Origin of the sequence: Lactococcus sp. LG1267 (genome assembly GCF_017309545.1) — a bacterium.
Classification (GTDB): domain Bacteria; phylum Bacillota; class Bacilli; order Lactobacillales; family Streptococcaceae; genus Lactococcus; species Lactococcus petauri.
Genome location: NZ_CP071295.1, coordinates 1,384,115 through 1,441,785, shown reverse-complemented (window position 1 = coordinate 1,441,785; position 57,671 = coordinate 1,384,115). Strand labels below are relative to the sequence as shown.

Here is a 57,671-nt window from a genome sequence, read left to right as displayed (position 1 = left end):
AGTGAAAGATTTCTCCCTTGTCTTTGACAGTCACCAAATAATAAGACAATAAGATTAAAAATCTTAGCAAAAATAGGGCAAAAGTCAAAAGTAGTACAACAAAAACCAGCCAAAAAACGGAATATGTCCGGTCAAAAAGGAAAGGAAAAACAAGACTATGCAACTCAATCCCAAGGAAGATAAAGACACTTGAGTTCAGCATAAACACAATCGTTTCCCATACACTATTTTTGACACGCGTCACTTGTGCATCAAACACAGTAGTTGGTCGAAAACCATTGGACTGGAAGATACCAGCAACAACAACGGCGATAATTCCCGAAACGTGCAAAACTTCGGCCAAAGCAAATGCTGCAAGCGGCATTACGAACTCCAGCATCAAATAGCCACTGACATCACGCGCATCGACATCATCAAGAATTTCTAAAATTTTATTTTTAAAAATCGAAAGCCCAATACCAATAGCAAAGCCGCCTATAATGGACAGGATTAAATTAAGGGTCGCCTGTGGTAAAGAAAAAGTCCCTGTTACAAGTGCAAGCACAGCAATCTGGAAGGATACGATACCAGATGCATCATTAAAGAGTCCCTCACCCTGGAGAATATTCATGATTCTTTGAGGAAAAACAAAGCGGGTCGATAACGTACCCACAGCAATTGCATCCGTTGGGGCTAGTGCAGCTCCTAAAGCCAGACAAGCTGCTAAAGGAATGCTCATATAAAACAGATGTAAAATACCACCTAATCCAAGAGCAGTAACAAAAACCAGCGGGAATATAAGCACAAGTATCAAATGTCGGTGTTTAACAATCCGTTTCACTTCTGCTTCTGTACTCTCTCTAAACAAGAGCGGTACAATGATGAAACCAAGGAAGAATTCCGGGTCAACGTGAAGAAATTCTGAAATACCTCCAAAACCAAAAAGAATCCCTATGAGAACTTGCACTAAAGGCAAGGCTAACTTAGGGAAAATTTTATTGATAACATTTGAAAAAACTAATGCGAGCAAGAAAATGATCACATGAAGGATAGACTGAAGCATATAACTCCTTAAATATCATTTCTAAATCGTCTTTGTTTCTCTTGAATTTTCTTGTCCAACTTTGAACAGTCCTTATTATTCATGCGTAGACGACAACGTTTAAATTCCAGTTCTGCCAACTGACGTTTGATTCGTTCTCGTTTTGCAGCACTAAATTCATCTTTTTTAACATATTCTAATTTTTGAAGCATAAGTTCTTTTTTGTCAGCTAATGCTTCCAGATGATGCTGAATATTCTCACGTGAGAGAGCATCTGTTTGATTGGAGAGAGTGCTTTCCAAAGCTTCTTTTTTATTTTCAATTTCTGTTAAATGGGCTTCAATTTTTTTGATTTTATCTTCTTTTGATAAACTCATGAAAGCATTCATCTCTTGAGCTTCCTTATCTTCACTATCGCCTTCAAGATAAGTCTTTCGAAGCTGTTTTAAGCGTTCTTCAAAAGTCATTTCAGTCATTTCCGTACTCGTCCTTTTTTCATTGATTATTGTCTGAGATGCGCCACATTTTTTTAAAATCGTTTTGCTCAAACCTATTCTACTCTTTTTCCTAAATAATGCAACTTTCAAGCACTAATTTAAGCAAAAAAATAGAACAAGCTATTTCTCATAATGAGGCTTGTCTATAAAATAACCTTGTCGATTGTCGATTTTTAATTTATCGGCTAAATCAATACCTTCTCGATCTTCAACCTCAGTGATATCAATATTTTTGTTTTTTTCTCTAATCAAACGGACCCAATCGCCCATGTTGAGATCAAACCATTCAGAATCACTTTTCTTTTGAAATTTAGAAAGCGGGATTTTCACACCATAGATATCATTCAATAGCCACTTGATCTTGTGAAAGTATTTTTTACTTGGTTCGACTTTTTCTAGGATAACATGAACACCAATGTCTTGGCTTAACTTCAAATTCTTCTTGATCCTTGATTTCATAAGCCAGCCAATCTTGTCTGTCAACTCCACATTGATTTCAATCCGCAGCTCCATCGGATAGCATTCGCCTTTGACCCAGCGAATAAAGTATTCGTAACGTGGATCTGCAAGTTGTTTCAGGCTAATATTAATGGCTAAAAATTGTGACGGATAGTTTATTTTCACAAAACTTTTATGAAGCAGATAAATCACTTCACGTAAGGTAAATTTATCAATATCATCTGGGAAAACCCATTCTTGTTTTTCTACATCATACTTGCGGAGCAGTGCTTCTAAACCAGTTTTTTCTCCTTTATTATCAATAATTGTCTGAAAGTAAAATGTATAATTTTCAGCATCTTCCATTGTTTTAGGATAAATTCTGTTTTGTCGTTTCGCCCAAACATAGCTGGTCACAATTCCGAGCAAGCAGAGAAGAATAAAGATTATTGTCAACAGAAACATTACATCTAAAAGCATAGTTTATCCTTTCTTCAGGCTTTTCCTTGTAGGGCTGACCCAAGCACCCGCGTGTTCACTTTTACCAAAACAAGCCTTCATGGCTGGTATAAAAGTCGTGATTATCGTCAATGGATTGACCATCCAGAAAAATAACATATAGAGGGGAGCAAAAATAAAGTATTTGAATTTTTGTCCCTTACTGTCTAAGATTAGTGCGGCTAAAAGCTGCAAGGTGCCCGCTATAAGCTCGAAGGTAACAAAGATAAAGGACATCGCAAACCCATGCCAAAGCCGCTCATAATTACCTACAATAAGGAAATAGAGCATAGCCAAGATAAATATAATTGACGTAATGAAAAAGAAGAATGACCAAATGATGGAAAAAGTCGTGTCAATAAACATTGACAGAACATAACGGTACTTAATGGGATGCAAGATAAACTTCAGTGAGTTAGTAAACCATACTTCAGTACCTCCCTGAGCCCAACGTTTTCTTTGCTTATAGAGCTGCGAAAGGGTTTCTGGTACATTCATGTGAAAAATAATATCTGGGGCAAAACGCGGCGTCATACCATACATTAAGTGATCCCAAGCGATACTAATATCCTCTGTACTTCGGTCTTGTCTAAAGCCGCCAACGTCGATCAAAAACTGCTTTTTATACATGGTATTCGCTCCACTGTACGAGTACATTGAATCATTGATCGCGGTTTGGCTTCTTTTAATGACACCAACGATACTTGAAAACTCAACAGTTTGCGATTTTCCCATAATAGTCGTCCGGTTCTGCACATCCATATTGGCTGTAACCGCAGCTGTGTTGACATCGATTTCACTCATGAAATAGTTCATATATTTCATAAGCGCATCTCTTTCGGGGATTGTATCCGCATCATTACTTAAAATATATTCCCCCTTCGCAAAGTAAGTACCAATGTTAAAGCCGTGTGCCTTTCCTTGATTTTTCAAGATATTAATAACACGCAACTTATCGTACTTTTCTTGTAAGTTTTGGAGAATAGGCAAAGTTTGATCGGTACTACCATCATTAATCACTAATATTTCATAGTTACTATAATTGAGCATTGTAGCTAAGTACTCAATCGTTTCCTCAATCATCACTTCTTCATTATGAGCAGGAATCATAATCGTAATCATCGGTTGCTCATCAGGTGCTAGTTCCACAAAATTTGTCTCTTTTCGCCCTTTTTTTAGGAAACGGTAACTCAAAGAGCCAAAAAACCAAAACAAAGCACCAATAACGGGATAAAGACACAAGATTATTAAACACACGGTGATAACCATTTGTAGACCACTATCCGATGTAAACATCTGGCCGAAAATATCAGATATCATAAGTATCCACCTCATCTTTACCTAGAACTTTTGAAAGCTCGTCATTTTTTAAATTCTTTTCTGGTAGAACTTCAAAATATTTTACATTATGACGGAATTCTTCTTCACCGAAGCGGTCCGCCATAAATTTCTTTCCCCTTTTTCTTCGCTCGATACTGGAGACCGAATCAAATGTAGGCCATTTTTCAATGACCGATTCCCTTCGGTTATTTTGAATAATTGTCATGCTCGCTGCATAAGTAAAGGTGATGACCACACAGAAAGCCAGCAGAATCAACAAAAATTTAATTTCCAAAACTCCTTCGGAATATTTCCAAAAGGCAATGCCATACTTCCCATTTGAAGTCTTATATAAAAAGGATGCTATGGTAATAAAAGTCGGCACAATGAAGCACACCCAACCCAAAAGAGCGATGAGGAGTTGTTTAATTTTTAAAAGCCAATGTCCCTTTTCAAAGAACAGATCGGAATAACTGTAATTTTCTTCGGTTTGTTCCTTGTTTAATTCTTCCTTTTGCAATATCTGATACTCCTTTAATGTAAAAGCACACCTTCCTGTTTCCTACAACTTCAGTATACTTAAAAACTTTCTTAAAACAAAATGAAATAGACAAAAAAAAGAGAAAAATCATTTTTTTCTATTTAAAGTAAACTTGATTTTTCCCGTTTTCTTTTGCAATATATAAATGCTTATCGACACGATAAATAGCGTGGTCACGTGTTACTTTATCCGTAATTTCAACCACCCCGACTGAAATTGATGTTTTAATAGTGTTAGAACTCGCGTGAAAGACATATTCGGAAATTTCCTTGGCTATCTGCTCCATAATATCACGTACGACTTCTCCTTTGCGATTGCGAAAAAGAAGAAAGAATTCATCACCACCATAGCGGAAAAGTTGCCCGTTTTCTCCTGTTTCTCTTAAATACTTTTTGATGAGCATACAAATTTCTTTTAATACATAATCACCTGAGCTATGCCCATAATGATCGTTAATGTGTTTAAAATTATCAATATCAAAAAAGACTAATGAAAATTTGGAAATCTGATCACTGGCGAGGATTTCATCCATCGTTTCTTCAAATTTTCTCCTATTATATACATTGGTCAGTGCATCAATATAAGTATATCGTTTGTACTTTGCATACTCTCCTACAATAGAAGAAATATCCAACAAAATAAACTTGGCAATCACAAGGAGTATAAATGTTTTCCAGAAAATTTCTAGTGAATGTATCAAACTAAAAGCAAATTCGGAAAGGAATAAGAGCTGCACAGAAACAACCAGACTTAAACCTATAAGCATCATTTTACCATAACTTTGCATTACAGCCGTTTGATTTTTGGCAATAAAATAGAGCGTCAGCCAAAAAAGACCCAGAGATAAGGTAACTAATAAAATCGACTTCCAATGAAAACCATAGTTGTAAATATAAAACAGATAGAAAATTGTAAACAGTGGAAGCATAGCATATTCTATTTTTTCATAATGCGTAACAATACAATAATCGACTGCAATAGCGATGAAAATGAGCGAAATATCACTCAGTAAATAACCATAAGCACCACCCTGAGCTATTTCAATAAATAATAATTTTAAAAGAAAAATCCATAATGTAAAATTACTCGAATAGAACCAAAAGGCAGAGTAAGGATTTTCAGCGTATTTACTGCGATGGATGATATTTTTAGTGAGAAATATTCCACCTAAGATTGCCGGAATCAAAAATAATTTGGCAAAAAAATAAGGCCCCAGTATTTCTTTGATAATATCCATCATCTTCACCTCTATCCTTTTGATGAAAAAGAAAAGTGGCTTTTCTTCTTCTGCTTCTTACAATATATTATAATATAATAAATAATTTTATCTTTTCATGTCGTTGCATAAAAGCAACGATATTCTTTATCGTCACGTATTTGATAACACTTTAATTTTTTGTTGCATTTTCTGATAGTATAGCTATAACTGCCACTATGAATGACTGGAGATTTTATGGTATATAAAAAATTTGGATATGTTTTTCGGCAAATACGTGAGCAAAAACATATCTCCTTATCGGACTTTTCTTCTATAGGAATCTCAAAAGCCACCCTTTCTCGTTTTGAGCGAGCTGAAACCATGATGAATTTTGAAAAAGTCGTACAAGCTTTGCAACTGATGGGGATTGGGCTTGAGGAATACGAATACCTTTTAAACGATTATGCACCTAATGAATCAGAAGCCCTTTTAAAGGAAATCGAGATGGCTTTTCTTAAACAAGATAAAAAAGCACTTGACAATCTCTATAAAGTCGCTTTTGAAGCAGGCTATCCTTATATCTCCTTAGCAGCAAAAGCTTCATATACTGAATTAAGTTCAGAAAATATTGATACAATCACAGATTATCTCTATGATATCAAAGTTTGGGCCAGATTGAGCTTTATGTATTTTACTTTACAATGAATAAATTAAGCATACGCGATATTTTATATATTCTTGACTTATTCCTCTTAGAAAAAAAGCATAAAATATTTAACTCCGTGAAATATCTGGAAATTTTTGTTTGTGCATGCTGTCGTGCTATAGCACTCTTAGCAAGCAAAGGCTACCAAGAATACAGTGCACATATTCTCAATCGGGTTGAATCACTAGAACTCGTACAATCGATGTTTTTGCGCAATCTCCTTAACCTCTCCAAAGGTTTCTGGACCTATCGTTTCAAAGATGAAAAGGCTGGAAATACGATGATGCTTCAAGCATTAGAAATATTTCATCAAATTGGTAGTCAAGAAATTGCCCAATATTATCAGCAACAATATGACATTCATGTAAAAAAAGTGAACGTGTGATTTAAGTCACACGTTCATTTCTTTTAATCCTTTAAATTTTTGACGGCTTCATCGATCGGAGTGACTCCACTGACCACTTCAAATTCTTTTCTGATGGTCACGTCGTTTACCAACGTTTCCAAAATAACTTTAGCCACATCTTCTCGCGGAATTCCTCCTGCTTCCACATGGCTTGCTAATGCTACCTTACCAGTACTTTCTTTGTCTGTAAGCATTCCAGGATGAATAATTGTCCAGTCTAACTCTGTTCGTGTTTTGAGCCATTCATCCGCATAATTCTTTGCAATCGTGTAAATCTTAAGCGAAGAATCTTCTTGAATTTGACGTGTAATTTCTTCTCTTCCCACTCGGAAAGTGCTGACCATAACAAAACGTTTGACCTTTGCTTTTTCGGCTGCCGTCATAATTTTAACCGCTCCATCTAAGTCAATCATAATTGTTTTATCCAATCCAGAACCACCTGCGCCGGCACTAAAAACAACAGCATCAACGTCAGACATTGCTGCAGCAAATTCTTCAATTGAATTATTGACAATATCCAAGATAATAGTTTCAATCTCTAATTGGTTAAAAAATTCCTGTTGTTCTTCTTTACGGATAACAGCTTTTTCTTGAAGTTTAGGATAGTCTTTTAGGTTTTTGGCTAAATGTTTCGCCACTTTTCCATTTGCACCAACGACAAGTACTTTCATATCTCACCCTGCTTTCTTTTTCTATCTTTACTAACATTCTACATCATCTTCTACTTGGATTCAAAAATAATTAACTTTCTACTATTTAGTATAAATAAAAAAACTGTCACTAGACAGTTTTTATCTTTTATAATGAATCACCGTTCCAAATAGAATTTTTCACGATAACATAATCGACTTTACGTAATGCATTAAGATCACGTCCACCGGCGTAAGAAATAGAGCTTTGGAGATCTTCTTGCATTTCTTGAAGTGTATCTTTCAATGCACCTTTATGTGGCAAAAGAATTTTCTTTCCTTCAACGTTTTTGTGTTCACCTTTTTGGTATTCACTTGCTGAGCCAAAATATTCTTTGAAAAGTTTGCCATCTTGTTCAATAGTTTTACCAGGTGACTCTTCGTGAGCTGCAAAGAGTGAACCAACCATTACCATTGTTGCACCAAAACGAACAGACTTAGCAATATCACCGTGCGTACGGATACCACCATCAGCAATAATTGGTTTACTTGCTGCTTTTGCACACCAGCGTAAAGCTGCAAGCTGCCAACCGCCTGTACCAAATCCTGTTTTTACCTTAGTGATACAAACTTTACCTGGGCCAATCCCAACTTTCGTTGCATCAGCACCAGCATTTTCTAACTCACGGACAGCTTCTGGTGTTCCTACGTTCCCCGCAATAACAAAAACTTGTGGCATCAAACGCTTGATGAGCTGTACCATTTCAATAACAGAATTGGCGTGACCATGCGCGATGTCAATTGTAATATAATCTGGAATTGTTGCTGTTTCTGCCAACTCACGTACAAACTGACGTTCATTGTCTTTAACACCTACAGAAATTGATGCAATCAAACCTTGAGCATGCATTTTTTCAATAAAGTCTTTACGTGTACTTTCTTCAAAACGATGCATGATATAGAAATAACCTTGCTTAGCTAACATTTCAGCAATATTTTCATCAATAATTGTTTGCATATTTGCTGGAACAACGGGAAGTTTGAAAGTGTGATCCCCCAACTTAACTGACGTGTCTGCTTCACTACGACTGTTAATAATACACTTATTAGGGATAAGTTGGATATCTTCGTAATCAAAAACTGGAACCATTGTGTTCATAAGAATGCCTCTTTATTCATTTGTTATTACAGAATACCGACCGAGTTTCCGTTATGGACAACCTCGCTAGTTTGGCGATAAAAATCTCTGCAAACCAAACCTTCCTTATTTATTTTAACGCATATTGATAAAAACAAAAGAAAAAAAACTGATTTTATATCAGTTTTACATCTTATTGTTCGGTTTTCCCGAAAGTTTTCTTTTGCAGTCTTTTATTTCCTGACCAGTAAAGGAGGAAAAAAATTAATTCAAAAAGGACGACAAATAGAATAAAAGTAAACATAAAATAGTTCTCCGTCAAGACATTAATGATCGGATCTGTATCGGGATTGAAGAGCCAGGTGTCATCTCGGAAAAAAATCTCATGGAAATAGATAAAAAAGTTATCAAATCCAATCAAGGCAGCAACCAAACCAATAAACAAAGGAGTTCCCATCACAAAACGTAGGCCATTATGATAGAGAATGGCTAAATGTTCTTTCAAAAATAAGATGAGCGCGGGACTCAATACAAGTGTGAGTCCTAAAGCAAGCATAAAGAGCTTTTTCACATCCTTAAAATGCTGTAAAGCATCGGGAGACGAAGGAAAATCAGGTATCTGTAACACACCTTCAAATGGATTAACCAGATAAGCCATCAGAACATTAAAGTTATTTCTTAGTACTTCTGCTGAAAGCCCTGATATCTGGGTCAAATTTTCCAGATGAATATCTATATAAAAGAGTGGGACAGCCAAAAGTAAAGTTAAACTTACTGCTGCGGCAATCCCCCATAAAATAAGAGACGCAAAAATCAAGCGATCACGCATCTCAAACTTCCCAATGTTCTAAACTTGAAATAACGTGTGTCGGTGGTATTGGAAGTCCAGGAACCTCTTCAGGTTTTGTAAAGCCTGTTGTAACAAGCAAACTGTCGATACCATTATCAATACCTGTACGAATATCTGTTAAATAATTATCGCCAACCATTAAAAGATCTTCTTTAGGAATGCCCATTTTTTCGACTGCTTTTTCCGCAATAATCGCCTCAGGTTTCCCAATAAAGGTTGGTTGAACACGGGTAGCTGCTTCAATCATTTTAACCAAAGAGCCAGCTCCTGGCAAAAGTCCTCGTTCGCTTGGGAGGTTCAAATCTGGATTTGTGCCGATAAATTTTGCCCCTTTATGAATTGCAAGAGTTGCCAAAGCAAGCATTTCATATGTCAAGTCAGAATCCAAAGCAACAACAACATATGCTGGATTTTCACGATCCTTTTTATAGCCTGCTTCATAGATTGCTTCTTTTAAGCCATCTTCACCAATAATATAAACTGTCTTCTCCAAACCTAAATCGTTCATATAATCGACTGTAGCTGCACTTGCTGTATAGATAGTTTCTAAAGGTGTATCAATATTAAACTGTGTAGCCAAACGTTTTTGAACCACACGTGGGGTTTTTGTCGTATTATTTGTTAAAAACAGATAAGGAACTTTCGCTTCTTGCAAACGATGAACAAAATCTTCCCCTGCAGGAATACGATGATTGCCCATATAAATCGTGCCATCTAAATCAATCAGATATCCTTTATACTTTTTGTAACCTTTTCTCATTTTCGTTCATTCTCCTCGCTTATTTTTGACCACTCAATCTCAATATTAGCATTATCTACACCATCTTTCCTAATAATATGGCAAGTGGTGTCTCCTTGAAATTCAAAAACAGGATGAATAAACTCATGATTGCCATAAAGGAGTTCGTGATTATAGCGAATATATATTTTTTTAGGTTCGTATGCCATACGGAAATCATAGTCCAACTGATCAACAGCCCAGTCGAAATATTTAGCATTGTTCACATGTCCATTCATATCCAGATCAGAGAAACGAATTGGAAAAGCTAGGCTACATTGCGCTTGATCAGACAAGGTAAGATATTTGTGAGGACGAACAATTTTGCTGACTTTTGGTGCCTCATAAGGTGCCACAATCTCATCAACAACACGTTCTACCTTACGTGTATCTTTGTTCATCAAAACCCAAGTTGAACTTATTTTTACTAAGGTTTCGCCAGCTGTATTTTTGAAAATAAAGTCACGATAACAAAAGAATTTATTGTAAGACGTGGCTTCTGTTTCAATTGTAATCTGGTCATTAAACTCGGGTAAGCGATGAACCTGAACTTCGTGCTCGATAACTGCCCAAAATAGATTGAAGTTATCACAAATCCATGTGTCGCTACGGTCTAACGTATAAGACTGCTCTCCCGAAATTTGAAGTGCTACGGCAAGAAGATCTGATATTTTCATCTTGCCTCGTGTGTCGCTCTCATAAAAAGCGACTTTATGTGTTTGACTGTATTTTATTCCCATTTATTTATTTTAGCAAAAACAGACATAAAAAGCTCAAGTAAGAATAAATTTTACAGATAAACTTAGGGAACCTTTTTTTACGTTAAAATAAAAAAACCAGCATGCTTCTGGATTTTTATATTTTTTCAACTTGAATACCTAAAGTTTCAATCAACTCTTCCTCATAAGGATTTTTAGCATGGTATTCATTGATATATTTGATATGTTTTACACCTGATGCCAAGACGAGCTTCAAGCAAGCGATACAAGGGAATAAAGTCGTATAAAGAATTGCTCCTTCTGGTGAAACACCGTGCTTTGCTGCTTGGGCAATTGCATTTTGCTCCGCGTGAACAGTCGCAATACAATGTCCGTCTTTATCTTCCAGACACCCTACATCTGTACAATGCGGCATAAGGGCTACAGAGCCATTATAGCCTGTTGAAAGAATTTGCCCATCCGCAGTCACGAGAAGAGCACCAACTTGAGCGTGCGTACAGGTAGAGCGTTTAGCTACAACTTCGACGATTTCTTTAAAATATTCTTCCTTGCTTGGTCGTTGAAAATTTTCGATCATTTTATCCCTTTCCGCAGTTACAATTGCCATACTGACATTCTCGTGTTCTAATATCTTGAAAACTCAAACCCGTAATCTCCGTCAAATCTTCCATATCAGGGTAAGCGCCAATCGTCATAATTTCTCCATCTACCAACATCAAAGGCAAAGCCGCTTCCATTTTTTGCATTGCTTGATTGACAACAGGATGATGCGCAAAGATGTCCGCATCTTCAGCTAAGTTATAGCGTACTGTTTGCAACTCGGCCTCTTCTGTTTCTTTACTAAAGGCTTCAAAAACCTGAGCAAGAGCTGCACTCGCTTCTTCTGGCTTTTCTTCATATAGTTCAAGTCTCATGACTTCCCCAAATCTAACAAATATTTTTTAATATTATACCATAAGCAGCCTACAAATTCATTAAAAATTTCAATAAGAAAAAGGACTATCCTAAAATAATCCTTTCGTTCAGTTTGAGTTAAATGTCCTTCACCTTACTGTACAAGCCATAAGCTCCATCAAGATTTTCTACTTTAAAGCCTTCTTGTTTCAAGATACGTTCAGCTGTATAAGAGCGAAGCCCTGATTGACAGCTGACAATGTATTCTTTATTTTTATCTAATTTGTCCATATTTTGGCGTAAATTGTTTAATGGTATATTTATCGCTTCTTTAAAACTACCACGCGCCACTTCATTTTCTTGACGCACATCTAAGAGTACTTTACCTTGGGCAAGTTCTGCTTCGAGCTGATGCCACTGAATGTTATCTGACAAGCCCATAGCAATATTCATAGCCGCATAACCAATCATGTTCACAGGATCCTTAGCAGAGCCAAATGGTGGCGCATAGCTCAATTCAAGTTCGGGTAAATCAAAAACCGTCATCCCTGCTTTAATCGCTGTTGCCAAAACATCAATACGCTTATCTACACCTTTTTGACCAACTGCTGATGCTCCATAGATATGACCACTTTCTGGATTGAAGATAAGTTTGAGAAGAATAGAGCTTGCGCCAGGATAATAACCTGCGTGATCATTAGCTGTGATATGCACAGCCTTATATTTTAAGTCCGCATCTTGTGTCTGCTTCTCTGAAAGTCCAGTAGAGGCAGCTGTCAAACTGAAAGTTCGAACAATAGCTGTTCCGATACTCCCTTTATTTGTAACAGGTAATCCTGCTAAGATATCTGCAACTTGACGTCCTTGGCGATTAGCTGGGCTTGCTAAGGAGATAAGTGCATCATTACCTGTAATCTGATTTTTAACAAGAATGGCATCTCCCACAGCATAAATATCAGGCACAGATGTTTGATATTGCTCATCGACAAGAATTGCTCCTCTCATTCCAAGCTTAATCCCCGCATCAGTAGCAAGTTTTGACTCCACTTGAATCCCCACAGAAAGCATAACCACATCCGTACTAAGACTGTCGCCATTTTCCAGAATAACCGTTTTTCCTTGGTCTTGGAACTCTACAACAGACACACCCGTGAGTACTTTCAAGCCATTATGTGTCAACTCTTCTTCAATATGAACGGCCATTTCCTGATCAAGAGTTGGTAAAACATGATTGGCTTTTTCGATGATTGTAACCTCTAAACCAAGTTTTCGTAAGTTTTCAGCCATCTCTAGACCGATGAAACCCGCGCCAATAATCAATGCTTGCTTGCGGTGCTCCATTTCCATATAGTTTGTGATTTTATCTAAGTCAGGAATGTTACGCAGGCTAAAGACATTATCCGCTTCCGCTAAACCTTTTATAGGCGGAATAAAAGGACTTGCGCCAGGTGACAAAATCAATGCATCATAATTTTCCGTGTAGCTTGTCCCATTCGATACTACAGTAATTTCTTTATTATCCGGCTCAATAGAAACCACTTCAGAATCAGGACGAACATCTAAATTAAAACGCTGTGCCAGACTTTCAGGTGTTTGTAGGATAAGTTTATTTCTTGATTCGATTTCACCAGAGAGATAGTAGGGGAGCCCACAGTTTGCAAAAGAAACATACGGTCCTTTATCAAAAACAATAATTTCTGCATCTTCTTTTAAACGGCGTAATCGAGTGGCTGCACTCATGCCACCGGCAACGCCCCCAACGATAAGATATTTTTTCGTCATTTTCTTCCTCTTATTTTTCTAATTCTTGATCCCAAGATAGAGTACCACCTGTAACATTCGTAGTTGCCACTCCTTGTGCCTTTAGGAATTGACAAGCGCGCATAGACCGCATACCGCTTTGACAAATAATATAGCTCTCATCTTCTATCTCTAAGTATCTTTGCTCTAAAACACTCAGGGGTATGTTGATTGCTGTTGGCACATGTCCTTCGAGATATTCATCTTCTTCTCGAACATCAATCAGTGCAACGTGACCAAGTTTCTCTTTTAATTGCTTCATTTGGATTGAACGCATATTTCTCTCCTCAAATTTTTGATATATCCATTATATACCCTTAGGGGTATATAGTCAAAGGATGAGATTTGCCTCGGATGAGATTTGCCTCAAACCATAAAGCTTATACTCACTTCTTTCATCTTATAACGCTTCTGCTTTAAAGTCAAACATAATAAAAGACCTGCCGTAGCAAGTCTTTTTTATTATTCTTCTTTTTTCTTCTTTTGTCGTGCAAGTATAAGCATGACCACAGATAGAATAAAGAGTGTACCTCCAAAACTCCAGTTTTGATAAGCTAGAAGTAAGAGTGACAAACTAAGTAATGCATATATCCAAGCCATATTTAAACCTCCTCGACGTTAAAGAATAATGCTGAACCAAATGAACTTTGTTTAATTAAGCGTTTTGCAGTTTGAGCATCCGTAGCTAAGTCGCTATTCGGACCTCGAAAATAGAGTTTCAATCCCTTTTTTTCCTTATAAGTAAATCCATTTTCTTCTAGAAGTTGAATTACTTTTTCTTGCATCATAGCTACATTAACAATAATCATTGGGTTCCTTTCTGTTTTTTATAATTCTGGTTCTTCCATCTTGTTTGCTGCAATAACGAATGGTGTCCAAATAGCAAAGGTTACAAGTAAGTTGACAATTGCTAAGATAATTGCACGCCAGTCAAATCCTGTAGCAAGGAAGGCATTCATAATTGGTGGTGTAACCCATGGCACAGCACTGACAACTGGATCTACCCAATGAAGCATCGTTGCAACATAGGCGATAATAACCGCTACCAATGGAGCAATTGCAAATGGGATAAAGAAGATAGCGTTCAGTACAATTGGCATACCAAAGAGTACAGGTTCATTAATATTGAAGATACCTGGTGCTAAACCAAGACGTCCCACTGTCTTATAATCTTTACGTTTAGAGAAGATCAGAATGGCAAGGATTAAGGTAATTGTACCACCAGAACCACCAAACCAGACGAAGGCATCCCATGAACCACGAACCCAAAGACTGACATAGTCACCATTAATCGCATGTGCTTTATCAATCGCACCACGCGCTACTAAGTCACGAATACCGTCTGAGTGAACTTGGAAGTAAAGGGCTTGGTTATTAAGACCAAGTGGAAGCCAAATCCCATCAAGAGCAGGTGCCAAGACGTTTGGTCCATGAAGTCCAAAGAACCAGAAGATTGAAACGAAGAGTGTAACAATAAGAACTGAGAAAATATTTTGTGAGAGAATTTGGAAGGGTTCTGCAATATAGTGTGTAATCAAATTAATTACAGAATCATGTGTCAATTTATCAATAACATAGTAAATCAAGCTCACAGCGTAGATTGCAGCAATCGTTGGAATAATCGCAAGGAAAGCTTTTGCTACAGCCGGTGGGACTGACTCAGGCATCTTGATAGTGATATCTGCTAACATAAGTTTAGCATAAATAATCACCGCAAGGGCACCCATAATGATAATCGTAAAGTAAGCACCAGCATCCATATGTGCGGCAGCAAAGAGTGGCTTCCATGCTGCGAGACCTTGACCAGTCAATACACCATTGATTTTGTCTGTTGCAGCTACGCCGGCATCGCTCACACCCAAAGCATCCAAGAATTTAGGCATTTGGTTTGGCAAACCAGCAAAGAGAGTGGCAACTGCTACAACACCACCTGCAAGGTCATTGACACCATAAGCACGGGCCAAATTGTAACCCCAAGAGAAAGCAAAGATAAGACCAATAACTGTCAAAGTCCCTTGGTTGACAAGTGTTGAAATGTTATTCAAATCGCCAATGATTGGTGTATTAGCAAGCGTCCAAACATCTTCTGGTGCGAGTTGGGCAAACTTGGTTGGACCCAAAACCATTTGTTGAATGGACTGTGGGAATGTTGTGACGATGGCTGATACCATCGCTGCAAGGGCACCTGTCAGTGTTGCTGGCAGGATACCAATGAATGAGTCACGCAAGGCAACCAGGTGCTTTTGCGACCCGATTTTTGCTGCTACTGGGACGAGATATTTCTCCATCCACATCGTAATTCCGTTCATAGAATTCCTCCTAAAATTTTAATTTATTTGCGTATAAGGTTATAAATTATAGCTCATCACTTTCAATAAATTTAAACGAACTCCAAGGCTTGATAAAGTCAAGTAAGAACATTTCGTCTTCCGCGATATGTCCAACAACATTGACCCGGCCATCATTTTTCATTTCCTTCAGAGCAATTTGGGTTTCCCCCTTATATTGACCATATCCATCATTGTCAATAATCACATCGCCTGGTTTTATAGTATCTGTATCATGTGGCGGAAAATCCAAGTCTTTGTAAATAACGCGAGTCATGGTTGAACGTAGCATGTACTCTGAGCGGTCGCCACGATAACTATGCGTAGCCTCAAAGACACATTTTCGTTCATTTTCCGTCATCGTAGCTCTTGGCACAACTTTGAGTTCTGGCATTTGCGCATGGAAAACTTCTGCCATTGTTTTAAGCTCTGCTTCACTCGCATAAGCATTAGCAATAGTAATATCATCAATACCATCTAAAAGCTTATAATGTTTTACTTGTGTCTTCAAGCTTAAGTCACGATGATCCTCTAAGGTACATAAGCCATCTTGTGTGGGCCACGGTCCAAATGTTGCTTCATGAGAATTAACAAACACCATAGTATTTAAATTATACTTTTTGAATTTCTCGGTACATTTCACGTAATGATCAAACGCTAGACCTGTGTAACGGTGAGGATAGAAATTATGACTGCCAAGTAAGTTTTCAATGTTAGGCGAGTAATCCATGATACTGTCCACATAACTTGTTCCCTGACTCATATTAATCTCAATCTTAAGATTATAAGGGTTGCGCGTCATACGTGCTTCCTCAGCTCCTGTAAATCCGAGGTCTAAACGAATACCATCAGCACCCATTTCATCAAAGAAACTTAAATCATCATAGCTAATGTTAAGTTGTTCAAATAAGGCGGGATTAATGTCTACCATGACTTCCATACCAAGACTATTAGCATAAGCAATCACTTTCGTAAAGCCCTCAAGAACTGCTTCCTTATCTCCTTTGATTTCTAAAAGTGAGGTAAAGACACGAGTGTAACCATATTGGTGCGCTAAGTCTAAATAGGCTTTATCAGCTTCAAAGTTGGAACGTTCCGGATAAATCGAGATTCCTAGTTTCCCCATAATACTCCTTTCTTTATCTAGAATTTCTACAAATTCTCTTTATCCATTCATTAATGCGTCAGCGGCTGCTACAACATTTTTTCCATTCATCATGCCGTAATCTTGCATTTTAATCACATCACAAGGAACATCAACTGCTGCTGCTTTTTTGATGACTTCATTTTTCATGTAAGCCACTTGCGGACCGAGAAGCAATACATCTGGTTTCTCTGAGCCAGACAACATGTTGTCAATTTCAGCTACAGACTTTGCGTAGATTTCATAATCTTTTCCTGCTTCTTGTGCAGCTTGTTGCATTTTTGTCACGAGTAATGATGTTGACATACCTGCTGCACAGGCTAATGCAATAACTTTTTCTGCCATTTCTATGATCTCCTTCTTTTTATCTATACCAATAGTATAGCGGTTTCAGAAAGCGATTTCAAATATAATTTGTCCTAACAATATTAAGCGAAAAAACAAGTATTTTTTAATGAAACCCTTATTTTTAGCGCTTTCATTTTCTTCAAACCATTAAAAACTTTAATTTTCCGGCTGATTTCTGAAACATGTTACAAATTTAGAAACAAAATCGTGTTATTTTTTTAGTTTTAATTAATAAAAACACCAAATCTTACAAAAAATGTTAAGATTCGGTGTTTAGTTTGACTATTTTAAAAATATTCACGAAGAATGGCTTTATTTTCTCGTAGTACACGGGCAGTAAATACTCCAATGGTCATTTCCTCTGGTTGGTCTGTCTCAGGGCCCACACAGATATTATTTTGTGGCAAAATATCATCAACAATACGGGCAGAAAATTCAGGCTGACCGTTCACTTTCAAAAATGCTTGCAGATTAACAATACGAGCTTGCATATAAGGTTGCAACTGTAGCTCTATGCGTGATGGTTCAGCCAAATCATATTCGAGGAAAACATTTGAAGGAGCAGTCCATTTGATGACTTCAAAACTTGCAGCGTGGCTTGAGACAAAACGATAAAGTGCATCTTGAGCTTCTTGGGTCAATGTAATACATTCACGAATTACAAAAGCCGTACCTGCAAATTCATAAATTAAGTAACCTAGGACTCTGCCATTTTCCTCATAAGTCGCAAAGAAGGGCTGTGCTTTATACTTGAAATAGTATTCCCAAACATGTTGTGGACGGACTAGTGAACCTTGGTTATAGACTTGATCATGGACCTCAGCCGCTTCTTCCAAAAGCTCCTCACTTACAGTGCGGCGCTGCACTTGACCCACTGTTTTTTTGCCTTTAGGAAATTCTTGTGCAGGAATCGTATATGCTTTTTGGTCAAAAGCGTAATGATAACCAAATTGTCCGTAAAACTGATAAGAGAAGGGAGCCAGATAGCTTAAGGCGGTGCCAGCTTCATAGTTGTCTTCTAAAATATCGGTCATGAGTTTACGAATGCTGCCGTTTCCTCTAAATTCTGGGTAAGAGGCAACATAACCAATTCCCGACATCTTTAGCTTTGCACCCTTCCAATAGACCCTAAAAGAGGTATCGATAATCATAGAGGATAGCTCATCGTTTTCCCAGTAACTGTATGGTTTTGAAAAACTTAAAAGTTTATCAAACGCTTCTTCTCGCTCCTTACTTCGGGGCTTATTAAAAGCATAAGTCGCGAGGTCTAAAAGTTCATGCTGTTTCTTTTCCATCTTTTCACTTCCCACCACTATAAGCTTGTTCAATGTGATTCAAAATAGCGACCATCTGACGTTTTTTCCAGTGTCCCAGAAGCGTTCCGACAAACATATCATTTAATTTTTGAATCATTCCGCTGGAAGTACGGCTTTCCTCAATAGTTATCTCTGTTTTCTTATCATCAACAGGATGAAAATTCCAACGTGTATTGAATGTATTACGGATAGTTTTCGTGGTAAAAGCATACTTATTGGCTTTCACAACTTCATCAATCGTAATAGTTCCATGTTGGTTTTTGCCAAATGTTTTTGAGTATTCAAAGCCATTAAGAGACTTGATGTCAGGTCTGTGCCCAGTATTTTTTTCGATATCGTAAAGTGATGAATCCAGAATCTGATTGTAGACAAACTCGACAGGAGCATTAATTGTTTTACTGATTTTCATATGAGATTTCTCCTATTGCTTAGAATAAAATTTATTAAACATTAAAATCATTTTAACAATTTATGTAAGCTCTTGCAAGATTTTTATGGGCGGTAAACAATTTCTCCTGAACAAATCGTATATTTGACTTGTCCCACAAGTTCTTGGTCGATAAATGGTGAGTTACTTGCCTTGGAATCAAAGTTTTCATCCACTTTATAAGTATTATGAGCATCAAAAATAGTAATGTCAGCCGGTCCACCTTCCGCTAAATATCCCGCATCAAAACCATATAATTTGGCTGGATTAACAGTCATTTTCGCCAGCAATTGAGCCAGTTCAAGATGTCCAGGAGTAACCAAATGCGTAAGCCCCAGTTGCAAAGAAGTTTCTAAGCCGATCATTCCGCTCGGTGCTTCAGCCAAAGCAACATTTTTTTCTTCATGGGTATGTGGCGCATGATCTGTCGCAATAACACTAATCGTGTTGTCTTTCAAGCCTTCCAAAATTTTCGCAATATCTTTCGTTTGACGCAGTGGAGGATTAAGCTTTGCATTTGTACCAATCTCTAGGACAGCTTGCTCTGTCAGTGAAAAATGTTGTGGTGTAACTTCAGCACTAACTTTTGCGCCCATCTTTTGTGCAAAACGAACTACATCTACACTTTCGCCTGCAGACAAATGTTGAATATGTAAACGCGCTTGAGTATCCAAAGCCAACATTGCATCACGTGCAATCATACTGTACTCAGCCACCTTTGTCGCTCCTGTTAGACCACATTGGTGTGCCACTTCGCCTTCATTGATTCCAAGCGTATCCACTAAGTTGGGATCTTCCTCGTGAATAGAGAGCAGACTATCCGTTTCCTTGGCTTTCTTCAAAGCTTCATGCAAGACCCCTGAATCACTCAGTGGAATACCATCATCTGAAAAGCCAACTGCGCCTGCCTTTAACAAAGCATCAAAATCCGTCAAATGTCGCCCGTCAAAATCTTTGGTAATAGAAGCAATGGACTTAATATGAATTTTCTCTTCATCTGCAAGTTTCAGTGTCTCTACAAGCACTTCAGGACTCGATAAAATCGGTTTAGTATTTGCCATCATTACTACTGTCGTAAAACCACCACGTGCTGCAGATAAAGCACCAGTGTGTATCGTCTCTTTATGCGTTTGACCTGGTTCACGAAAATGAACATGAATATCGATGAGCCCAGGAGCAACAATCATGTTGCTGGCATCAATAATATCTGCACCTTCTTCTTCCAAATCTTGGGCAATACGAATAATCTTCTTATCTTTAACTAACACATCAGCAACTTGATCAAAACCGGACTCAGGATCGATTACACGGCCGTTTTTTATGAGTATCATCTGTTCCCCTTTTTATATTTTACATAATGTTTATTATGTTATTTACTCCATGTTTCTTGATTATCCTTGAATTTTTTAAGCATTTCAAGTTCAGCTTCTGTTACATAACCTGTTTCCTGAGCGATTTGGATAAGTTCAGAATAATTTGTTAATGTGTGCAGTGGCACTTGCGCTTCTTGGAATTTTGTTGCTGCTTTTTCGAGTTGGTAGGTAAAGATAGCAATCACACCGAGAACTTTGATCCCTTCACGTTGTGCGGCAGCCACTGCTTCTAGTACTGAGCCTCCTGTTGAGATAAGATCCTCAACCAATACCATTTTTTGTCCTTTAGAGACACGTCCTTCGATTTGATTTCCTGCGCCGTGATCTTTTGGTTTGCTACGAATATAGGCAAAAGGCAATTGAAGATAGTCAGCAATAATTGCACCATGAGGAATACCTGCTGTTGCTGTACCTGCAATCACTTCGACCTCAGGAAACTCTGCCTTGACCAATTCCGCAAAAGCCTGCTCAATACGAGTACGTACTTCAGGATAAGCCAAGGTCACACGGTTGTCTGTGTAAATAGGAGATTGAATCCCACTTGCCCATGTGAATGGTGCACTCGGCGATAGGCTTACAGCTTTTATTTCGAGTAAATCAGAAGCGATAGTTTTTGATAATGACATGTTATCCTCTTTCTAGTCCTTTAAGTTAATATCAATAGCACGCTGTTTTGCACAAAAAAACACTTGCAGAAAGCTGCAAGTGCGTAAAAAAATATGCCAGTAATATTTAGAATACACCTAAATACTATATAAGTAGACAATTATACGGTTTCCTTGCTAGCCTCTCGTGCTAATTTAAAGGTTTCTTGTTATATAGTCTAACAGATTTACTGTGAGTTTGCAATCATAAACTTTCTAAGCTTTCCATTGCTTCCAGTAAGTTCATCTCTGTTTCTTCTTTTTGTTCAGCCAGTTGGTCGAGTGCTGCTTGGAGTTCACCTAGTTTAACAAAGTCATCTGTTATATCTAACATAGCTCGAGAAATTTCTTCGCTTTGTTGTTCCAGATCAGCAAGTTTTTCTTCCGCAGCATTGACTTCACGTTCGAACTTGCGACGGATTTTCTGTGCTTCTTTTTGTTGTGCATAGTCCATCTGGCCCGAACTTTCTGGTTGTTCTTCCAAAACAACTTCTTGATGTGTCTCTTCTTCTTGGCGTTTTTTCTCTAAATAATAATCGTAATCTCCCAGGTAAAGTTTACTTCCTTGAGGTGATATTTCGAGAACTTTGGTCGCAACCCGATTGATAAAATAACGGTCATGACTGACAAAGAGTAAAGTGCCATCGAAGTCGATCAAGCTATTCTCCAAAACCTCGCGGCTGTCGATATCCAAGTGGTTGGTAGGTTCATCCAACACAAGAAAATTATCATGTTGCATAGCGAGCTTCGCCAAAAGAAGACGTGCTTTTTCTCCCCCCGATAACATCGAAACGGTCTTTTTCACATCTTCGCCGCTGAAAAGGAAGGCCCCTAAAAGATTACGTATTTCTACCTCTGGTAAGAGACGATGCTCATTCCAAATCTCGTCAAGAACACTGTTAGAAGGTGTCAGCGCCCCTTGTTCTTGATCATAGTATCCTAAGTCGACATTCGCTCCCAGCTTCACCTGGCCCTTAAGAAGAGGAATTTGACCAATGATTGACTTGATCAATGTTGTTTTCCCAATCCCGTTTGGTCCAACAATAGCAATGGCATCATGTTTTCGTGTATCGATATTGATAGGTTCAGCGAGGACTTTATCGTATCCCACTGCTGCATCTTCCACTGTAAGAACGATGTTGCCCGACTTTTTAGCTGGAGAAAAGGTCATATGAGCAGCCGCTTCGCTTGCGCTCGGTGCTTCGATACGCTCCATCTTTTCCAACTTTTTCTGGCGGGATTGGGCGCGTTTTGTTGTGGAGGCACGAACCATATTTCGAGCAACGAAATCTTCTAATTTTTCAATTTCTTTTTGTTGCTTATCATAGTTCTTTTGCTCAGTGGCGAGCATCTCTGCTTTAAGTTCAATATATTTACTGTAATTTCCTGCAAAGCGTGTCAGCTTGCCTCGTGAAATCTCCAAGGTCTCTGTCACAACCTTATCTAAGAAGTAACGGTCGTGACTGACAATCAAAAGACTTCCTGAATAGTTTTTCAGGTAAGTTTCTAACCATGCCAATGTTTCAATATCCAAATGGTTGGTTGGCTCATCCAAAATCAACAAATCAGGCTTTTCCAAAAGCATTTTTGCCAAAGCCAACCTTGTCTTTTGTCCACCAGATAAAGAAGAAATAGCACGGTCCCACATCTTCTCTTCGAAACGAAAACCATTAAGTACTGACTTAATCTCTGCTTCATAGGTAAAACCGTTGGCTTGACGAAATTCTTCCGATAAAGAATCATAACGGTGCATCAAACTCTCTAAGTCACCACCCGTTAACTCCGACATCTGTAATTCCATCTGGCGCAATTGTCGCTCTGTTTGACGGAGTTTTTCAAAGACCGTCAACATTTCTTCAAAAATCGTTAATTCTGAAGAAAGTCCTGTATCTTGAGCCAAATAGTTTAAATGCAAGTCCTTGACCTTAGAAATCGATCCTGCTGAAGGTTCTTCAACGCCTGCAATAATCTTCAATAAAGTCGATTTTCCCGCACCATTGCGTCCGACTAAAGCCATACGTGAGTGGTCCTGAAGATTAAAATTTATATTTTCGAATAAAACATCGCCACCAAAAGTGCGTGCTATCCCATTCCCTTGTAGTAAAATCATTCTTCTATTTTAACATAAAAAAGTTTAAGGTAAAGAAAACAGTAAAAATCTCGCTTCACAACGAAAACGCCAAGATTTTTACTGTTTTTATGTATAACTTCACATCAATAATTTTTTTCCAGATGACGAACGATATCTAAAGAACGAATCACTGATTCTCGTGCATCATCAAAGTTTTTGCTGACATAGGCATAAAAGAGCAAATCGATGAGATACAATTGTGCTAGCATTGAAACCGTAGCTGCATGCCTAAACTCAAAATTCTCTCCTGATAGAGAAATGAGCGGATATTCGGCACGTTTAGCAAGACTTGAGTTTTCGATACCGGTAATCGCAATGGTTTCAATGTTTTCAGCTTGAGCCAAATCAAGCATAGCTAAAACTTCACGGGATTCCCCTCGGTCACTGACAGCGATAAAGAGTTTCTTTTGATTATTATTGGTTAAATTAACAGCCATCGTATGCGTATTGTCCGCACAAATACTGATTTTGCCAATACGGTTCAATTTTTGAGCTAAGTCTTGTGCCACAAGAAAAGAAGCCCCAATCCCGAAAATAAAGATTAACTCCGCTTCATCAATCAGGTCGACCGTTTTAGCAAGTCTTTCATTGTTTAAATGACCATTAACAAGTTCTGTCATATGATTAATACGCGCTTTTAATTTTGATTTTATTGAGTCTATCTCTTCATTAGGACGTAATTCTTGAAAATCTGTATCCGATTGGGCGCTCGCCTTCCAGACGGAAAGTTGCTGCTTAAGTTGGGGAACACCTTCAAGTCCGATGGATTTGACAAAGCGAATAACTGTAGCTGGTGACACTTGACTATTTTTAGCAATGTCTTGGGTGCTTAGGTTGATGACAGCCTCAGGAAAAGCGAGAACATACTTTCCAACTTTTGACTCGTTAGGGGAAAGTTCTCTTAATTTCGTTTGGATTTCGAGCAGAATATTCATGACTCAATTATAGCATAAACCAGCTATAAATATGAGCTTCTTTATAATGATACCAAAAGAAAAAACAGGAGGCACGTGCTCCTATTTTTCTACTTTTTCAAGCTCTTTTTTAATATCTTTGGCAATTTTTTCAGGTTCTGTTGCTGGAGCATAACGTGCGACAACTTCTCCCTGAGCGTTGATCAAAAACTTCGTAAAATTCCACTTGATTTTTTTTCCAAGCGGGCTTCCTTTTTCTTCTTTTAACCATGTATAGAGCGGGCTTTCATCCGCGCCATTAACATCAATCTTTTGAAAGCGTGGGAAAGTTGTTCCATAGTTCAATGTACAAAACTGATCAATCTCATCAGCTGTGCCAGGTGCTTGCTCTTTAAATTGATTACAAGGAAAATCGAGAATTTCAAACCCGGACTCTTTATATTCATCATAAAGTTTTTGAAGTCCATCATATTGTGGTGTAAAACCACATCTTGTCGCAGTATTCACTACGAGTAGAACTTTTCCTTTATAGTCGGATAAAGAGATATCATCTCCTTGTTTTCCCTTCACTGTGAAATCATAAATAGTCATAGTGACACTTCCTTTCTTCATCGGCTCTAAGTGATAATGATTATAACACTTGCCTTATCAGACTGTCAAAGAATCTTACTTTCTCATATAAGGCTTCAGACTCAAGATTTCTTGCTGCGTAAGAGGGCGATAAGCACCTGGTTGCAAATCTTCATCTAGGACCAGCGGTCCAAAATTTAAACGTTGAAGTTGCTCAACTTTTTTACCTAAAGCTAAGAACATTTTCTTGACCTGATGATATTTGCCTTCTTGGATAGTAACTTTAGCATGATGCACATCTAAAATTTCGAGTTGCGCTGGCTGCGTACGAACGCCTCCGATAAATTCAAGGCCTGCTTCAAATGCAACTCTATCACTTACTTCAAGTGGTTCCCATGTCTCTACGAAATATGTTTTAGAAACATGTTGCTGTGGCTTTAGCATATCGATGCCCAGTGGCCCATTGTCCGTGATGAATAATAATCCTGTCGTTAGAAAGTCTAGCCGTCCCACAGGATAGAGTGCGTCATTCTTTTCTTCCACAAGGTCACGATAGGTGGGCAGGTGCTCATCTTTATTGGCTGAAAGTACACCAGCTGGCTTATTCATCATAAAATAATGATGTCCAAATGTTGTGAGCTGTTGCTGATTGACAATAATTTCATGCATCTGAGGATCGACATTGCGACTTAGGTTATACTCTACTTCTCCATCAATTATAATCTTTCTGGTCTGTATCAAGCGTTTGCGTTCTTTCTTATCCTTCCATCCATTGAGGAACAGGTAGTGATCTAGTCTCATATTTGTCTATTTTAACAAAAATTAAATTTTTTCTATCTTATCAAACTCATGAAATAAGATGACCAAGGAAGAGCGAGATGCAGGTGAAGTAAATCAGTAAGGCAACTAAATCTTTAATCGTTGTAATGATTGGTGCTGATCCTGCAGCTTGGTCGATTTTTAACTTGATTAAGATAAAAGGGACTAAAAAGCCCAGCAAGGATGCGACGGTCATCGTGGCAAAAAGGGCTAAACCAACTGCCAAACCTAACATCGGAAAACCTAGCCATATGGTCGCCATTAGCCCCGCCATAATTCCCATCAATGCGCCAATGGTCAAACCGACACGTAATTCCTTGAAAAAGTGCTCAAGGAAGTTCTCAATCTCAATATGCCCCAAAACCAAGCCTCGTGTAAAGACTGTTGAAGATTGTGTCCCAATATTTCCTCCCATGCCCATAATCAATGGGATAAAAATTGCCACCATTGCGATGGATTCTAAAGTTTGTTCAAAATTTTCAATGACTAAACCAGAAAGCATGCTTAACAACAAAGTGGCTAAAAGAAAGGGTAAACGTACTGCCAAAATTTTGTTTAATTTGCCATTAATAAGTAGCTTGCTGCGGTCCTCCTCTGTATCTTTTAAGTCGGATAAACCTGCTTGGTTCAAAATGTCTTCTGTTGCCTCTTCTTCAAGAATTTCCATTGCATCGTCGAAAGTTACTATGCCTACTAATTTATTAGTATCGTCCACCACAGCTAAAGCCAGAAGATCCAACTCTTTGACTTTTTGTGCCACCTTTTCTTGGTCCTCAGAAGTTTTAACAGAAATCGGTTGACGCGACATATGCTCATTAATGACTGCTGTTGGTGCCATCATCAAAAGTCGATGTAAAGTTATAAAACCAGTGAGCTTTAACTTCTCGTCAATAATAAACAAAATATAGATGTTTTCCTTGCGCGTGGCTTCCTCTGTGACTTTTGCCAACGCCTTTTCTTGGGTCATATCTTCTATCAAAGTTACAAATTCCGTTGTCATAATTCGACCGGCTGTTTCTGGGACATAAGCTTGGAGGTGGAGTGTTTCTGCTCTATTATCGGGTGTTAAAACACCCAGAAGACTCTTCACTCGTCTTTCAGGTAGTCGGTCAAAAAGTCTGACACGATCGTCTGACGACAGCTGATTGAGAAAAGTTTGCACCATTGGCGGTTGTAGCGCATCTAAAAGATTTTTTTGCTGCTGAGTGCCAAGAATTTTGAACAACGCCACTGCTTTATCTTCTGAAAGGACTTCAAAAAAAATGACCTGTTCATCTTGCTTTAGATGTTTAAAAATCTCTTTCAGTTCATGTCTTTGTAAATCTTTAAGAATAACTTGAAGTTTTTTAAACTCCTTCTTTTTAATGTAGAACCGGATTAATTCTTCCATATCATATACTCATTTCATTTTAATTTCCCTTCTAAATTCTAATATTTTTGCAAGAGAAAACCTAACAATATAAAAACTGAAGTGTATGATACACTTCAGTTTTTATTTTTTTCAGATTTATTTTCTCCCACGCATCACATAACCGCATATAAACCCAATCAATCCTACAGCGATGATGCCGTAGAACATGGGAATATCAATGTTAAAGAAAAGCATGTTAACACGAACAGGTGAGAAATTAAGAACCGCAAAAATTACGATGAGCAAAAGAATCAAGAGAACTAAAATTCTTTTGGGTGTAAAAAAGCTTTTTACTTTTTCCATGTATATACTTCCTTCCAAGGATTACTATACTGTTATTTTAGCATATTATAGTTACACATCTCAAAAATTCTCCTTACCAAATTTTCACTTTAAAGATTTCTTTAATACCTGATAGGATAAATGTTGGTAAAGCTGGCACAAAGAGTACAAGAAGATAAACAGATAAGCTCAATGGTGCAGTTCCCATGACAACATTGAAGAATGGAATTATTGTCACTAAAAATGAAGAGATACCTGCAAAGACAACAGCAAGGACTAAACGTGGATTGCCGAATGGATTTCTTCTGAAGAGAGTTTGTGAACTTCTTGCATCAAAAACATGCCACAACTGACCATAAACAAGTGTTAAGAAGGCCACCGTTTGTGCTTCGTTACTTGACATGCCTTGTTTTGCTGCCCAAACAAAGGCTACAAAGACCATCAAGCCCATAATTGTGCCTCGGATCAAGACTCTTGACCACGTGTAGTTGGCTAGGACAGATTCTTTAGGGTCACGTGGTTTTTCGTTCATAATGTCTGACTCAGCGACATCGTATCCTAGAGCGAAAGAAGGCACGGCATCACTGACCATATTGACCCAAAGTACCATTAAGGCTGTTAAAGTTGGTGTGGTATAGTCAACATTCCCGATACTTACAGTGAAGAAAAGTAAGCCTAATATCAAGGAAAGTACTTCTGCGACATTCGTCGTTAATTCGTGACGGATAAAGTTCTTAATATTGGCATAAATAGTTCTACCATTTTCGACTGTTTTTTCAATCGTTGTAAACTTATCATCAAGCAATATCAAGTCAGCAGAATCCTTGGTTACTTCAGTTCCTGCGATTCCCATGGCAATTCCAATATCAGCTGCTCTCAGAGCTGGCGCATCATTAACACCATCTCCTGTCATACCCACAACTTCCCCGTGCTTTTGAAGTTGCTTAACAATCCTTTGCTTGTGTTCAGGGGAAACACGCGCATAGACATTTGTTGTTTTAACGACATCATAGAGCTCTTCATCTGTCATTTCTTCAATTTCGATACCTTTGATGACTTTAGCCTCTTTGGATTTTACAATGCCAAGATTATAAGCAATAGCACGAGCTGTATTTTCGTGATCACCTGTAATCATAACGACTTCGACACTTGCCTCTTGCAATGTTTTAACAGAAGCTTTGACTTCTTCACGCGCAGGGTCAATAATTCCTGCAACCCCCGTCAGGATAATATCTTTTTCTAAATCTTCTAGCTGACCTTGTTCTGCTTCTTCCTTACTGAGGATACGGTATCCTACCGCCAAGGTACGCAAAGCTTCATTGGCATAATCATTTACAGTCGTGATAAATTTTTGCTTTTCACTTTCTTCGGTATTTAATTCACCATCAATCAAAAGGGCGCGGCTTTTCTCAACCAGAACATCTGGCGCTCCCTTGATATAGAGAAGATAGTTGTCGCCTTTCTTGACAATGACACTCATTGTTTTACGGTCACTAGTGAAAGGTAGCGTCCGGATGAGCTCATGTGATTCTAAAAGTTGAGTTTTTGTGCGGCCAGCTTTTTGCCCCAAAACAGTCAAGGCAATTTCAGTTGGATTACCAAAAGGCACGTATTTTCCTTCGACTTCTTTGAGAGCAGACTCGTTACACAAAAGTGCACCTGCAATAAAGGCCGAATATGAAGACTCTTGCTCTTCATCAGAAAGACTACGAATTTCCCCTTCTGGAGTATAGCCCAGACCAGAAACTTCATAGTACTGTCCGTTTGTATAGAAATGTGTAACGGTCATTTCATTTTTGGTAAGTGTTCCTGTTTTATCTGAACAGATGTAGGAAGTACTTCCTAGTGTTTCCACACTGTTAAGAGACTTGATAAGCCCCTTATTCTTCGCCATTTTGGCAGCGCCAATCGTTAAAACAATCGAAAGCACAGCAGGTAGAGCATCAGGTATAGAGGCTACAGCTAAGGCGATTGAGGTTGATAAAACAGATGTAATTGATGCTATGCTTAATTCACCAGCTTGGATGATACCCACTACGAGGGTAAAGACAACAATACCGGCTGAAACTTGCATCAAGGTTTTGGTTAACTTATGAACCGTATTTTGCAGTGGCGACGTCCTGTTTTCAACTGCTTGAATCAGTTTGGCAATTTTACCAAGTTCAGTATGTTCCCCAACAGCCACAACTATCCCTAAACCTTGTCCACCAGAAACGCTTGAACCGGAGAAGCCCATATTATGACGATCACCTAGTTCTGTCGTCTCGAAAATAGCATCTGTGTGCTTGCTAATCGCATCTGCTTCGCCAGTCAAATGCGACTCGATAACTTGGAGCTCATTGGTTTCAATCCAACGGACATCTGCTTCGACAAAGTCTCCAATTGAGGCTTTTACGATATCCCCTGTGACAAGCTCTGTTGAAAGTATTTTTTCAAATTGACCATTTCGTAACACAGTAACATAACGATTGTTCATCTCTTTTAATGCGTTCAAACTCTTACGTGCACTAATTTCTTGATAAAAGCCTAAAAAGGCATTTATGATAATTAAGATTAAGATAGCAATCGCTTCATATAGTGCCTCCATCCCATGCTTACTATCATTTTGAAATTGAAAAGCGTAGTAAGAACTAGCAAAGGACAGAGCTACCGCACCAAGTAAAACAATAACGATAGGTTCTTTAAAACTTTTGAGGAACGTAGCTAAGTATGATTCTTCCTCTTCATCCGGAAGTTTATTTTCTCCATGAAGCTCCCTTTGTTTCAATATTTGTTCATGATTTAAGCCAGTCTTAGTATCAACTAAAAACTCCTCAATAACTTCTTCTTTTGCTTTTTTATAAAATTCCAAAAGCTTCCTCCTTGTATTTTCGACAGTTAGGTCTACACTTCATTTTTTTCCAAGAGCGTAGCAATCGAAAAAAAAGAATGTAAACAAAAAGGGCACAAGCTATCAAAAAATCTCCTCCTTACCCTCAGAGGAAATCTCTTGAAGCTTGCGCCCAACCTATATTGTCTCTTTAATTGTTATGAATTTAGTACGTTTTACTAAATCTACTCTTTTATTATAACATATAATTTTAAATTTTTTAAGAGTTTTTTTGATTTTTTGATTTTTAAAAAGGTTAAAAGCAAAACAAAAAGGCCTTCACTGTTTGTGATAGCCTTGGATGTTTAATCTTAGTTAAGCACTCCAGGAAACGAATTGTAATTCACTTCCTATTAGTTATAAACAACCCAGCTTCCTGCAGGGAGTTTACTTGCCATTTCGATTTGTTCAGCAAGAGTCATGCCAGCGTATTCACCGTGGCCTAACAATTGGAACGCACCGTATGCACCTGAACTTGCATTTGCAACATCTGCACGTCCATTAGACTCATGTTCAATAATATATGCCCATTCGCTTGCAGAATATCCTGCTGCGTTGGCAGTATTAGAAATCATGTAGTTAGCAAGGGCTTCAATATTTACTTGACCAGAAGTTTGACCTAAGTCAAGTCCTGATACAGTTTGTGCTACTTTAGATTTAGCAGGTTGTGTTTCAACTTTTTTGGCAGTTGTAGGAGTTGCTGAAGCTTTTCCTAACAAAATGTTGTTAACTTCTGTTTGTACGTCTTCAAAGTCAAAACCTTTGTTTGTCAACATTGTGACACGATCTTGACCTGTACCGTAGTTACCGTTAATAACTTCAATTGCAACATCATGTGTAGTTTGTTTCGGTGTGTCCGCGTGGGCCATACCAGTACCGATAAACATGAATGAAGCAATAACACCAGTTGAAATAGCAACTTTACTGAATTTCATTTAGACCTTTCAATTTCGCCACTAAGAATATTCCATAGAGTTAAAGCTCAATTACGAACCCCCGTATATACTCTATCATCATGGTTACTTCCCATACACATCATAAAGTCTTGAACGCTTGTGTAGGATTACCGTCAGCAGTTTAACGTCATTGCACGCTATGGACGTTTGTTATAAGGAGCCTTCAAATCTCTGCTGCTTGCGAAATTACATATCTTTGAAAGCTCACGGTTTAAAATGTATAAGTTCACTCAGAAGAAAATAAATTTTCAAAGTCAAATTCATTTCCTTCATGAGGGACTCATTATATGACCTTTACCTTAAACATAACTTAAAATAAACAGAACAAAAAAAGAAAGCGAAAACATTTGTAAACAAAATATTCAGAAAATTTATTCTACAAAATGGAAAAAATGTATAATAAAAACCCCTATTTAATGCGCTTCTTATTTTAAAAAAATTAACCATGTCTTTTTTTGTATTTAAATACATTAAAAATTTTTGCTAATTAAATTAAGTAATTTTTTCAATATTTTTAGTTTCAGTTAAGACAAGAAGATTTTAAACCACTTTCTTAATAAAAATTAAGGAGAAATTGCTCTTGTTTTCATTCTTTTATTTCCATATTTTTTTATACTATATATTGGACTTAAAACACTTTTATAGCTCATTATCATTGATGTTTAAGGAATTCATCTCGAAAACTTCTTTTTCTAATGTGAGAGGTAGCTAATAGAAATAATTTTTTCTTACCCATATGTTGGAATAATTTTCTTAAACTACCAATAATGGTATTTATTTTAATCTTGAACAAATTATTGTGTGACTTTTTCTCATAATGGTATTTGTTCTCTTTTTCATAATATTTTTCCTTGTTTTTATGCACTTGTTCTTCTTATTTTTCTAAATCTTGTTTTCACTAAGAAATTCCATCTCGTTCTCCTCTCATTACCTTATATAACATTATAATTACAAATCATTGCTTATATAGAAAAACTCCACATCTGCGGGCAAAGAACCAAAGCACAGATATGGAGCGATCAAATAAAGGTGTATACTGAAATAAAGGATTCAGTATTTACCTTATCTATATTATAGCACTAAAGTAAGCGTTAACAAAGAGAGTTGCAACTGTCAAAAGCGCAGGAACAAAGCAAAAATCCCCCTATGGAGAAAGGGGGACATCAAGGTTATATCCATGGGTTGGATATTTATTATGAAAAATCAAAATTATACTAGGGTTTGAATATAATTAGGACATTATCAATTTTAGCATGGTCTCCCTGAAAATAAAAATAATAATCAAGGAAGTTTAGAATGCTAAAATTTAAAAAGTATGTACACTAAGTTGGAGCATAGAAAACAAAAACAGCTCAACCACAAGGGTTAGAGCTATTTTCATTTATTCATCTTAAACTGAAGATACAAATCATTATAAATACCTGTCCAATATGGACTGAGATTAACATAAGCTTCATCTTCTTTTATCAGAGCTTCATCAGGATAATAAGACTTGTCTTCACGAACTTCTGCAGGCAAGAGTGCTTCTGCTTTAACGTTAGGTGTTGAATAGCCAACGTATTCAGCATTGGCCGCTGCATTTTCTGGTTCTTGCATGAAGTTGATAAAGGCATAGGCCGCTTTAGTATTTTTACTTGTTTTTGGGATAGCCAAGTTATCATACCAAATGTTTGTTCGGGCAGGGACCACATAGTGTAAATGTTCATTGCTTGAAGTCATTTCGGATGCTTGTCCACTATAAACGACAGATAACGGTGTTTCGTTATTAATCATATAACTCATGATTTCGTCTCCGAGAATAGCTTTAACATTGGGTGTGAGCTGTAGGAGCTTGTCATAAGCACGATCAATCTCTGACTGGTTCGTCGTATTCACAGAGCTTCCTGTAGCGATTAAGCCCATCCCCATCACATCTCGACTACTATCTGTGAGGAGGATCGAATTTTTGTAGTCTTTAGACCAAAGGTCTTCCCATTTTGTGGGTGGCTGAGTGATGTATTTATCATTATATACAATCCCCAAAGTCCCCCAGAAATAAGGCACAGAATAAGTATTTTTAGGGTCAAATGCCGCATCCAAGAGCTTCGGATTATCATAATTAAGATTTTTAATCTTGGTGTGATCTAAAGGAAGCAAAAGATTTTCTTTGGCCATTTTTTGCACCATGTATTCGCTGGGCACAACAATATCATAAGCAGTACCGCCTTGTTTAACTTTAGAATACATGGCTTCATTGGAGTCAAATGTCACATAATTAACCTTATAGCCGGACTCTTTTTCAAACTTTTTGAGAAGCTGCGGATCGATATATTCGCCCCAGTTAAAAATCGTCAAGCTATTGGTAGAGGTTGAAATACCTGTCGCAGCGGACATTCTCCAAGCTGTAACCCCAAGAAGAACAGTAATTGCTAAAATCCCTGACAAGAAATAGATTAATTTTTTCAAGATAACTGTCCTTTCTTAAGTAATATTTGGCGTTTTTCCGGCAGTATCTGATTCTCTCATGATTATATAATACCCTATAACCAGTAAGATTGAGAAGAGAAATACAATTGCGGATAGTGCATTGATCTCAAGGGAGATTCCTGCACGAGCACGTGAATAAATCTCGACAGACATTGTCGTAAAGTCATTTCCTGTGACAAAGAAGGTAACGGCAAAGTCATCTAAGGAATAAGTGAAGGCCATAAAGAACCCAGCGATGACACCAGGTGTCAAATAGGGCAGAATCACTTCTCTTAATGCTTGAGTCTGCGTTGCCCCCAAATCATAGGCAGCCTCAACTAAAGATTTATCCATCTCTTGGTAAAGTGGCAACACCATCAAGACAACAATCGGAATAGAAAAGGCGATGTGGCTCAACAAAACTGAGGCAAAGCCAAGTTTCATTCCTACTAAGGTAAAGAGAATCAAGAAACTTGCACCAATAACAACGTCAGGCGATACAATCAAGACATTGTTTAAGCCTAAGAAAGTCGTCTTACCCTTGGCTTTAAGATTTTCGATAAACATGGCACCAAAAGTTCCAATGATTGTGGCAATTAAAGCACTCAAGAAAGCCAAGAAAAAGGTTTGTACGACAATCAAAATTAAACGGCTGTCTTGAAAAAGTTCTTTAAAGTTATCTAAGGTAAAGCCTGTAAATTGATTCATATCCCCGCCTTCGTTAAAGGCATAAAAAATCAAGAAAAAGATTGGGGCATAAAGGATAAAGAGCACGAAGCCCAGATAGATTTTTCCGACACGGTTTTTACTGCGCATTAGCTACCCACCTTTCTTTCTCTTGTCATTAACATAATAATCATCATCGCAAAAACTAAGATGATGGCAATGGTTGAACCCATCCCCCAGTTTTGGGTGGTGAGGAAATGTTCTTCAACTGCAGTACCTAATGTTATTACCTTATTTCCGCCAATCAAGCGTGTCAGCATGAAAAGTGACAAGCTCGGAATAAAAACAGCTTGGACACCTGAGCGTACACCATTGAGCGATAAAGGCCAAACCACATGAATAAAGGTTTGCCACCGTGTTGCACCTAAATCATAACTGGCTAAGACGAGGTTTTCATCCAAATCCTCAAGAGCATTAAAAATAGGCAACACCATGAAAGGAATAGAAATATAGGTTGCTACAAAGATAAAGCTAAAGTCTGTAAACAATATCTGTGGTCGGCCAAGTCCGATAAATTGTAAGAAACTATTCACAGAGCCATACTTTCCGAAGATACCAATGAAAGCATAAGCTTTCAGCAGTAAATTCACCCAAGTGGGCAAGATAATTAACATCAAGAGAAGCTGTTTGTGCTTGAGTTTCGTTAACACATAGGACACAGGAAAGCTAATCAAGAGTGTAACGACTGTAATGATGAGGGCATAGAGGATCGAATTCCAAGTCATCATCAGATAAGTTGAGCTTGTAAAATACTGGCTGTAGTTAGAAAAGGTAAACTGTCCTTGAATGTTGAAGAAAGATTGCCAAAGCAAGAGGATAAGAGGTGCTACTACGAACAGTCCCACCCACAGGAAATAAGGAACAGAGAAGAGTCTTTTGGTCATTCTTCTTCCTCACTTTCCCCGTTTTCTTGCTTATGCAAAATATCGTTTACAGCTTGCGCCAGCTCAGTCAAATCCATTGTATTTTCCAAGGCTTCCTGAACAGCATCCATGATGGCTGCCTCTTCTTCTGCAGCTTCTTCTTCGACCGCATTGGCGATACCGATAGTTTGCTCTTCTTCCTCAACATACTCTTCGATACGCGCATCAAATTCTTCTTCGGTCTCATCAAGACGCATAATGTGTATAGCTTCAGGCTCAAAGTTCAAACCAACCGTTTCTCCAACTAAGGCCTTGTGGGTGGAGTGAATCAGCCATTCGTTACCAAAATCATCATAAGCCACAATCTCATAATGCACCCCACGGAAGAGTTGTGTATCGACTTTCACATTGAATTTTCCTTCATCTGGCAAGGTGAACTCAATATCTTCAGGACGAATGACCACCTCAATCGGCTCATTAGGCCGCATTCCGCCATCAACAGCTTCAAATTGTTGACCGTTGAACTCGACAAGATAGTCCTCAATCATGCGGCCATTGATAATATTTGATTCACCAATGAACTCGGCCACAAAATGGTTAATCGGTTCGTCATATATATCGGTTGGTGTGCCTGACTGAACAATTTCCCCCTCATTCATAATGAAGATCCAGTCGGACATGGCCAAAGCTTCTTCCTGATCATGAGTCACAAAAATAAAAGTGATACCCAGGCTTTGTTGCAACTCACGCAGTTCATATTGCATATCCTTGCGGAGCTTCATATCCAAAGCCGACAGGGATTCATCCAGCAAGAGAACTTTGGGTCGGTCAATAATGGCGCGTGCAATAGCAACACGTTGTTTCTGCCCCCCAGAGAGTTTACTGATGGCACGTTTCTCGAAGCCTTCTAGTTGCACAAGCTTAAGCGACTCAGAAACACGTTGTGCGATTTCTGATTTGTTCACTCCCTTGATTTTCAAAGCAAAAGCCACATTATCAAAGACCGTCATATTCGGGAATAATGCGTAAGATTGGAAAATCGTATGCACGTCACGCTTGTTTGTCGGGACATCATTGATACGCTGACCGTCTAGCAAAATATCTCCAGATGTAGCATCTAGAAGTCCAGCAATAATATTTAAAATCGTTGATTTACCTGAACCAGAAGCACCCAGTAAAGTATAGAACTTCCCCTCTTCAATCTCAAAAGTAATGTCTTTGAGCACTGTCGTACCACTATCTTCATAGGTTTTCGTTACATTTTTAAATTCAATGATGTTTTTAGTCATGGTTTCATCCTTCGTCTTGGATTTAGAGTTTTAATTGTTGGCAACCAACACCGGAATCTCAAAACCGGTGAAAGAAATAAGTTTTCGTTATTTGCAAATAGAGCTAAAAGTGAGCTACCTGATGGTAAATATCAATAGCATATTATAACGGCACCTGACGTTGAAAAACAAAAAATATCGTTTTTGTTTTTCAACTAATGAGGGCCTTTAAATGAACAACAGCATATTATGACGGCAAAAATCAAAAACGATATTTTTTTGATTTTTGACTAATGAGATGCTCAGGAAAGGTCCTATAGGACTTTCCGTCCATCATTAGCGCCTTCAGGCGCAATGATGGTAGCATATCAAAAAAATCCAAGTGTACACACACTTGGATTCACATTCAATCTTTGATTACATATAAAAAGCAGTCTTACTGCGGAGAGACCGAGTAGTCAACTTTTAGTACTCTTATTGATGCGCGCAAGCGTGTTTCTTGGGTGGAGTGTGAAGCTCCATAAGCAAAATAATTTGCTTAATCAATAAGGCAATAAAATTGCCAATCGGCTGTGACTCTGGCTGTCCGTATGGCCTTAGTTTTCGCTTGTTTACAGCAAAAATGAGTCCTATTTTCTGCTGAGCAGAAACTTTTATAATTATAACGTAAATTTTATGTCAATGCAAGAGTGAATTTTCTCTTTTCCTAGAGATTAGGCAAGATTTCATAGAGCTTGCCGTCTAGCATTTAGTGGCTTTAGCGACAAATGCTAGTAGCGAATTAAAAAATCAGAGAAGTCTCTGATTTCATTTTTTTATTTGTATCCTTTTAAAGTCAGGAATTCGACCTGTTTTTTACTTAATTCTAGCATATCAGCTACCGCTTCTAAGTCAAATTTCCCTGTAGACAAAAGGCGCTCTGCTGCGAGGTTTACACCAGACTTAATACCCAACTCAAGGACAGGATTTGTCTTGTCATTAGAATCCATGATGTACTTGTTATCTGGAAGATCAAAAAGAACTTTTACGGCACCAAAGAGTTGCTCAAAAGAATCAATTTCGACGTCGTGTACTTTTTTTCCTTGTGAAATACTGCGTCCGCGGTGATTAAACCACATTGTTTTCCAGCCACCGTTGTGACCGCCCATAACATCATTGTCGTAAGAGTCCCCTACATACAAAGTTGTCTCAGGATTCATGCCAAATTGTTGCGCAGCCAAGTTAAAGATTTCTTTTTCTGGTTTTTGGAAACCAGTTGCTTGCGAAACAATCACATGACTTGGTTCAACATAATCATACAAACCAAGTTTACGTACTTTTTTTAGCTGATGTTCTGTTGGGCCATTAGTAATCACACCTACTGGAATATTACGTTTTTTCAGAAAATCAAGTGTCAAACGCATTTCATCAAGCATCGTGATATTTTCCAATTCATATTCATAAATTTCTTGGAAATAATCTCCGGTAGCACGTGAAATTTCAGGATAGCCTAAATCTTTAAGTGTTTCATTTGTACGATAAAAACGGAAATACTCAATATCCCACTCGCCCGCAATTACTTTTGGGAAACCAAGGTCTGAATAGTGACGGTAGCGAATGTAAGCTTTGTTCATATCGGTCATGTCAAAGTCTGGGAAGACTTTCGAAATGGCACGTCTGAATGGTGCTTGCTGGTCATAAATTGTATCGTCAACGTCAAAAACTATTGCATTAATCATTTTTCTTTGTTTTTATCTTTCTAATTTCTCACCGATAATACGGACTTCTGCTTCTAGTGTTAATCCAGAATTTTCCTTCACATGCTCAATGACATAAGCAATCAAATTTTCGTAATCTGTAGCTGTACCCTGATCGACATTAACCATAAAGCCAGCATGCTTTTTAGATACTTCCACACCACCGATACGGTGCCCTTGCATACCTGCCTCTTGGATAAGCTGTCCGGCGAAATGTCCGGCAGGGCGTTTGAATACTGAACCACAGCTCGGATATTCGAGTGGCTGCTTACTTTCACGTAGTCCTGTTAAGCGGTCCATTTCCGCTTTGATAACTGAAGCATCACCAGCTTCAAGTTTAAACTGAGCTGATACAACAATCAAGTCCTCATCACGAATAACAGAATGACGATAGCCGAATTTCATTTCATCTGCCTCTAATACACGGAGATAACCTTCCTGGTCAATAACAGTACAATTGAGTAAAACATGGGCAATTTCACCGCTATAGGCGCCAGCATTCATAAAGACTGCCCCACCAACAGAACCAGGAATACCACATGCAAACTCGAAGCCCGTCAAGGCATGATCAAGTGCAACATGTGTGGTGTCAATCAATTTTGCGCCTGCTTCAGCTGTGATTACATTTTTATCTACTTTTACGTGATTCATTTTTTCAAGTAAAATCACTAAGCCACGAATACCACCATCACGAACGATTAAGTTGGATGCATTACCCAATACTGTAATTGGTGTTTCTGCTGCTCGTGCTAAGTCGAGAAGCTCGCTTAACTCTTCACTTGAAGCGGGAAAAGCAAGAAAATCTGCTGGTCCGCCAACTTTGGTGTAGGTGTAATTTGACAATGGCTCGTCATATTTGACAAGCAAATCAGGAAATTTTTCGAAATCAGATTTTTTTAGCATAGAACTATTTTACCACAAATTCATTCTAGGACGGTAAAAATTTATAAAACAGCTTGATGGTTTTTGTTTAACAATAACTCAGAATTCAAAACGGACTTAGGCACTCTGAAATTATACAATAACCTAAGGCGTATTGGACATAAAAAACCTGTCTTACGACAAGCCTCTTAAATTATCAAGTTGTTGAGCAAATATTTCAGGAATGTCGACCTGGAACTCAAGCAGTTCGCCCGTTGCAGGATGCTCAAAACCTAGGGTTTCGGCATGGAGAAATTGTCCCTTGTTTGGCGTTAAAGTTTTACTTGGGCCATAGAGAGGATCTCCAGCGATTGGGAAGCCAATATAAGCCATGTGTACACGTATCTGATGTGTACGCCCTGTTTCAAGCTCAAGGGCAACAAGAGTATATCCAGGGAAACGTTCCAAAACGGTAAAATGCGTTTTGGCTGGTTTTCCACCTGAAATCACAGCTTGTTTCTTACGCTCTTTAGGATTGCGACCAATCGGGGCTTCAATCGTACCTTTTTCATTTGGTAACTCGCCATGCACAAGTGCAAGATAACGGCGTTTATTTGTTTTTGCTTTGAGCTGTGCCGCTAAAGACTCATGTGCGGCATCATTTTTGGCAATTATCAGTAAACCGGAAGTATCCTTATCGATACGGTGGACAATACCGGGGCGAATCACACCATTAATAGAAGAAAGATCTTTGATGTGGTACATAATGGCGTTGACCAAAGTACCTGAAGCATGTCCCGCACTTGGGTGAACAACCATTCCTTGGGGCTTGTTAATTACTGCCACATCAGAATCTTCATAAACAATATCTAAAGGAATATCTTCAGCTTGGATATCAAGCACTTCAACTTCTGGTAATTCGTAGGCGATAGTTTCCCCTGCTTTTACTTTATATTTTGCTTTTTTTACTTGCCCGTCTACCGTGACTTTCCCATCACGAATCAGCTCTGTCAATACTGAACGTGAAGCATCACTCAAGTTTGCTAAAGCCTTGTCTAAACGAAGCCCCGCATTTGGCTCGTCAATAATTACTACTGTCATTTATTCTACCTCTTTGTCTAAAATAATCGCGATAAAGAGTACTACAAAACCTATTGAAAGCAGTATATCAGCGATATTAAATATTGGAAAATTGATGAAATCCGTCTGGAACATGTCTACCACAAAAGATTGTCGCACCCGGTCAATAAAGTTCCCTAGCGCTCCTGAAATAATCAAAGTCAGTGCGGCAAAGTACCAGTTTTGATTTATTTTTTTATTAAGGAAATAAAGGGCGGCTATAATCACGATTGGTGTCAAAATGAGGAAAAACCATTGTTTTCCTTCAAGAATCGACCAAGCTGCGCCTTCGTTTCGAAGATAGGTTAGGCTGAGGATACCAGGAATAAATTCCTTTTCTCCTCCCAATGGAATATTAGCAACAGTCCAAGCTTTCAATAGCTGATCTGCAAGAATACCGAGAAGTATTAAGCCAAAGGAGATTATTTTTTTCATACTCTTTATTATACTATATAGAGCCAATAAAAGATAATAGAAGTTCATATAGGAAGAAAATTGAGGAAAAGTCACAAAAAAATAACACTTTGGCTCAAGAAAGGCTACTTGGCCAAAAGTGTTATCTCCTCCTATCCGTTTCAACTTGCAAAATATTTTTGAATCATATTTTCGTATATTTTGATAAAGTCTAAAAAGCTATCTATAAGGACATACTCGTCAACAGCATGCGCTGTAGCATTTCCGGGTCCACAAACCACAATATCAAGATTAGGATTAGCTCTTACAAACTGTGAGGCGTCTGTTCCACCAGATACACCAACTTGTGGTGCTTTCTGCTGCAGATGTTCTTCCAAAACTTCAGAAGTTACTTTTACTATTTTTGAGTCTGGGCTACTTTTGACAGGGGCAACATTTTCGGTGACCTCTAAAGATAACTCTACTGCTTGCTCACGATTACATTCATCAATCAGCGCTTGAATATCCGCAATCAATTTTTCATTAGACAATGCGGGAATGGTACGGATTTTCACACCCATACTCGCGTTGGCCGGAACAGTATTAATCTGTTCACCACCATTAATCAAAGTCACGACTGGAATAGTTGAACCTAAAAGATCATCTTCTTCTGTAAGCTTATCAAAATATGCTTTTTGTTTATCATAAAACTTAAGTAAACCTTCGATGGCATTTTGACCCAGCTCTGGCATTGAGCTATGTGCAGCCTTGCCTTTGGCATGTACCTTATAGTTGACGGAACCTTTATGGCCAATAAAGATGAGACGCATCTCCCCGTCGAACTTCGGAATGTCGAGCGGAATCGTATCTTTCATTTGTTGCAATGTGGCGAAGTCTCCACCTGTTGGCTCACAGACAACTAAAGCTTCCATATCATCGGCATAACCAAGTTCTGCAAGCTGACCTGCTCCAAGTTCACCTTTTTCTTCACCCACAGTAGCGAGTAAGCGCACTCTCCCATTCAGAGGAACGCCACTTTCTTTGAGATTAATCATAGCTACAACGGCTGCAACAAGGCCAGACTTCATGTCTGTAGTGCCACGTCCGTACATTTTTCCCTCTTCGGTTATAGTCGCACTTAAAGGCGGATATGTCCACTTACTCTCATCTCCTAAAGATACTGTATCTTCATGCCCATCAAAACCTATTACCGGACCATTACCGTTTCCAATCTCGGCAACAAGACTGGCGCGTCCCTCGCTGTAAGGAATTATCTTGGTTGCAATATCATGCTCTTGAAGTAACGCACGCAAATAGTTCGCCACTTCTTCTTCGTTGCCATTGACCGAGTTGATTTGGACCACATCTTGTAATATTTTTATAGCATCTAAAGCCATTTTAATACCTCTTATCGTCTTTTTTAATACTTCTAGCTTATCACTATAGTAAGAGATATTGGGGTAAAAAAAGGCAGATGGGAAGCAACGAAAAAAGACGAATATTACTCGTCATTTTTGGTGATTAAAATATGTAGATAGTCCTCAATATCCTCGATTTCCCTTCGCGTGAGGAAAGGATGAACAAGGAATAACTGCGCTGGTTTTTTCAAATTACTGTGCTCACCCATAGCGCTTGTCGAAATAACAATGTCTACATTTTGTTCTGGTTCTGATAGACTTGTGATTATTTTTAAATTATAAAGATGACCAAATTGATTAAAAATTTGTCGGATTAACAATTTTTCTAGCATCTCGGACAAGTCAGTATCAATGAAGAGCGTGATTTCTTTTTCCTGAAACTGGACGGGCATAAAGAAGGATAAAGCCAATATATACTCGCCAATCAAATATTCTTCATTTAAAAAGAGTGTGAGTCCACTTTCTTGATATAGCTCAGCAAGGAGTTTTTTCAAAGACTGGCGCATGACTGGGAAAAAGTAAGACGACACGTTAATTGCATGGTGCCCAGACTCTGAGAAAATGATGTTTGAGAATAGGTCCGCATGCAAATGACAGGGATAAATATACCGCAAGAACAATCTTCTTTTCTCTTCAAAGAGTTTTCCTGTGTGGGTTTCCATTTTTTGCACCAAACGTTCTGTAGCTTCAAAGGCGGGTGTCCCTTCAAGAACACTCCAAAAATCGGGTGCCTTATGCTCAAGACTATTGTAAATTTTGCTCTTAGTCATGGCTTCAATCAGTAAAAAATCCACTTCATGTTTAGGAAAACCATAATTTTTGTAAAATAAAGCGTAAATATCCGTCTTCTCATCAATCCATTCACAAATCGAACGATATTTCTCCCAGCCTTCTTCCAAGTTTACTGAAAAGCCACGTTGATATCTGCTAAAATTTATGGCAAACATATAGGCAATTTGATAAGCTGTAAACTGATTCATCTGTAAGTCTATCTCAAGGCTTATTTGCGAAATCAAGTTAATGATTTTTTCTTTATTAACTCCTGAAAAAGGCCACTCATCGCCTCGGTAAAGGCGCCAAAAGAGAATATTTAACATTCCTCTGACTTGTTGTTCATCCCCTTGAAAAAGATACTGTTTTTTTCTGGTTACAACCTTCACACCTAGATTGGCCATCATTTGATTGGCACTTGCGATGCGCTTTTTAATCAAAGATTCGCTGACAAAGTTCTCCATAGCCAAGCGTTCCAGATTTGCATCTTTATTTAAAGCAATCGAAAAGAGAATCTTATAAATAATGATATTTTCGATGAGTTTCTGGCGAAATTTTCGATAATCACGCGCATCCTTAATTTCTAAAAGGTTTCCGCGCCCTTTTAATATTTTGAGATTGAGATTGTCAGAGTCAAAAGATCTTATCTCATGAAGTAAACTATTAATCAAACTGGTCGTACGTTTTGTACTGATCCCCAAAGTTTTTGCCATTTCTTCGGCATCAATCCAGTCGCCCTTCTCTTTCATAAGTTCCAAAAGTTTGAGCTCCAAACTCACACTATCTTCTATCGCTGTTATTTTCATTATAAATATCCCTTACTTTTTGAATGCCCTATCTCCTTATTATAACTCTAAATTTGTAAACATTACAGTTTTTAATCGCGCAGATAACGTGGAATGAACTTCCTCATTTCGACTTCATTATATCCTACCAACATCTTATTTTTACCAATAATAATGGGTGTAATCAAACATTCTGGATGCTCAGTGACGAAAGCAAGAGCTTCTTTAAAAGTTAATTTATTGAGTCCCATTAGGGCTTTCAAGGTCTTCTTTGAAGATGTTCGTGATTTTTTAGTAATTTCTGCAAAACCACCTTCAGATAGAGATAAAATTTCCAGTAAATCCGTTTCTGATATTTTTTCAATTCGGACATATTTCGCTTCTATCCCATAGTTCTGAAACCACGAATTTGCTTTTTGACTGGCGGTACAAGGTTTGCGGTAGTATACTCTAATCAAGGCTTCACCTACAATTCTTTCCGTTTCATGTATAGATAACTCTTCTATTTTATAATATTTAAAGCTGCAAAATAGTCACTTTACAGGAGATGGCAAAGCTCTTTTGTAACAAAAAAAAAGAGAGTAGACCCTCTTTTCTTTTATATATAAATGGTGAACTGAGTTACCTCAGGTATAACTCCAAAACGGGCGTGAATCGATGTGGTTCCTATCCCTGTATTGACATATAATTGTGTAATAGCATCAAGCTGGTATAAGCCCCGTGTATACTTCTCAGCCAGAACATTTTTTATCGGATAGAAGGGAATCCAGACCTGACCACCGTGACTGTGACCCGCTAAAACCAGCTGTGTATCTGTACCGATAAAAGCATCCGCCACATCCGGTTCATGTGTCATTGTGATGGCGTAATCATAGTTTTGACGGTAAGCAAGCGTATCGGATACCGAAGGATTTCCTAAAAGAGAATCGTCAAGTCCACCTAAGAAAACTTGGCGACCATCGCTCAATGTTAGAGTTTCTCCCTGATTTCTTAGCACGGTAAATCCACCCGCCGACATAACATCTTCATAGACACGGACAGCACCGCCACCATAATCATGATTGCCCCAAACGGCATACTTCCCAATATTTGCCTTAAAAGCTTTTAATTTTTCAATCATTGGTGCCATCTGTTCTGGATACTTGGAGTAATTATCAAACAAATCTCCTGTAAACAAAAGAATATCTGGGTTTTGGGCATTAACCTTCTCAATCACCTTATCTAAACGATTGGTTTCATAGTATTCAGAAACCTGCAAATCAGAGATTTGTACAACGTTTAGTGGTGTCCGCTCATTTTTCTTTCCCAGCTCGACATGATTGACATGCACAAGGAAGGGCTCAACTTTCCAAGCATAGAAAGGCAGAGCAACGATAAGCAATATCAATACGCTTATGATAGATAAGAGGATACGTTTCGTTTTCTTTTTAGTTTTTTTACTTGTTTTTGGAGGTGTTTTTGTTTTTGGGTTTTGCATAGTGTTTTATTATAGCATAAAAGAGTGTTACGTTTGTAGACACTCTTTTTATATCTTTTTATTTAAATATTAATAATTGTTATACTACTCCCAAACAACTTCACGACTATTATCAACTGCCGTTATCCAAGTTTGACCCGACTTGAGCGGGATTTTGTTTCCTTGATCGTCTGTGAAGCTGATATTTGTTTGTGCATTTGGTTTGGCCCAATTTCCTTCTTGGACTTTGCCGTTTTGGAAAATATAGGCCTTGCCTGTGCCAGTCGTTTCGATATCCATGTGGTTACCATCTGCGGATAGTTTTTGATTGACCATGATTGCAATGACTACATCTGGTGAAATTTGACCCTTTTCTCGGTCTTGATGTACTTCACCACCTTGGAAACGTTGATAGGTCTTGCTGGCTGTATCGTAATGATAGCTGACTTCAAAAATACCGGTAGAGACTGGAAGTCTGATAGCTTGAGCAGCTGGCAGGTCACTTTCTGTTTTATCTGACTTGAGTGCTTGTCTGTCCCAGCTTTGGAAATCAGATTTCTTCTTATCTAGCTTGGTCATGTACTTGTCCAAACCACTCATTTTCGTATACATATTATGTGGTGCTACGCGGTCCTCAGAACGCCAGAAAATACCCTCAGGTGCTTTAAATTGATCTAAGTCTGCGACATAATCACCCGACTTAACCATGTCTAAGGCTAACTCTGAGCCACCCACGTGAGCTAAGCCAGCATCAAAACCTGCTGCCCACTCCACAAAGTAAGGACGAATAGAACGCACAGGGCCAATCAAATCAGGCTGTGCTTCCTGATAAAGGGCCACAAAGCGTGTTATGCCTCCTTCAGCGACAGCTTCAAAAACCACTCCCGCATCTTTAAGGCCGGATTGCGGTCGCGCTTCTGGTGAATTTTCCACCATCACAGCAGTTATCGGACGTTTTGCCTTATCAGCTGTCGTTTCAAGGCCTGTAAGTTCTGAGCGTACAGGACCTGATTTTTCCTCTTGTTTTACTTCTTCTTTTGCCGTTTTTGGAGCAAAGACCTTTGTCTGCCAAAGGAATAGCCCAACTGCACCGACTAAAAGAGCGATGATGATAGCGATTACTTTTTTCTTCATAGTTTTATTATATCAGAAAAGTCCTTTCTTTCACCATTTTAGTCTTCTAAGTAAGTTAAAAGCCTCATCAAAACGTAACTTTTTTCAATGGAAATTCACTTCATATATTTTTTCGCATTCGCCTCAATCTCCGTAATCAAGCTCTCATCTGTAAGACTTGTGACTTCACGGATGACTGCGTTAAGCCCTTTTTCTTTTAATGCTTCTTGCAAAGCCACAGCTTCTTTATCGTTTTCATCTTTGTAGGCAAATATTTTCCCCACAACTGCCAAATGGCTTTGATAAGATAAACCGCGGTCAGAAAGTTCACGGATTGGGCGGATAAAGCGTTCATCGTAGCCTAGCTTACGCATCGGAGTTCGTGCTACACGGCTTATCTCATCCACTATCTCTGTATTTGAGAAGCGCTTAATAATCGTTTCGTGATAGGCTTTCAACTCTTCTTCAGTAAAGTCCCATTTGGCTAAGAGCAACTGGCGTGTTTCAGCTTGGACGTCTTTAAGTGAGGCCAATACTTCATTATTTTGCAAGGCTTCTAAAATCGTTTGGTAACCATAATATGCGCCTGTATAAGCCACTGTCGCATGACCACTGTTAACAGAGAAGAGTTTACGTTCAATATAAGGTTCCAAATCTCTGGCATAATGAACACCATCAAGCTTTACTTCACTGTTTTTCAGTTGACTTTCGTCCACTACCCACTCACGGAAGGGTTCAACCACAACATAGAGCGGTTCTTCATGGGATTGATTGGGGACGATACGGTCGACTGCCGCATTGGGAAAGCCGATTTTTGAATTTACAAATTCTAAATCAGCTGGTGTTAAATATTCTTTGACCTTCTCAAAAAGAAATTCAGAGCCCCCAATCATATTTTCACAAGCAAGGATGTCTAATGGTTTTTGATTTCCTTGGGCTTTACGCTTTTGAATGCCTTTAGCAATCAGTTCCGCAATAAAAGGAAGTATGTTGGGGCCAATCGCTGTAGTAACGATATCAGCCTCTGCGATAGCCTCAACTACTGCTTCAGGGTTCTGCGCATTGTTAATGCCCGAAACGCTATGGACTTGAATTTTTTCATGCGATTGATCTGCCAGCTCAATCGTATATTTCCCTTCCTCATTTAAAGCGTTGATGATTTTTTCATTAACATCGACAAAGGCAATTTCAAAACCGTTCTTATATAAGATTTCTCCGATGAAACCACGTCCGATATTTCCTGCGCCAAAATGTACTGCTTTTTTCATTTGTATTTCCCTTCATTTCTTCTTTTTACTCCTTCATTGTAATCGTTTTCTTTACGCTACTAAATAAAAATCTTGGCACTTTTTACTGTGCCAAGATTTTTGAGATTGTCTAGTTTTCAAAGTATGCTGCGATTTCATCAACAGTTTGTGCATCTGCGATTTTAACGACATTATCGACATCAGCGCAGAAAAGCGAGATTTTTTGGATAAGCTCTAAATGCTCGTCTCCCACACCTGCTATTCCAAATAAAACAGTCGCCACTTTGCGTTCTTCAGCATCACCAAAGTTTATGCCCCGAGGGACTTGCACAATACATATGCCGGTTTTTTTAACTTCTTTTTTTGCTTCATCTGTGCCGTGAGGGATGGCGATAAAATTCCCCATATATACAGAAAGTTCCTCGTTACGTTGAACCATAGCTGGAATATACGCTGCGGTCACACAGCCTGCATCATGAAGCAGGGAACCACAATATTCAATCGCTTCTTCTTTTGTTTCAAAATGTTTATTTAGTTTTATCAGATTTCTTTGAATTCTCATTTTATTCTCCATATTTTTGGATTGATTCAGTCATAATCGTTTTTAAGAGCTCTTCGACAACTTCTTGATTACCGGAATCATAAATTTTCGTATACAGTTTATTTTCGATGATTGAGCTCGATATTCTACCCAAGAGATATGTCGCATAATGGTCAACTTCTGGAGGTGCTAATAACAAGAGAACACGATTAACGCTTATCTTTTCTTGGTTCATGGCAATTACTTCTATGCGCTCCTCTAGATCATATATTTTGAAAAGCGGATACGGCACTGTTCCATGGAGACCATGAAGCAGTGCAATATTTGTATCCGGAATGGCCAAATGTGTCGCCTCGAAACGTTCTAACAAGAGCCGAGCCAATCCTTCTTTTTCTGAAAAACCCAAGCGCTGTACAATAAGTTCAATAACAGCTTGCAAATGGGGTGGGTTTTCTAAAGTTTCCAGAGAAAATTGTTCTAATAAAGTATTACTTATACTGAATAACCTGCTTAGATCTACTGTATGACGTGGCTCATCTTCCTTATTTTCTTTCCTTGCCTCTTGTTGAATTACACGCAATTGGTGACGAATATCATCGGTATTTTTCTGATCCAATATACGACTCACATAAATATAATTCAACTCTTTTTCTGTTGTAAATACTACATCATAGTGCTCCAGATCCGGTATTTCAGACAATTGGATAATATCGATACGCTTCAAAAAGGGGAAATTTTTCTTTAAGTGACTGATCAAAAATTCACAAGAGATTCGCCCCCGACTTGTCACAATAGCCGCTGTTAAGGGAAGAACCAAATCACTTCGTTCAAGAGTCGCTACGAAATGCAAAGTTACAAAAGCTGTATCTGTGCTGGAGAATTTCCGTGAAAATACTTTCGGCAGAACATCCTGCACCACTTTAAAAACTTTTTTGTTGTCCGCTTCAATCTTTTTGATAAACTTATTTTCTTTTTCGGAGGAAAGATCCGGTAAAATTTCTGTTTCTTTTAGATGAGCATAAAGAAGGCCATAGAGTTTATCGTCTTTGATAAAAGCAATATCCATTTTTTGTGAAACTTCACTGATCAGTTGGCGTACTTTATACGAAAACTGACTGTCAAATTTTTCCATAAAAAGAACTTCACGACCAAAACCAAAGTAAAGCACATCATAGATACTGGCTAGATATACAATCTCTGCGAGACTAAAAGATATTCCCCCTAGCTCTTGGATAATTTCCCTTACAAAGGCAATTGCTTCTTTACTTGGTTTACGCCAAAGTCCAGATGAAATTGTCTTTCCTTGGTTAATCCTTAGCAGTGTTATGCCAAGGAAAAATTGCATCAAAACCTTACTTTTATCGACCGCTTTTATCTCGACATTTTTTTCAAAGATTGCTTTTGCTGTCTCTAAAAACTGTGTTTCCAAAAATGAAGAAATTTTACCTTCCGCAAAATCGCCATTCAATGCTTCACTGATACTCATCGAGTCATTTAATATCGAAACCAAGACCGAACGAATTTTTTCTTCTTTTCCTGTAATCCAAATTTCGTCATCTTGATGTAAAAAGAGTTCATTTTCTTCACAAATTTTATCTAAATGTTTCAAATCCGAAATAACAGTGGGCAAACTTACTGCAAAACGTTCTGCTAATTCTTCAAGAGAGTGATGCTCCGTGACTAAAAGAACAATCTCAGCTTTTTGTCTTTCTTGAGGCGAAAACTCCTTGAGCTCCTGAAGTTGCTCTAATCGGGCAAGATTTCCTTCTAAATAATAGCCTTCTGTTGAAGTACGTAAATAAATACCCATATTAGGCAAAGTCAGTTGAAATTTATCTAAATCCCGATAAATTGTTCTTCTGCTGGCTCCAGTCGCTTCCATCATATCTGCAACGGTCAAGGTTTTCTTCACTAAAAATTCTTGGATGATTTGTTGTTCACGTTGTGTTACTAACACGAGGTTTCCCCCTTTACTTTTGGTTTATAACTTGTTCAAACGTGCGACAAGTTGATCATATCTTGGTGTTGTAATCAGACTTTCAACCTCGAGATATTGAGCATTAGGCGCAACTCTTTTAGCACGATGTGTAAACTCTTCTGTAGTTACAATCATGATGTTTGCTGCATTGAAAGCTGCTAAACCTAAAAACTCTACATCTGAAATCGGAAGCTGAATGCCATTCATCTTAAAGATAGCCCCTAATGTTTCTTTACCCATCGTTGCGGAACCGATATGCTCACCATCATGAGCAAAGACAACCTCATCGATTTGATTCAAATCTATTTCTTCTTCTACTGTTGGACTGTTCGTTAAGGTTACAGGTTCACTTTCAGATGGCTCTGAAGCCTGTGTTTGAGACAATCGTGAAATGATTTCATCGTATTTTGGTGAATTTAAAAAGTTGGAAACAGAATATCGAATTGCATCTGGTGACATTGTCCCCGCACGAGCAGCTAATTCTTCTTGTGTGACAACAATAGTATCTGGCCCTGCTTTAAGATTAGCAATAGCAATATTTGTAACGTCTTGTGGCAGATCAGCTTTATTAACTTTATTTCTAAGAATTGATGCGCCCATCGCAGATGAACCCATACCCGCATCACAAGCAAAAATGACATGTTTAACCGCTGAAAAATCAACTGCTTCGTGAGATGGAGCAACTTGCCCTTTGGCAACAGCCTTTGCTTCCGAAACATTGGCTTGTGCTTCTTCAAGTGCTGAGTCATCAACCATTGACTTGTCACGTTTCAAAATGAAGGACGCAACAAGGAAGGAAACACCAGCAGCAACAAGAATACCGGCCCAAACACTAAGAATATTTCCCAATCCTCCTGCAGCTTTACCAGAAGCCATCCCTGTGATGGCAATAATTGAACCTGGAGATGCTGGTGCTTGAAGACCTGCCCCCAAGAAATTGTTTGTCAAAGTACCTGATACACCACCAGCAATTACTGCGAAAAACAGAGCTGGTTTCATCATCACGTATGGGAAATAAATTTCGTGAATCCCACCAATAAATTGAATAATTATCGCACCTGGTGCTGTAGCTTTTGCTGAACCTTTACCAAAGAGCCAAAAGGCAATCAAAATACCAAGACCTGGTCCAGGGTTTGCTTCGAGTAAAAACAACAGTGACTTTCCTTGTTCACTGGCTTGCTGGATACCCAAAGGCGTCAAAATACCTTGGTTAATGGCATTATTTAAAAATAGAATTTTAGCAGGTTCAATAAAGACATTTGCTAAAGGGATAAGGTGGTTGGAAACAAGGAAATCAACCCCTTGACCCATAATATCTGTTAAAGCTGCAACTAATGGACCAACTACTTTTACGGCAAATAATGAAATTCCGAAACCGACAAGACCGGCAGAAAAGTTGTTAATCAACATCTCAAGTCCTGCTTTGATATGAGGTTGCACGACCTGGTCGAATTTTTTAATCAGCCAAGCTCCAAGAGGACCTAAAATCATAGCACCTAAAATCATCGGAACATTGCCGTTTTCATTAAGCCCACCCATCGTAGTTGTTGCTGTGGCAACAATCGAACCAAATGTGGCAATTGCACCAACAACACCTCCGCGGTGATCATAGATATTTTTACCGCCTGTATAACCAATCATGACTGGAATAAGAAAGACAAGCATAGGGCCAACCATAGCCGCAAAAGTACTGTTTGGTGTGAAACCGTCTGGGATAAAGAACATCGTGAGAACACCCCAAGCAATTAAGATTGGAATGTTAGGCATAACCATATTTGAGAGTGCTGTTCCAAGTTTCTGAACCCGCACTTTAAGACTAGTTTTTTCTTTCATTACAACTCCTTATAAGATAATTAATATTGTATACTTAGATTGTAAACGCTTTCGATTATGTTTCATAAAAAAACCTTGACACTTTTTATTGTGTCAGGGTTTTTTATTGTGTGTGTTATTTTTTGAGGATAAAGATAAAGCAAACTTCTCTGTCTATTTCTTTTAATAAAGTGAGAGTATATCTTCTCCAAGAGTTATTTCTGAATTTCATTTTGTAGTAAATCAAAAGTAGGCGCTTCCAAAGCAAGTATAGCACATGTATTAGATTATTTCCATTTTCTTTCACTTTTATTAATAAGAGTGTTTGTACTCCAAATTATCGCTCACTCTCTTTTGAGTAACGCTTCGTTTATCAAAAAAAAGAAGTCCAACGACTTCTTGTTTTTATTCAACCGTCTGCAACATATATTCCAACCAGTCTCCTGAAATAACAGGTACTAACTGATCATTGGTATTAAGACTTGCATTTGGATTATAGTGATAATAGTAAACTTCTTCTGTTTGGCCGTTACTGAGAGAGGCTGTGGTACTTCGACGAATGTATTCGCTGCTTTCTGGACTTTCTGGGTTAAAATTTTCCATACCATCGAGTGTTCGAACACTTTTTGAGAAGTCATAAAAGGTAAAAACTTCTCCTATTATTTCTGAATCACCGTCAAAGATTGCGGGATATCCCTTATTTTCAATATGAAAGAGATTGCCCTTAATTTTTGCTGGTGTACTTTCCAGAACCTCACCTTTTAAATATTTTTCATAGTTAAACATGTCTGTACGTAAGCTACCGTATACAAAAACTTTCTTTAACATATTTCCCCACCAATAACACGTAAATCTTCAGAATAGCGCGTGCATGCTTCTAAGGCAACTTCAATCCCTTTAACAATCTCGTCCAATGACATATAAGGTGTATCTTTTTTATCAATTACTTGTGATGTAGCATAAGGAATATGAATGAAACCAGCTTTAACTTCGGGATATTTTTTCTCTAAGAGGTAACGCACACCATAGAAAACATGGTTGCATACAAAGGTACCGGCTGTGTTAGACAAGGTTCCAGGAATGCCAGCTTTATTTAATTCGCTAACCATTGCTTTAACTGGCAATGTAGAGAAATATGCTGGAGCACCATCTTCTTTTACGGGCTCATCGACAGGCTGATTGCCTTCATTATCTGGAATTCTGAAATCATCCACATTAATGGCGACACGCTCTGGCGTAATCGCGAAGCGTCCACCGGCTTGGCCAATATTTACAACCACATCTGGATGATGTTTTTCAATAGCTTCTTCAATTTTTTCGAGTGATTTATAACGCACAGTCGGAATAATCAACTTAATAATCTCAGCACCGTTGATTTCTGACGCAACACGTTTCACAGCTTCTTCAGCTGGATTGAGTGCTTCACCACCAAATGGATCAAAACCTGTTAACAAAATTTTCATAATAGAATAATCTCCTTTTTAAAATGCGATAAAGTACATTACGAGAATGTGCAGAACGATAAGCGTAAGTGAAACTGGCGCTTGTACCTTGATCACTTTATTCTCATCTTTCATCTCAAGCAAGGCAGCGGGCACGATATTAAAGTTGGCTGCCATTGGTGTCAGTAAAGTACCACAATATCCTGCAGTCAGTGCTAATGCCCCAGCAATTACGGGATTTGCTCCTTGGGCAAGGACAAACGGAATCCCAATACCCGCTGTGATGACAGAGAAAGCCGCAAAAGCATTCCCCATGATCATCGTGAAAATCACCATGCCAAGAACATAAGCAACTACGCCGAGCAAGCGGTTATCCGCAGGGACAATACCTGTGATCCCTTGCGAGATAACTTCACCAACACCTGCGGTTGTAAAGAGTGCACCTAAGGCAACCAACAATTGTGGTAAAATCGCAACCGGCCCCATCGAATCAAAGAGGCGTGCGCCATCCTCCACGGATTCTGTCACTTTTGCTTTTGTCATTATCAATGCAAACACTAAGGCAACAACCGAAGCTACACCGATAGCAAAGAGTGAAGCATTGGTAAATTTACCTAAAGCCATAGCAATGCCAACAGCTACAAATGCCAGAATAAAGGAAGGAATAAAGATTTTATTCTTCAAGACTTTAGACTGTTTTTCGCCAAAGTTGTCGTCCAAAGCTTTATATTTCCCAAAGGTCACTTGCTTGGTTAGTGTAAGCAAACTGCTTAAAACAATAAAGAGTCCTACAAGCCAGGCTGGGATAAGTGCACCAAAAATAAATGGTATAGCAATTAAAATCCAAAAAAGAGCCGTTCCGAAACGTTTACTTCCCTGTATTGTAGTTAAAGCTTTATAGGCCATATAAATCATGAGTAAACCCATAAGGACATAAAAAATATTTAATGAAACGTCAATAAAAGCTTGCATGGTTTATTTTACCTCTTTCTTTCCAAATTTTCGAAGAAGTTTTCTGTCATACAGTACAAACTGGATAGCTGTCACTAGAAAGGCAAGGACAGCCATGATAATACTGGCAACTGCTACGTCTACGGCTGAAACATCATAGTTAAAACTTGACATAGTTGAAGTAATCAAGAGAACACCGGCGCTCCCTGCAAAGAGATTTTGCCCAAAGAAGTTACCATAGTTTTCTGCTGCAGCAGAAATTGCCTTAATATCATCGTCTTCAGACTCCACATCACCAAATTTACTCACTGCGGCAGCTTTGGCCATCGGCTGAATGAGTGGTCGAACAAACTGTGGATGCCCACTAATACGAATAGACATTGCGCCTGCAATAAAACGAATAAAAACATAAACAAGGGCAATACGACCTGTTGTAAGTGGCTGGATACGGCCAATAAGATCTACTGCACGTTGGCGAAGTCCATTACGTTCCAAAACACCGATAACTGGAAGAGTCAAAACAAAAAGCGAAACCATACGGTTATCGACAAAAGATTGACCTAAAATAGTTAGAATCTCCTGAATACTCAAACCTGCAACCAGACCTGTAGAAATCCCAGCAACAACAACAACAAATAAGGTCTCTATCTTGAAAACAAAACCAATCAAGACAATCAAGACACCTATGAGTTTAATCATAAAATAATTCCTCCTAGAATATATATATCAGACAATTATACACTATTTGTCTATTATGCACAATTTATAATTGGATAATATTTTATGTTATTGTCTAAACAAAAAGAGATAGCTCGTAGCTATCTCTATTTATATTATTCCCTGATACTTATTCTACCAGTATTTCTCAGTTTTAAAAAATATCAATCGTAACTTCAATATTACCTTTTGTCGCACGAGAATAAGGACAGGTTTCATGGGCCATTTCTAACAATTCTTTTGCTTCCTCAAAGCTCACACCGTCTATATGTCCTACGATATCAACACCTAAAACAACGTCAGGTACTGCGCCTTGACTTAAGTTATAGAGAGATACAGTTACTTCTATAGTTGATTCTCCGTCAATATTTCTTGATTTCTTGACATAGTCTAAAGCACTGTTAAAACAAGCGCTATACCCCGCTGCGAATAACTGTTCTGGATTTGTCGCATCCACAGCTTTACTTCCTGGCGCTGCGATGTTTAATTTAAAGCTATTATCGGGAGAGTGGACTTCACCATTACGGCCACCTGTATTTATCATTTTTGTTGAAAATATTTTTTGCATTACCTTACCTCTTTTTATTTTTAATTGTGCACAATTTAATTTTACTAAATATAATTGAATTTGACAAATATATGAAATCAGTTATAATAAAAATATTTGGGAGGACACCATGAGTAATTCGATTTTAAACAAGGAACTTTGCTTTCAACTATACATTGCTTCTAAAGAAATTATAAAACAGTACAAGCCGTATTTAAAAAAGTATGACTTAACATACACAAGCTTTATTGCTTTGCTGGCATTAGAAGATGGCATGACCGTGAATGAGTTGGGGGAAGAATTATATTTAGATTCTGGTACCTTAAGTCCTTTATTAAAGAAATTGGAACAAAAAGGATATCTTGTTCGAAAACGTTCGCGTTCGGATGAGCGTATTGTCAAACTATTTTTAAGTGTAGATGGAAAAAAACTCAAAAAAATGCTTCCTGCTATTTCCCTACAAGTTGGACAAGAACTTGCAGGACAATCTGATGAAATTAATTATAATAGTTTGATTATGCAACTCTCTCAACTTAATAACATCATGAAAAATATGAAACGAGAACCATAACACTCTTATTTTTCAAACTAAAAAAGAAGGTAGACCCTTCTTTTTTTAGTGGTTTAATTTACGTAATTCAGCTACAAGTAATTCAGCTACTTTTTGGGGAGATTGAGGATTTTGTCCAGTAATTATTCGCCCATCTCTAATAGCATACTCTTTGAAGGCTGCGGCTTTTTTGTATCGCGCTCCACGTTGATTTAACTCGGTTTCGGTTAAGAACGGAACAGCAGTTGTTGTTCCATTAAGCTCTTCTTCTTCGTTTGTAAATCCGGTAACGACTTTATCTTTTATAAGGTATTGCCCCTCTTCATCTTTCAAGTTCAAAAGACCAGCTGCACCATGACAAACAGACGTTATAAATCCACCTACATAATAAATTGCTTCAGCGACTTTCATCAACTCTTTATCTTCGGGATAATCCCACAGTACACCATGACCACCTGTAAAATATATAGCGCCATAATCCTGAGGATTTAAATCCGTTATTTTTTTCGTGTTGGAAAGAGCATCTTCCCTAAAACTTCTTTCTGTATACCATTTCCAATCGATTTCGTTCGCATATTTAAAACTTTCAGGATCAAGGGGAACATAGCCACCTTTTGGACTTGCAAAGTCAGCTTCATAACCTGCAGAGATTATTTCATCATAAAAATGAGTTGTCTCTCCCAACCAGAGCCCTGTAGCTCTATTTGTCTTATCATATTTGGGCGTATTTGTTTCTATGATTAATATTTTTTTCGTCATTTTTTTCTTTCCTTTCCAGTTTGGACTCACTTATACCTTCTTATAAAGCTTAGGAATTATTATAAAAACTGTTGTTCAGTGTTGGATTACTTTATCTATTTAGAAGAAAATAATACTAAGTAGAGTTAAGATGGCTAAACCACCTTGTTTAAAAATAATGAAGCGGTCGCTCGTGAGGCTCCCATACAGCGCAACTAAAATAATATATACCAAGAAGACACTCAATAATTCAATGCGTGCGGCAGAAACAAACAGTGCATAAAGTATCCCAATACCAATCAACCCGTTGTATATACCTTGATTTTTAAACAGTACTTGGACGTTTTTGTTTTGTAAATCCTCGCTGGTCATTTTGAACACTCTAGCTGTTGCATCAGAAGTCGTTTTTACCGTTTCTAAATAGGTAATATAAAAGAATTCTATGGCGACCAAGACTCCTAAAATAGTTGTTATGACTGACATAAGCTTATTTTACCCCCTTCTCTACAATTTGCAATTCCGGCTTTTTAACACTATAGTTACTGATATTTTGCGCGAAAGCTAGCAGCAAAGGATTGGTGTTGTGTTTTTCGATTGTTTCTAAGGAAGCCCAGTTTTCAATCATCACAAACTCATTTGTTGAAAGTACTGCTTCGTATAAATCATAAGCTAAACATCCTTCTTCTTGTCTGGAAGAAGCAATCAGTTCCTCTGTATCTCTTAAAAATTCTTCTCTTTTTTCGTCTTTGATAAAAAATTTAGCATTAACAATAATCAAATGTCCATCCTCTTTCTGTGACTTTTATTCTTTTCCACAATAATTGACCAATCAATCATTGACTGGTCAATAATACTCCATTTTCTAATTAATTTCAAGAATATTGACTTAAACTCTCTACTCAAAATTACTAACGCATCTCTTTTTTACAATAAAATGTTTCTTAAGTTTCGCTTATGTATCATTTAACTAATTTTTAAGTAAATAAGCATACAATTTGTTTTATTAATTTAGACAAAGGAGAATCTCATTTGGATTTTATAAGACGTGCCTGGCTTTTTACTAAAGCCAAACTATCACGAACCCTTCTACTTATTGTGGCCTTTTCAACTATACTTATTTTTGTTCTTTCGGGTTTGGTTATTCATACAGCTTCTAACCGTTCCATCGAAAATGCGAAGAAGAGTGCCGGAGCGACTGTTACACTCTCCATTAATCGTTCTGCAATGATG

61 protein-coding genes (2 of these 61 running past the window's edge) are annotated in these 57,671 nt (G+C 38.1%); 4 read left to right on the top strand and 57 right to left on the bottom strand.

What is annotated here, in order from left to right; translation table 11 throughout:
• The 6 genes from J0J33_RS07070 to J0J33_RS07045 form a co-directional block, all read right to left on the bottom strand.
• Window positions 1-1,042, bottom strand: the 5' portion of a protein-coding gene (locus J0J33_RS07070) for a sodium:proton antiporter (protein WP_206921641.1). It extends 1,016 nt beyond the left edge of the window; the window shows 1,042 of its 2,058 coding nt (coding positions 1-1,042); it begins with the start codon at window positions 1,040-1,042; its stop codon lies off the left edge, out of view.
• An 8-nt stretch (window positions 1,043-1,050) separates the two neighbouring features.
• On the bottom strand, window positions 1,051-1,497 hold the full coding sequence (locus J0J33_RS07065; RefSeq protein ID WP_019293454.1) for a hypothetical protein: 447 nt from the start codon (window positions 1,495-1,497) through the stop codon (window positions 1,051-1,053).
• Window positions 1,498-1,638: 141 nt separating this feature from the next.
• Window positions 1,639-2,436 (bottom strand): EAL domain-containing protein, encoded by a 798-nt coding sequence (locus J0J33_RS07060; protein ID WP_165716759.1) that lies wholly within the window; start codon window positions 2,434-2,436, stop codon window positions 1,639-1,641.
• Window positions 2,437-2,439: 3 nt separating this feature from the next.
• Window positions 2,440-3,774 (bottom strand): glycosyltransferase, encoded by a 1,335-nt coding sequence (locus J0J33_RS07055; RefSeq protein ID WP_206921640.1) that lies wholly within the window; start codon window positions 3,772-3,774, stop codon window positions 2,440-2,442.
• Entirely contained in the window at window positions 3,764-4,294 is a 531-nt protein-coding gene (locus J0J33_RS07050; protein ID WP_019293451.1) for a hypothetical protein, read from the bottom strand. The genes J0J33_RS07055 and J0J33_RS07050 overlap by 11 nt, the downstream gene beginning before the upstream one ends.
• Before the next feature lie 118 nt (window positions 4,295-4,412).
• Entirely contained in the window at window positions 4,413-5,555 is a 1,143-nt protein-coding gene (locus J0J33_RS07045) for a diguanylate cyclase (protein WP_206889053.1), read from the bottom strand.
• 213 nt (window positions 5,556-5,768) lie between these two features.
• On the opposite strand from J0J33_RS07045, the gene J0J33_RS10790 reads away from it, so the two are divergent.
• A complete protein-coding gene (locus tag J0J33_RS10790; RefSeq protein WP_240265515.1) occupies window positions 5,769-6,218 on the top strand; it encodes an Rgg/GadR/MutR family transcriptional regulator in 450 nt (149 codons plus the stop codon).
• The gene (locus tag J0J33_RS10785) at window positions 6,215-6,604 is read left to right on the top strand and encodes a hypothetical protein (RefSeq protein ID WP_240265514.1); all 390 of its coding nucleotides are present in this window, start codon (window positions 6,215-6,217) and stop codon (window positions 6,602-6,604) included. The genes J0J33_RS10790 and J0J33_RS10785 overlap by 4 nt, the downstream gene beginning before the upstream one ends.
• Window positions 6,605-6,627: 23 nt before the next feature.
• Here J0J33_RS10785 and J0J33_RS07035 read toward each other — a convergent pair whose 3' ends face one another.
• The 48 genes from J0J33_RS07035 to J0J33_RS06800 all read right to left on the bottom strand — a co-directional run bounded on the left by J0J33_RS07035 (window position 6,628) and on the right by J0J33_RS06800 (window position 55,174).
• Window positions 6,628-7,296 carry an SDR family oxidoreductase gene (locus J0J33_RS07035; RefSeq protein WP_019291910.1) on the bottom strand — a complete coding sequence of 223 codons (669 nt, stop codon included), beginning with the start codon at window positions 7,294-7,296 and terminating at the stop codon, window positions 6,628-6,630.
• Between the two features lie 127 nt (window positions 7,297-7,423).
• Window positions 7,424-8,413 (bottom strand): GMP reductase, encoded by a 990-nt coding sequence (guaC, locus tag J0J33_RS07030; RefSeq protein WP_019292704.1) that lies wholly within the window; start codon window positions 8,411-8,413, stop codon window positions 7,424-7,426.
• A 172-nt stretch (window positions 8,414-8,585) separates the two neighbouring features.
• The gene (locus J0J33_RS07025) at window positions 8,586-9,221 is read right to left on the bottom strand and encodes a TIGR01906 family membrane protein (protein WP_206921639.1); all 636 of its coding nucleotides are present in this window, start codon (window positions 9,219-9,221) and stop codon (window positions 8,586-8,588) included.
• Window position 9,222: 1 nt separating this feature from the next.
• Window positions 9,223-10,002 (bottom strand): TIGR01457 family HAD-type hydrolase, encoded by a 780-nt coding sequence (locus tag J0J33_RS07020; protein ID WP_206889039.1) that lies wholly within the window; start codon window positions 10,000-10,002, stop codon window positions 9,223-9,225.
• Window positions 9,999-10,760 carry an acyl-[acyl-carrier-protein] thioesterase gene (locus J0J33_RS07015; RefSeq protein WP_019292707.1) on the bottom strand — a complete coding sequence of 254 codons (762 nt, stop codon included), beginning with the start codon at window positions 10,758-10,760 and terminating at the stop codon, window positions 9,999-10,001. Before J0J33_RS07015 ends, J0J33_RS07020 begins: the two co-directional genes overlap by 4 nt.
• A gap of 115 nt (window positions 10,761-10,875) precedes the next feature.
• Window positions 10,876-11,316 (bottom strand): cytidine/deoxycytidylate deaminase family protein, encoded by a 441-nt coding sequence (locus tag J0J33_RS07010; RefSeq protein ID WP_004257543.1) that lies wholly within the window; start codon window positions 11,314-11,316, stop codon window positions 10,876-10,878.
• A gap of 1 nt (window position 11,317) precedes the next feature.
• Window positions 11,318-11,653: an arsenic metallochaperone ArsD family protein gene (locus J0J33_RS07005; protein ID WP_206889036.1), complete on the bottom strand. Its 336-nt coding sequence runs from the start codon at window positions 11,651-11,653 to the stop codon at window positions 11,318-11,320.
• A gap of 118 nt (window positions 11,654-11,771) precedes the next feature.
• Window positions 11,772-13,415: an FAD-dependent oxidoreductase gene (locus J0J33_RS07000; protein WP_206889032.1), complete on the bottom strand. Its 1,644-nt coding sequence runs from the start codon at window positions 13,413-13,415 to the stop codon at window positions 11,772-11,774.
• Between the two features lie 10 nt (window positions 13,416-13,425).
• Window positions 13,426-13,710 carry a rhodanese-like domain-containing protein gene (locus J0J33_RS06995; RefSeq protein WP_206889030.1) on the bottom strand — a complete coding sequence of 95 codons (285 nt, stop codon included), beginning with the start codon at window positions 13,708-13,710 and terminating at the stop codon, window positions 13,426-13,428.
• A 185-nt stretch (window positions 13,711-13,895) separates the two neighbouring features.
• Window positions 13,896-14,033 (bottom strand): hypothetical protein, encoded by a 138-nt coding sequence (locus tag J0J33_RS06990; protein ID WP_014024702.1) that lies wholly within the window; start codon window positions 14,031-14,033, stop codon window positions 13,896-13,898.
• A gap of 2 nt (window positions 14,034-14,035) precedes the next feature.
• A complete protein-coding gene (locus J0J33_RS06985; protein ID WP_019335858.1) occupies window positions 14,036-14,242 on the bottom strand; it encodes a hypothetical protein in 207 nt (68 codons plus the stop codon).
• An 18-nt stretch (window positions 14,243-14,260) separates the two neighbouring features.
• A complete protein-coding gene (locus J0J33_RS06980) occupies window positions 14,261-15,742 on the bottom strand; it encodes a PTS sugar transporter subunit IIC (protein WP_004257558.1) in 1,482 nt (493 codons plus the stop codon).
• Window positions 15,743-15,788: 46 nt separating this feature from the next.
• Window positions 15,789-16,886 carry a DUF871 domain-containing protein gene (locus tag J0J33_RS06975; protein ID WP_019292712.1) on the bottom strand — a complete coding sequence of 366 codons (1,098 nt, stop codon included), beginning with the start codon at window positions 16,884-16,886 and terminating at the stop codon, window positions 15,789-15,791.
• A 39-nt stretch (window positions 16,887-16,925) separates the two neighbouring features.
• Window positions 16,926-17,249, bottom strand: a complete 324-nt coding sequence (locus tag J0J33_RS06970; RefSeq protein WP_019293481.1) for a PTS sugar transporter subunit IIB — start codon at window positions 17,247-17,249, stop codon at window positions 16,926-16,928.
• A 290-nt stretch (window positions 17,250-17,539) separates the two neighbouring features.
• Entirely contained in the window at window positions 17,540-18,547 is a 1,008-nt protein-coding gene (eis, locus tag J0J33_RS06965; protein WP_206889028.1) for an enhanced intracellular survival protein Eis, read from the bottom strand.
• A gap of 4 nt (window positions 18,548-18,551) precedes the next feature.
• Window positions 18,552-18,977, bottom strand: coding sequence for a DUF3284 domain-containing protein (locus J0J33_RS06960; protein WP_019292715.1), 426 nt, complete (start codon window positions 18,975-18,977; stop codon window positions 18,552-18,554).
• Window positions 18,978-19,060: 83 nt separating this feature from the next.
• A complete protein-coding gene (locus J0J33_RS06955; RefSeq protein ID WP_019335861.1) occupies window positions 19,061-20,326 on the bottom strand; it encodes a dihydroorotase in 1,266 nt (421 codons plus the stop codon).
• Window positions 20,327-20,364: 38 nt separating this feature from the next.
• Window positions 20,365-20,994 (bottom strand): orotate phosphoribosyltransferase, encoded by a 630-nt coding sequence (gene pyrE, locus J0J33_RS06950; RefSeq protein WP_206921638.1) that lies wholly within the window; start codon window positions 20,992-20,994, stop codon window positions 20,365-20,367.
• Between the two features lie 223 nt (window positions 20,995-21,217).
• Window positions 21,218-23,122 (bottom strand): ABC-F family ATP-binding cassette domain-containing protein, encoded by a 1,905-nt coding sequence (locus tag J0J33_RS06945; protein ID WP_019293485.1) that lies wholly within the window; start codon window positions 23,120-23,122, stop codon window positions 21,218-21,220.
• A gap of 104 nt (window positions 23,123-23,226) precedes the next feature.
• Window positions 23,227-24,078, bottom strand: coding sequence for a MurR/RpiR family transcriptional regulator (locus J0J33_RS06940; protein ID WP_019292719.1), 852 nt, complete (start codon window positions 24,076-24,078; stop codon window positions 23,227-23,229).
• Between the two features lie 81 nt (window positions 24,079-24,159).
• Complete coding sequence (locus J0J33_RS06935; protein ID WP_019292720.1) at window positions 24,160-24,648, bottom strand: glutathione peroxidase; 489 nt, start codon at window positions 24,646-24,648, stop codon at window positions 24,160-24,162.
• A gap of 75 nt (window positions 24,649-24,723) precedes the next feature.
• Window positions 24,724-25,428: a 16S rRNA pseudouridine(516) synthase gene (locus J0J33_RS06930; RefSeq protein ID WP_019293488.1), complete on the bottom strand. Its 705-nt coding sequence runs from the start codon at window positions 25,426-25,428 to the stop codon at window positions 24,724-24,726.
• A gap of 46 nt (window positions 25,429-25,474) precedes the next feature.
• On the bottom strand, window positions 25,475-26,836 hold the full coding sequence (mgtE, locus tag J0J33_RS06925) for a magnesium transporter (protein WP_206889021.1): 1,362 nt from the start codon (window positions 26,834-26,836) through the stop codon (window positions 25,475-25,477).
• Window positions 26,837-26,953: 117 nt separating this feature from the next.
• Window positions 26,954-27,160, bottom strand: coding sequence for a hypothetical protein (locus J0J33_RS06920; RefSeq protein ID WP_019292723.1), 207 nt, complete (start codon window positions 27,158-27,160; stop codon window positions 26,954-26,956).
• A gap of 73 nt (window positions 27,161-27,233) precedes the next feature.
• Window positions 27,234-29,990, bottom strand: coding sequence for a cation-transporting P-type ATPase (locus J0J33_RS06915; protein WP_206921637.1), 2,757 nt, complete (start codon window positions 29,988-29,990; stop codon window positions 27,234-27,236).
• 371 nt (window positions 29,991-30,361) lie between these two features.
• Window positions 30,362-30,943, bottom strand: a complete 582-nt coding sequence (locus J0J33_RS06910; protein WP_206889003.1) for a transglycosylase — start codon at window positions 30,941-30,943, stop codon at window positions 30,362-30,364.
• Between the two features lie 1,398 nt (window positions 30,944-32,341).
• The gene (locus J0J33_RS06905) at window positions 32,342-33,409 is read right to left on the bottom strand and encodes an ABC transporter substrate-binding protein (protein ID WP_165716743.1); all 1,068 of its coding nucleotides are present in this window, start codon (window positions 33,407-33,409) and stop codon (window positions 32,342-32,344) included.
• A 15-nt stretch (window positions 33,410-33,424) separates the two neighbouring features.
• Entirely contained in the window at window positions 33,425-34,225 is an 801-nt protein-coding gene (locus J0J33_RS06900; protein ID WP_017370221.1) for an ABC transporter permease, read from the bottom strand.
• Window positions 34,225-35,019, bottom strand: a complete 795-nt coding sequence (locus J0J33_RS06895; protein ID WP_206889001.1) for an ABC transporter permease — start codon at window positions 35,017-35,019, stop codon at window positions 34,225-34,227. Before J0J33_RS06895 ends, J0J33_RS06900 begins: the two co-directional genes overlap by 1 nt.
• On the bottom strand, window positions 35,016-36,287 hold the full coding sequence (locus J0J33_RS06890) for an ABC transporter ATP-binding protein (protein ID WP_017370223.1): 1,272 nt from the start codon (window positions 36,285-36,287) through the stop codon (window positions 35,016-35,018). Before J0J33_RS06890 ends, J0J33_RS06895 begins: the two co-directional genes overlap by 4 nt.
• A gap of 794 nt (window positions 36,288-37,081) precedes the next feature.
• Complete coding sequence (locus J0J33_RS06885; RefSeq protein ID WP_019335567.1) at window positions 37,082-37,984, bottom strand: HAD family hydrolase; 903 nt, start codon at window positions 37,982-37,984, stop codon at window positions 37,082-37,084.
• Window positions 37,985-37,996: 12 nt separating this feature from the next.
• The gene (murB, locus tag J0J33_RS06880) at window positions 37,997-38,905 is read right to left on the bottom strand and encodes a UDP-N-acetylmuramate dehydrogenase (RefSeq protein ID WP_206888999.1); all 909 of its coding nucleotides are present in this window, start codon (window positions 38,903-38,905) and stop codon (window positions 37,997-37,999) included.
• Between the two features lie 153 nt (window positions 38,906-39,058).
• Window positions 39,059-39,964: an RluA family pseudouridine synthase gene (locus J0J33_RS06875; protein ID WP_206921636.1), complete on the bottom strand. Its 906-nt coding sequence runs from the start codon at window positions 39,962-39,964 to the stop codon at window positions 39,059-39,061.
• Entirely contained in the window at window positions 39,965-40,417 is a 453-nt protein-coding gene (gene lspA / locus J0J33_RS06870; RefSeq protein ID WP_206921635.1) for a signal peptidase II, read from the bottom strand.
• Between the two features lie 140 nt (window positions 40,418-40,557).
• Window positions 40,558-41,772 carry an ArgE/DapE family deacylase gene (locus J0J33_RS06865; RefSeq protein ID WP_206888994.1) on the bottom strand — a complete coding sequence of 405 codons (1,215 nt, stop codon included), beginning with the start codon at window positions 41,770-41,772 and terminating at the stop codon, window positions 40,558-40,560.
• A gap of 104 nt (window positions 41,773-41,876) precedes the next feature.
• Entirely contained in the window at window positions 41,877-43,370 is a 1,494-nt protein-coding gene (locus tag J0J33_RS06860) for a helix-turn-helix domain-containing protein (protein ID WP_206888992.1), read from the bottom strand.
• Window positions 43,371-43,441: 71 nt separating this feature from the next.
• Window positions 43,442-43,855, bottom strand: coding sequence for an ArsC/Spx/MgsR family protein (locus tag J0J33_RS06855; protein ID WP_206889176.1), 414 nt, complete (start codon window positions 43,853-43,855; stop codon window positions 43,442-43,444).
• Window positions 43,856-43,947: 92 nt separating this feature from the next.
• Window positions 43,948-44,826, bottom strand: a complete 879-nt coding sequence (locus tag J0J33_RS06850; RefSeq protein ID WP_206888982.1) for a metallophosphoesterase — start codon at window positions 44,824-44,826, stop codon at window positions 43,948-43,950.
• A gap of 84 nt (window positions 44,827-44,910) precedes the next feature.
• On the bottom strand, window positions 44,911-45,939 hold the full coding sequence (locus J0J33_RS06845; RefSeq protein WP_206921634.1) for a DUF3048 domain-containing protein: 1,029 nt from the start codon (window positions 45,937-45,939) through the stop codon (window positions 44,911-44,913).
• Between the two features lie 95 nt (window positions 45,940-46,034).
• On the bottom strand, window positions 46,035-47,186 hold the full coding sequence (locus tag J0J33_RS06840) for a mannitol-1-phosphate 5-dehydrogenase (protein ID WP_206888977.1): 1,152 nt from the start codon (window positions 47,184-47,186) through the stop codon (window positions 46,035-46,037).
• Between the two features lie 109 nt (window positions 47,187-47,295).
• Window positions 47,296-47,727: a PTS sugar transporter subunit IIA gene (locus J0J33_RS06835; protein WP_017370234.1), complete on the bottom strand. Its 432-nt coding sequence runs from the start codon at window positions 47,725-47,727 to the stop codon at window positions 47,296-47,298.
• A gap of 1 nt (window position 47,728) precedes the next feature.
• A complete protein-coding gene (locus J0J33_RS06830) occupies window positions 47,729-49,663 on the bottom strand; it encodes a transcription antiterminator (protein WP_206888974.1) in 1,935 nt (644 codons plus the stop codon).
• Between the two features lie 24 nt (window positions 49,664-49,687).
• A complete protein-coding gene (locus J0J33_RS06825) occupies window positions 49,688-51,517 on the bottom strand; it encodes a PTS transporter subunit EIIC (RefSeq protein WP_206921633.1) in 1,830 nt (609 codons plus the stop codon).
• 384 nt (window positions 51,518-51,901) lie between these two features.
• Window positions 51,902-52,324 carry a gamma-glutamylcyclotransferase gene (locus J0J33_RS06820; protein WP_206888965.1) on the bottom strand — a complete coding sequence of 141 codons (423 nt, stop codon included), beginning with the start codon at window positions 52,322-52,324 and terminating at the stop codon, window positions 51,902-51,904.
• Window positions 52,318-52,959, bottom strand: coding sequence for a pyroglutamyl-peptidase I (gene pcp, locus J0J33_RS06815; protein ID WP_019293510.1), 642 nt, complete (start codon window positions 52,957-52,959; stop codon window positions 52,318-52,320). Before pcp ends, J0J33_RS06820 begins: the two co-directional genes overlap by 7 nt.
• 18 nt (window positions 52,960-52,977) lie before the next feature.
• The gene (locus J0J33_RS06810) at window positions 52,978-53,910 is read right to left on the bottom strand and encodes a DUF979 domain-containing protein (RefSeq protein ID WP_017370239.1); all 933 of its coding nucleotides are present in this window, start codon (window positions 53,908-53,910) and stop codon (window positions 52,978-52,980) included.
• A gap of 3 nt (window positions 53,911-53,913) precedes the next feature.
• The gene (locus J0J33_RS06805; protein ID WP_206888963.1) at window positions 53,914-54,588 is read right to left on the bottom strand and encodes a DUF969 domain-containing protein; all 675 of its coding nucleotides are present in this window, start codon (window positions 54,586-54,588) and stop codon (window positions 53,914-53,916) included.
• 172 nt (window positions 54,589-54,760) lie between these two features.
• Window positions 54,761-55,174, bottom strand: a complete 414-nt coding sequence (locus tag J0J33_RS06800) for an organic hydroperoxide resistance protein (RefSeq protein WP_206888960.1) — start codon at window positions 55,172-55,174, stop codon at window positions 54,761-54,763.
• Window positions 55,175-55,283: 109 nt separating this feature from the next.
• Here J0J33_RS06800 and J0J33_RS06795 point away from each other — a divergent pair, with 109 nt between their 5' ends.
• Window positions 55,284-55,724, top strand: a complete 441-nt coding sequence (locus J0J33_RS06795) for a MarR family winged helix-turn-helix transcriptional regulator (RefSeq protein ID WP_019293512.1) — start codon at window positions 55,284-55,286, stop codon at window positions 55,722-55,724.
• 45 nt (window positions 55,725-55,769) lie between these two features.
• Here the strand turns inward: J0J33_RS06795 and J0J33_RS06790 are convergent, their stop codons facing one another.
• The 3 genes from J0J33_RS06790 to J0J33_RS06780 all read right to left on the bottom strand — a co-directional run bounded on the left by J0J33_RS06790 (window position 55,770) and on the right by J0J33_RS06780 (window position 57,219).
• Window positions 55,770-56,462 carry a type 1 glutamine amidotransferase domain-containing protein gene (locus tag J0J33_RS06790; protein WP_206888948.1) on the bottom strand — a complete coding sequence of 231 codons (693 nt, stop codon included), beginning with the start codon at window positions 56,460-56,462 and terminating at the stop codon, window positions 55,770-55,772.
• Window positions 56,463-56,561: 99 nt separating this feature from the next.
• The gene (locus tag J0J33_RS06785; protein WP_086582510.1) at window positions 56,562-56,924 is read right to left on the bottom strand and encodes a DUF1304 domain-containing protein; all 363 of its coding nucleotides are present in this window, start codon (window positions 56,922-56,924) and stop codon (window positions 56,562-56,564) included.
• A 4-nt stretch (window positions 56,925-56,928) separates the two neighbouring features.
• Entirely contained in the window at window positions 56,929-57,219 is a 291-nt protein-coding gene (locus J0J33_RS06780) for a putative quinol monooxygenase (RefSeq protein WP_086582509.1), read from the bottom strand.
• A 251-nt stretch (window positions 57,220-57,470) separates the two neighbouring features.
• Between J0J33_RS06780 and J0J33_RS06775 the strand changes: the two genes are divergently transcribed.
• Window positions 57,471-57,671, top strand: partial view of an ABC transporter permease gene (locus tag J0J33_RS06775; RefSeq protein ID WP_206888946.1) — the start only. Its footprint extends 1,281 nt past the window's final position; the window shows 201 of its 1,482 coding nt (coding positions 1-201); its start codon is at window positions 57,471-57,473; its stop codon lies beyond the right edge, outside the window.

Bases quoted from the DNA above. Each gene is read 5' to 3' on its own strand.
- J0J33_RS07065 (WP_019293454.1), bottom strand. From the start codon at position 1,497: ATGACTGAAATGACTTTTGAAGAACGCTTAAAACAGCTTCGAAAGACT.
- J0J33_RS07060 (WP_165716759.1), bottom strand. From the start codon at position 2,436: ATGCTTTTAGATGTAATGTTTCTGTTGACAATAATCTTTATTCTTCTC.
- J0J33_RS07055 (WP_206921640.1), bottom strand. From the start codon at position 3,774: ATGATATCTGATATTTTCGGCCAGATGTTTACATCGGATAGTGGTCTA.
- J0J33_RS07045 (WP_206889053.1), bottom strand. From the start codon at position 5,555: ATGATGGATATTATCAAAGAAATACTGGGGCCTTATTTTTTTGCCAAA.
- J0J33_RS10790 (WP_240265515.1), top strand. From the start codon at position 5,769: ATGGTATATAAAAAATTTGGATATGTTTTTCGGCAAATACGTGAGCAA.
- J0J33_RS10785 (WP_240265514.1), top strand. From the start codon at position 6,215: ATGAATAAATTAAGCATACGCGATATTTTATATATTCTTGACTTATTC.
- J0J33_RS07035 (WP_019291910.1), bottom strand. From the start codon at position 7,296: ATGAAAGTACTTGTCGTTGGTGCAAATGGAAAAGTGGCGAAACATTTA.
- guaC (WP_019292704.1), bottom strand. From the start codon at position 8,413: ATGAACACAATGGTTCCAGTTTTTGATTACGAAGATATCCAACTTATC.
- J0J33_RS07025 (WP_206921639.1), bottom strand. From the start codon at position 9,221: ATGCGTGATCGCTTGATTTTTGCGTCTCTTATTTTATGGGGGATTGCC.
- J0J33_RS07020 (WP_206889039.1), bottom strand. From the start codon at position 10,002: ATGAGAAAAGGTTACAAAAAGTATAAAGGATATCTGATTGATTTAGAT.
- J0J33_RS07015 (WP_019292707.1), bottom strand. From the start codon at position 10,760: ATGGGAATAAAATACAGTCAAACACATAAAGTCGCTTTTTATGAGAGC.
- J0J33_RS07010 (WP_004257543.1), bottom strand. From the start codon at position 11,316: ATGATCGAAAATTTTCAACGACCAAGCAAGGAAGAATATTTTAAAGAA.
- J0J33_RS07005 (WP_206889036.1), bottom strand. From the start codon at position 11,653: ATGAGACTTGAACTATATGAAGAAAAGCCAGAAGAAGCGAGTGCAGCT.
- J0J33_RS07000 (WP_206889032.1), bottom strand. From the start codon at position 13,415: ATGACGAAAAAATATCTTATCGTTGGGGGCGTTGCCGGTGGCATGAGT.
- J0J33_RS06995 (WP_206889030.1), bottom strand. From the start codon at position 13,710: ATGCGTTCAATCCAAATGAAGCAATTAAAAGAGAAACTTGGTCACGTT.
- J0J33_RS06990 (WP_014024702.1), bottom strand. From the start codon at position 14,033: ATGGCTTGGATATATGCATTACTTAGTTTGTCACTCTTACTTCTAGCT.
- J0J33_RS06985 (WP_019335858.1), bottom strand. From the start codon at position 14,242: ATGATTATTGTTAATGTAGCTATGATGCAAGAAAAAGTAATTCAACTT.
- J0J33_RS06980 (WP_004257558.1), bottom strand. From the start codon at position 15,742: ATGAACGGAATTACGATGTGGATGGAGAAATATCTCGTCCCAGTAGCA.
- J0J33_RS06975 (WP_019292712.1), bottom strand. From the start codon at position 16,886: ATGGGGAAACTAGGAATCTCGATTTATCCGGAACGTTCCAACTTTGAA.
- J0J33_RS06970 (WP_019293481.1), bottom strand. From the start codon at position 17,249: ATGGCAGAAAAAGTTATTGCATTAGCCTGTGCAGCAGGTATGTCAACA.
- eis (WP_206889028.1), bottom strand. From the start codon at position 18,547: ATGGAAAAGAAACAGCATGAACTTTTAGACCTCGCGACTTATGCTTTT.
- J0J33_RS06960 (WP_019292715.1), bottom strand. From the start codon at position 18,977: ATGAAAATCAGTAAAACAATTAATGCTCCTGTCGAGTTTGTCTACAAT.
- J0J33_RS06955 (WP_019335861.1), bottom strand. From the start codon at position 20,326: ATGATACTCATAAAAAACGGCCGTGTAATCGATCCTGAGTCCGGTTTT.
- pyrE (WP_206921638.1), bottom strand. From the start codon at position 20,994: ATGTCATTATCAAAAACTATCGCTTCTGATTTACTCGAAATAAAAGCT.
- J0J33_RS06945 (WP_019293485.1), bottom strand. From the start codon at position 23,122: ATGATTTTACTACAAGGGAATGGGATAGCACGCACTTTTGGTGGCGAT.
- J0J33_RS06940 (WP_019292719.1), bottom strand. From the start codon at position 24,078: ATGAATATTCTGCTCGAAATCCAAACGAAATTAAGAGAACTTTCCCCT.
- J0J33_RS06935 (WP_019292720.1), bottom strand. From the start codon at position 24,648: ATGACTATTTATGATTTCACAGTGAAGGGAAAACAAGGAGATGATATC.
- J0J33_RS06930 (WP_019293488.1), bottom strand. From the start codon at position 25,428: ATGAGACTAGATCACTACCTGTTCCTCAATGGATGGAAGGATAAGAAA.
- mgtE (WP_206889021.1), bottom strand. From the start codon at position 26,836: ATGGAAGAATTAATCCGGTTCTACATTAAAAAGAAGGAGTTTAAAAAA.
- J0J33_RS06920 (WP_019292723.1), bottom strand. From the start codon at position 27,160: ATGGAAAAAGTAAAAAGCTTTTTTACACCCAAAAGAATTTTAGTTCTC.
- J0J33_RS06910 (WP_206889003.1), bottom strand. From the start codon at position 30,943: ATGAAATTCAGTAAAGTTGCTATTTCAACTGGTGTTATTGCTTCATTC.
- J0J33_RS06900 (WP_017370221.1), bottom strand. From the start codon at position 34,225: ATGCGCAGTAAAAACCGTGTCGGAAAAATCTATCTGGGCTTCGTGCTC.
- J0J33_RS06895 (WP_206889001.1), bottom strand. From the start codon at position 35,019: ATGACCAAAAGACTCTTCTCTGTTCCTTATTTCCTGTGGGTGGGACTG.
- J0J33_RS06890 (WP_017370223.1), bottom strand. From the start codon at position 36,287: ATGACTAAAAACATCATTGAATTTAAAAATGTAACGAAAACCTATGAA.
- J0J33_RS06885 (WP_019335567.1), bottom strand. From the start codon at position 37,984: ATGATTAATGCAATAGTTTTTGACGTTGACGATACAATTTATGACCAG.
- murB (WP_206888999.1), bottom strand. From the start codon at position 38,905: ATGCTAAAAAAATCTGATTTCGAAAAATTTCCTGATTTGCTTGTCAAA.
- J0J33_RS06875 (WP_206921636.1), bottom strand. From the start codon at position 39,964: ATGACAGTAGTAATTATTGACGAGCCAAATGCGGGGCTTCGTTTAGAC.
- lspA (WP_206921635.1), bottom strand. From the start codon at position 40,417: ATGAAAAAAATAATCTCCTTTGGCTTAATACTTCTCGGTATTCTTGCA.
- J0J33_RS06865 (WP_206888994.1), bottom strand. From the start codon at position 41,772: ATGGCTTTAGATGCTATAAAAATATTACAAGATGTGGTCCAAATCAAC.
- J0J33_RS06860 (WP_206888992.1), bottom strand. From the start codon at position 43,370: ATGAAAATAACAGCGATAGAAGATAGTGTGAGTTTGGAGCTCAAACTT.
- J0J33_RS06850 (WP_206888982.1), bottom strand. From the start codon at position 44,826: ATGCAAAACCCAAAAACAAAAACACCTCCAAAAACAAGTAAAAAAACT.
- J0J33_RS06845 (WP_206921634.1), bottom strand. From the start codon at position 45,939: ATGAAGAAAAAAGTAATCGCTATCATCATCGCTCTTTTAGTCGGTGCA.
- J0J33_RS06840 (WP_206888977.1), bottom strand. From the start codon at position 47,186: ATGAAAAAAGCAGTACATTTTGGCGCAGGAAATATCGGACGTGGTTTC.
- J0J33_RS06835 (WP_017370234.1), bottom strand. From the start codon at position 47,727: ATGAGAATTCAAAGAAATCTGATAAAACTAAATAAACATTTTGAAACA.
- J0J33_RS06825 (WP_206921633.1), bottom strand. From the start codon at position 51,517: ATGAAAGAAAAAACTAGTCTTAAAGTGCGGGTTCAGAAACTTGGAACA.
- J0J33_RS06820 (WP_206888965.1), bottom strand. From the start codon at position 52,324: ATGTTAAAGAAAGTTTTTGTATACGGTAGCTTACGTACAGACATGTTT.
- pcp (WP_019293510.1), bottom strand. From the start codon at position 52,959: ATGAAAATTTTGTTAACAGGTTTTGATCCATTTGGTGGTGAAGCACTC.
- J0J33_RS06810 (WP_017370239.1), bottom strand. From the start codon at position 53,910: ATGCAAGCTTTTATTGACGTTTCATTAAATATTTTTTATGTCCTTATG.
- J0J33_RS06805 (WP_206888963.1), bottom strand. From the start codon at position 54,588: ATGATTAAACTCATAGGTGTCTTGATTGTCTTGATTGGTTTTGTTTTC.
- J0J33_RS06800 (WP_206888960.1), bottom strand. From the start codon at position 55,174: ATGCAAAAAATATTTTCAACAAAAATGATAAATACAGGTGGCCGTAAT.
- J0J33_RS06795 (WP_019293512.1), top strand. From the start codon at position 55,284: ATGAGTAATTCGATTTTAAACAAGGAACTTTGCTTTCAACTATACATT.
- J0J33_RS06790 (WP_206888948.1), bottom strand. From the start codon at position 56,462: ATGACGAAAAAAATATTAATCATAGAAACAAATACGCCCAAATATGAT.
- J0J33_RS06785 (WP_086582510.1), bottom strand. From the start codon at position 56,924: ATGTCAGTCATAACAACTATTTTAGGAGTCTTGGTCGCCATAGAATTC.